This window comes from Paenibacillus lentimorbus NRRL B-30488 (assembly GCF_000411595.1).
GTDB classification, from domain to species: domain Bacteria; phylum Bacillota; class Bacilli; order Bacillales; family Bacillaceae; genus Bacillus; species Bacillus velezensis.
Genome location: NZ_ANAT01000005.1, coordinates 1 through 56,897 on the forward strand (window position 1 = coordinate 1; position 56,897 = coordinate 56,897).

A 56,897-nucleotide genomic window follows, 5' to 3' on the forward strand; every position below is an offset into this window, starting at 1 on the left:
GGTTATTCCATATGGTGAATGGCGCTCCGAACCGTGCTGTCTGCCGCTTTAAAGAAGCTGAACAGTACCTGCAGGCCATTCAGGACCGTTTCGAAGCCGCTGAATTTTATTATAAAACAGCGGGTGCATATTACATGATGAAGTCGCCTGCGCTCTCCATTCAATATGTCAACAAAGCGCTGGAAATCTATCAAGGTGAAGCCGGCTACATCAAAAAAACGCTCAGCTGCCGGCTGCTTCTCGCCGTGAATTACATAGACGAGGCACGCTATGAAGACGCAGAACAGCTCTTTAATGAATCCATAAAGATAACGGACCGGATCAATGACAATAACCTGCTGTGCCACGCCTATTATAATTTTGGTTTTTTAAAGACCGCCCAGAAAAAAGATAAAGAGGCCCTCCCTTTTTACAAAAAGGTATTGGGCAATCAGCGTTTCGAGAAAGAGTCTCCCGTTTCCTACCTGCATTGTGTATACGAAGCGGTCAGAGCACTTTTTAAAACCGGATATGCCGCCGAAGGACAAACCGTGCTGCAGAAAGGTTTATACATATCTGAAAAAGTGCAGAACAAGATTATGAAATTGAAGCTGACCGCGCTCAACATACTGTACACCGCTCAGGAGGACCCGTACGACCGATTGCAGAAGCTCGTGCTGGAGCTGCAGAAAATTGAAGCGTGGGTGGATTTGGAAGTGCTGCTTCAGGATATTACTGATTACTACAAAAAAAAGGGCGATTTTGAGAAAGCCGCATTTTTTATCATGCGCGGCTGATCAAAACGCCCCTTCTTTTATCTGACTGAGTTGATTAAGCCCAGCATTTGGTCTCCCAATGTAATCGTGCGGCTGTTCAGCTGATAGGAACGCTGAGACACGATTAAGTCGGTCATTTCTTTTGACATATCGACATTTGAACTTTCAAGCGCGCCCTGCTCCATGCCGATTGCCTGCCGGTTTGCGCCGGTAAGCTCTTCAATCGCTGAAGCCCCCGCTCCGTTTACGGAAAACAGATTATCCCCTTCCGCATGAAGCGCCTGAGGATTATTGACATTGACGATGCCGAGATTAAACGTCTGCGAACGGGTTCCTGCCTGGTCTGAAGCAGTCAGCGTTCCGGTTTTGCTGATTTTCAGCTGATTCAGCGAACTGTCAATTTGTATGGGCTGGCCGTTCTCATCGAGAATGGGATTGCCTCCCGCTGTCATCAGCTGAAGCAGCCGGTCATTTCCGCCGGCCGGCTTGAGGGAAAGTGAGCCGTCCCTTGTATACACCCGCCGTCCGTCCGCTTCTGCCTGAAGATATTGATAAGGTGAGGTGAACGCGATATCAAGGTCACGGTCGGTTTTTTTGATGCTTCCCTGCCCTGAATCCAGCTGCGGAGTCATGACCGTTCCGGCGCCGAGACGCAGGCCGGGCGGCGTTTTCCGCATGTTCGGCGAATTTTCCTTTTTGTCATCTATATGGTCATACTGCTGTCTGATCAGCTCGGAAAAGCGGGAGTCCCTCGCTTTATAGCCTGTCGTATCACTGTTTGAAAGGTTGCTGCTGACTGTATCCATCTGCTGCTGAAGCTGATTTAAGGCTGTTGAAGCCGTCAGCATTGATCTGAGCATCATAATTGAACGTCCCCCATTTTGTTACACTTTGCCGATTTCATTTGCGGCTTTATCCATGCTTTTATCGTAAGCCTGAATGACTTTCTGATTGGCTTCAAATGATCTGTATGCTTCCGTCATTTCTGTATACGTGCTCGTCACGTCCACGTTCGAAAGCTCCGAGACGCCTTGCTTTAATGAATACGAGACTTGGGGATTCGCCGCCGCGCTCGGCAGTTCAGAGCCGTCGGCCGTGCTGTATAGGTCATTGCCGTCCCGTTTCAGATTGCGCACGTCTTCTTCCATTCTGATGTCAATCTGCCCCGCCGGCCGGCCGTTTGTCGTGACCGTTCCGTTTTCTGATACGGTGAATTTTTCATTGTCGACTGTAATCGGCTGTCCGTTTGTTGATAAAACAAGGTTTCCGTTTATCGTAAGCTGATTGTTTTCATTTAATGAGAAAGTGCTGCTTTTTGAATAGCGGACGCCGCCCGCAGTCTGCACGGGATAAAACAGCTCGGCTTTTTCATTCGTTTCGGCATTCTTGGGAACCTGATTCTCCATAAGCGCGATATCGGTCGGCTGATCGGTCGTTTTCAGGCTTCCCTGCGTAAACAACGGTTTCAGCTCCTGCATGTATACGCCTGTGTTGACGGAACCGATTTTCGTTTTTTTGTCGCCTTCTATTCGGCTCAGAAGCATCTCGGGAAAGGCGCGGATTGAACCTTGATCCTCTTTGTATCCTGACGTATTCGCGTTTGCGATGTTATTTGACAGCATTTCCGTTCTTCTCTGCTGTGTAATCATTGCGGACGTTGCGGTATATAATCCTTTTAACAAGTCTTCCACCTCTGAAATAGCATTATTTCCAGTTGCCTCACCGGAACATTTGTTCTATAATGAAAATCAGCATTTTTTCTTATTATCGGATTTACATTCCCGTTCGTGAAGGGTTTGACAGAAAAAAACCCCCATTCTTTTTCAGAATGAGGTTTTATCATCAACTCAGTTTGCGTTTTGGAAGCTTGTCCATGTTATCCAGCATGACGCCGGTTCCGACCGCAACACAATCCATCGGGTTCTCAGCGACAAGAACCGGCACCCTCAGCTCTTCGGCAAGAAGCTGATCAAGCCCGTTTAACAGCGCTCCCCCGCCGGTAATGATAACGCCGCGGTCGATGATGTCAGCGGACAATTCAGGCGGTGTTCTTTCAAGAACCTGCTTGGCGGCCTGCACAATGACGGCAACTGATTCACGAAGGGCTTCTTCCACTTCTTTGCTGTTTACTGTAATCGTTCTCGGCAGACCGGAAACCATGTCACGGCCGCGGATGGTGATTTCTTCATGACGTGCGTCTGGGAAAACCGTTGCGACCTTCACCTTAATATCTTCAGCGGTACGTTCACCGATCAGCAGCTTATACTCGCGTTTGATATAATTTAAGATTTCCATGTCAAACTTGTCCCCAGCCATCTTAATAGAAGAGGAGGTGACAATATCGCCCATAGAAATAACTGCGATATCTGTCGTACCGCCTCCGATGTCAACAACCATGTTACCGCTCGGCTGGAAGATTTCCATACCCGCGCCGATAGCGGCAACTTTCGGTTCTTCTTCAAGGTACACATGCTTTCCGCCGCTTTTTTCAGCTGCTTCTTTAATCGCTTTCTGCTCAACGGATGTAATATTCGTCGGGCAGCAGATCAGCATGCGCGGTTTTGAGAAAAGTCCTTTTACATTCAGCTTATTAATGAAATGTTTCAGCATGGCTTCAGTTACTTCGAAGTCTGCGATTACGCCGTCTTTCAGCGGACGGATCGCAACAATATTCCCAGGTGTACGTCCAACCATTCGTCTGGCTTCTTCACCGACAGCCAGCACTTTGCCGCTGTTTTTATCAAGTGCCACAACGGAAGGCTCATTCAGAACAATTCCTTTTCCTTTTACATGGATCAGTACATTTGCGGTACCGAGGTCAATTCCAATATCCCTTGCAAACATCTATTTATATCCTCCTTGATATCTGTTTCACAGTAAAATATCCACATTGTGCCCTAATTATATATATTATCATAATTTATCAAAAAAAAGCTGCTGAACGATATAAGTTCTTGACAAAATTTTGCGGATATTCGCGAAACCGCCCGGAGGAGAAAAAAGGGCCCGGCAGACGTCAGGCGCTACGGCTGCTGAACGGGCTCCCCTTCAAGAATTTCATCCTTCTTGTACTTTAATTTCGTCGCCTCGCCCCCCCTTAAATGTCTGATGGATTTATGATAATCGAGTATTTCTTTTACTTCATTCGCCAAGTCAGGATTGATTTCAGGCAGGCGTTCTGTCAGATCTTTGTGTACGGTACTTTTGGAAACACCAAACTCTTTCGCAATGACACGAACGGTTTTTTTCGTCTCCACGATATACTTACCAATCTTGATTGTTCGCTCTTTGATGTAATCGTGCACACCACTCGACCTCCCCAGTTGGATGTGAGAAGTGTGAAATGAGATCCGTATTCTGTAACAGATTCACTGATGATGCAGCTTCTTCGTTGTCCGATTATATAAGAAGGTTTTAGAAATATGCCCACGATCCCTCACCTCAAACACTCTCTTTGATAGGTTTGTAACAGTGTATTAGCAATGAATTGGGAATATGCTAAAAACTCAATAAGGACAAGGGGCGGGTCATAATTTTCTGCTTTTTGAACGGGGGGTTTACATCCGCCCGATCCTGGTGTAGAATGAAACAGCACAATTAGTTACTTAGGTAAGTTTTTTGAAAAGGAGAACGGAAATGATCCACGTCAACAGACGCCTCATTCATCAAATCAATCAATGCGCCCGCCTGATTACGAAGAAAGCCAATGAACGGCTGGAACCATTCGGCCTGTACTCCTCTCAATGGTCAATCCTATATTGCTTAAAAACGATCGGACCGATGACCCAAAAAGAAATCTGGTCCTATCTGAACGTAGAGGCGCCGACCGTTACCAGAACGATCAAACGCCTTGAAGAAAACGGCTGGATTCAGCGGGAACAGGGAGAAGACAAGCGGGAAAAGCTCGTCGTCCTGACGAAGGAAGCTGAATTGAAATACGACAGCATCAATCAAGAGATGCTGAAGTTCGAGGAAGACATGCTTGCGGATTTCCAAGATGGAGATAAGGAAGCTTTTTCTGAGTTTCTGAATGTGTTTTTAACGAAATAATAAAGAAAGGGAAGTGCTGTACTTTTGAGTAAATCTGACTCGATCTGGACCAAAGATTTTATTATGGTCGTACTCGTGAATTTATTTGTCTTTGTGTTCTTTTATACATTTTTGGCCGTGCTGCCTATCTATATGATTCAGGAGCTTGGCGGCAGTGAATCGCAAGGAGGGCTTTTGATCAGCCTGTTCCTGTTATCTGCTATTATCACCCGTCCTTTTTCAGGGGCGATTATTGAACGGTTCGGCAAGAAAAGAATGACGATTGTATCTCTGGCGCTGTTCGCCCTGTCTTCTTATCTGTATTTGCCGATACACAATTTCTATCTGCTGCTCGGACTGCGTTTTTTCCAAGGCATCTGGTTCAGCATTTTAACGACGGTCACGGGCGCAATTGCCGCTGACCTTATTCCCGCCAAGCGGCGCGGCGAGGGGCTCGGTTATTTCGCGATGTCTATGAACCTTGCCATGGCGATCGGTCCGTTTCTCGGACTGAGCCTTGTGAAAGTCATATCGTTCCCGGTTTTCTTTACGCTTTTTGCTGTATTTGTTTCTTTAGGCTTGCTGATTGCTTTTATGATTCGTGTGCCGGATCAAAACAACAGCGGAACGACTGTCTTCCGTTTTTCTTTCTCCGACATGTTTGAAAAAGGCGCGCTTAAAATCGCGATTGTCGGGTTGTCCATTTCTTTCTGTTATTCAAGTGTGACTTCATATTTATCCGTTTATGCAAAGACGATCCACCTGTTGGATGTCAGCGGCTATTTCTTCGTCTGTTTCGCCGTGACGATGTTGGCCGCCCGTCCTTTCACAGGAAAGCTGTTTGACAGAGTGGGGCCGGGAATCGTCATCTATCCGTCGATTATCGTGTTCTCCGCGGGGCTTTGCATGCTGGCGATGACAAACAGCGCCCTCATGCTTCTCTTGTCCGGTGCCGTAATCGGTCTCGGATACGGCTCTATCGTACCGTGTATGCAGACGCTGGCGATTCAGAATTCGCCCGGACACCGTTCAGGCTTTGCGACGGCTACCTTCTTCACTTTCTTTGACAGCGGGATTGCCGGCGGGTCATATGTATTCGGCCTCTTCGTCGCTTCGGCCGGATTCCATTCGATTTATCTGGCAGCGGGGCTGTTCGTCCTGATTGCTTTGCTCCTGTATGGCTGGAGCCAGAAAAAAAGAACGCCGCTTGAAGCGGACGGAAACGTTTCAATCGCAGACTGATATGACAAAAAGCCGGGGGGCAGCCCCCGGCTTTTTTTATTCGGCCGCTCTTTCCCGCACGATTCGCCCCTCCGCTTTTGCATAAGGAGGATGAATGTACATAAGCGCCGTATAACCGAGACATGACAAAATGACACCCGCAAACCAGGAAATATCATAGATGCCGGCGAACGCCGGGACGTACATCCCGATTAAAGAAATAAACGCGCCGAGAAAGGTCGCGGCAAAGGCCCGGTAATTATAGCCTTTGTAATAAGTGTACTGTCCGGTTTCCGAATAAAGGTCTTCAACTGAGAGCTGCCTTTTTCTGATGATAAAATAATCAGCCATCATCACCCCGGCCACCGGTCCGAGCATCCCGCCGATGAGTCCGAGAAACGCATATACATTCGTGGCGCTCTCCATCAGCTTCCACGGTATTGTGAACAGAGCCAAAACGGCGGTCAAATACCCTCCCCTTCTGAATGTAATATACTTCGGCAGGACATTCGCCAAGTCATAGGCCGGTGACACGATGTTTGCCGCCACGTTAACCGAGACGGCGGCGATGCAAAGTGTGATGACCGAAAGAGCGATGACGAAAGGATTATCAAACCGGGCCAAAATCTCCACCACATCCCAAATCGGTTCTCCGAATGCTACCTGTGATCCGGATGTCACCGTGATGCTTGCAAACGCAAACAGCGCAAATGTTCCCGGCAGCCCGTAAAACTGGCCGCGAATCTGTTCTTTTTGCGACGCGGCGAACCGGGTGAAGTCAGGGATATTCAGGATCAGCGTCGCCCATATTCCGATAATGCCCGTCACTCCGGCGGCGAACGGCCAAAACGTTTCAGAAAAGGTATGGAACTTTCCCGGCTGTGAGTAAATCGGACCGAGCCCGCCGGCAATATCTATCGCCCACCAGACCATGCCGCCGAAGACGAGATATACAAGCGGGCCCGCCCACACTTCAAATTTTTTGATCGATTCCATGCCGTGCCGCAGCACAAGCAGATGAATGCCCCAAAAGAAAATGAACGACAGAAAGCCCGGCAGATGAAGCCCGAATATATTCCAATCTCCGCCGAGACTCCCCCAGCCAGGCCATATGTTCAAAAGCAGAATGTGTAAAGCCGTACTCCCGGCAAATGTTTGAATTCCGAGCCACATGATGGCTGTAAACGCCCTGAGAAGCGCCGGAATGTTAGCGCCGTATATTCCGTAAGAAGCCCTGATAATGACCGGAAAAGGCAGGCCGTATTTCGTTCCGGCATGGCCGTTCAAGGCCAAAGCGGCGAACAAAATCAGTGACGCCGTCACGATAATGGCGAGCACCTGCCACGGAGAAAGGCCGATCGCAATGAGCCCGCCCACAGTCGCGTAGGTCGGGATATTATGAATACACCCCATCCAGATGGATGCAAAATTCACCGCTTTCCATGTCCGTTCGCCGTCTTCTAAAGGCAGTAAATCTTTGTTGCTTAGCCGATCACTCATTGTTTTTTCATTTTCTCCCTCCCGCATGTACGTTTTCCTTACATCACATGTGAAAAAATATAACTGAAAATTCCGTAAATAACATTGGTTGCTGTCGACAATAATCGTTTTGTTTTTTGAGCACATTACACAAAAAAAGAGACGGGGAGAGCCCGTCTCTTTTTTTTGCGCCTGTTAAGAGGCTTTTTTGAGGAGAACCGAAAACCGGAACGCCATCAAAAGGCTTACGGCGCCGACAACGATAAGAATCGTGCCGAGCATATGAAAATGGCCGGCGGTAATTTCTTTTCCGAAAAGAATGCCCAAAATGACAGAAGACAAAATCGAACCGAGATACCTGCAGGTCTGAAACAGGCCGGACGTTGTTCCGACCATGTCGGCGGGGCTCGTTTTCAGCATAGCCGCCTGAAACGTGACATTTCCGAAGCCGTAGCCGACACCCAGCACGGACAGGATCAGCCCTTTTCCTATCATAGGCGCCTGAAGGAAGAAAAACGTTAACAGCACCGCTCCGATCGCGGTCAGGCAGGTTCCGGCAACAATCGGCTGAAGAAGCCCTTTCTTATCTATCCATTTTCCGGTCAAAGGCGACACCAGAATACTCATGCCCGACATAAACAGCATAATCAATCCGCTTGTCTGAACGGACAAATGCATTTCATCCTGAAAATAGCTCGGAAGCCCGAAAAAGATGCAGTAAAAGAATATATTCAGCAAAATAAATTGAATATACACCGACGATAGTTTCCGATGCGTTTTAAACAGCCTGACATCAATAAACGGCTTCTCCGTTTTCAGCTCGCGCCAGATAAACAGCCCGACAAACAAAAGCCCGAATACGCCTTCTGTATAGTGAGGCTTCGTACTGAAGGACAATAAAAACGACAGGAGAAGGATAATCGCTCCGGCAAACAGAAGTATCCCGATCGTATCAAGCTGGCGGAGCACGCCTTTCAAGCCGCCGATCTCGCGTTTTTCATCTTTCGGAAACATATACATTCCGAGAAAAAAGCTGAGAATGATAAACGGCAGATTGACGAAAAAGATCGCCGGCCACCCTCCCCAAACGATCAGAAAACCGCCGAGAGTCGGACCGAGCGCCGTCATGGCTGATGCAAAGATTGACAGGACGGCCAGCGCCGAAGCCTGCTTCTCCTGTATATTTGAACGGATCAATCCGACGCCGGACGGATATATCGCGCTGCTTCCGATCGATTGAAAAAGCCGCATGATCAGCAATGTCATAAAAGTCGGCGCAAACGGCGCGCCGACCGCCGAGACGGCAACAAGCAGAAGCCCGATCAAAAACAGCTTCTTCCTGCCGAGCATATCACCGAGCTTCCCGGTAACAGGCTGCGCCACCGCGCTGGCAAGATAAAAGGACGATATCAGCCAGGACACCGTTGTAAACGACAGGTGAAATTCATGCTGAATACTGTGAAGCGCAAGAGAAATCATCGACGAGTTCAATGGGTTCAGCATCGTCCCCGAAGCCACGGCCGTCAAGAACAGGACGCGGCTTTTTTTGGAGATTGTCATTTTGTCTGCGCGATAAATTCTTCCGTCGTCCGGCTTCTGCCGATTTTCGGGAAGATAAACTTGAGTGTCGCTTCGTGCTGTTCATCGCTGAATGTCGCCATCGCGTCAGTTACAAAAACCTGCTGATACCCGAGCTGAAAAGCTTCCCGCGCCGTGCTTTCCACACCGATGTTTGTCGCAATCCCGCATAACACAATCGTGTCGATTCCCCGTCTTCTGAGCTGAAGGTCCAGGTCCGTGCCGAAAAACGCGCCCCACTGCCGTTTTGTTACCGTATAATCATTTTCTTTCACTCCGATTTCAGGCACAAATTCAGCCCAATCCGCCGGCGGAGCCGAATGGCCCGCCGCCTCTTCATCCGTCAGCGGCTTCAGCGCATCCGCTCCGTCATGAAAATCCACGTTCACAAAGCTGATAAATCCGCCTTTTTCCCGGAACACATCAATTAATTTTTTCGCGTTCGGCACAACGGTACCGCTTTTATCCATCGGCACAATACCTTTTTGTAAATCAATAATGACCAAAGCCGTTTTTTCAAATTGCAGATTCAATGATGTTGTCATAATGATTCCTCCTGATGCAGTTAGTGTTTCTCACCCCGTTTATTTTACTCTTTCCCGGACAGGATTTCTTCCGCCATGCTCCGGCGCTCTTTTTATGGATATAAAGTCGCATGACACCTCTTTGAAAAAGCGACATTATGAACGCAAAAAACCATGTCAGATAACCTTACACGAAAATGTTTTATCGTTCTTTTTTCTCTATAATAATGAATTAATCACGATTACATTTTGAATGAGACGGAGGAATACAACATGCAGATGGGCGATACAGTATTTATGTTCTTTTGCGCTTTACTCGTGTGGCTGATGACCCCCGGGCTGGCTTTGTTTTACGGCGGAATGGTAAAAAGCAAAAACGTGCTCAGCACGGCGATGCACAGTTTTTCTTCCCTCGCCATCGTATCCGTCGTTTGGGTTTTGTACGGATATTCACTTGCTTTTGCCCCCGGGAATACATGGCTTGGCGGGATTGAATGGGCCGGCCTGAAGGGGGTCGGCTTTGAACCCGGAAGTTATAGTGATACGATCCCGCATTCATTATTCATGATGTTCCAAATGACGTTTGCCGTACTGACGACGGCCATTATTTCCGGAGCATTTGCTGAACGCATGAGATTCAGTGCTTTTCTTGTATTTTCCTTTTTGTGGGCTTCCCTCGTATATACGCCCGTTGCGCACTGGGTATGGGGCGGCGGCTGGATCGGCCAAATGGGCGCTCTTGACTTCGCAGGCGGAAACGTCGTCCACATTTCTTCCGGGGCCGCCGGGCTCGTGCTGGCGATTGTGCTCGGGAAACGCAAGGACGGCACGGCGGCTTCGCCTCACAACTTAATTTACACGTTCTTGGGCGGGGCGCTCATTTGGTTCGGATGGTTCGGCTTCAATGTCGGCAGCGCCCTCACGCTTGACAGTATCGCGATGTTTGCCTTCATTAACACAAACACCGCGGCTGCGGCCGGAATTATCGGCTGGATTTTAATCGAATGGATGCTGAACAAAAAACCGACCATGCTGGGCGCTGTATCAGGCGCTATTGCCGGGCTTGTCGCCATTACGCCGGCTGCCGGGTTCGTTACGCCGTTCTCTTCCATCGTAATCGGCTTCATCGGCGGGCTTGTCTGCTTCTGGGGCGTGTATTGGCTTAAAAAGACTTTCGGATACGATGATGCGCTTGACGCTTTCGGCCTGCATGGAATCGGCGGGACATGGGGCGGCATCGCGACCGGTTTATTCGCCACCACTTCCGTCAATGACGGCGGGGCAAACGGGCTGTTTTACGGCGATCCGGGACTGCTCTGGAAGCAGATTGCAGCCATTGCGGCAACCTATGTATTTGTATTTATTGTCACTTTCGTTATCATTAAAATTGTAGGTCTGTTCATTCCCCTCCGCGCCAGCGAAGAAGAAGAGTCACTTGGGCTTGATTTAACGATGCATGGGGAAAAAGCATATCAGGACTTATAAAGTGAGGAGTGGCTTAGATGAGCGGTCAAATGTTCAAGGTAGAAATCGTTACGCGTCCGGCTAAGTTTGAAACATTAAAACAGGAACTCGGTAAAATCGGAGTCACATCGCTGACCTTCTCCAACGTACACGGCTGCGGCCTTCAAAAAGCTCACACCGAACTGTACCGCGGAGTCAAAATTGAAAGCAATGTGTATGAACGGCTGAAAGTGGAAATCGTTGTCTGCAAGGTTCCCGTTGATCAAGTGGTGGAAACGGCGAAAAAAGTGCTGAAAACGGGAGAGCCCGGAGACGGCAAAATATTCGTCTATGAAATCGGAAACACGATTAATATCCGCACCGGAGAAGAAGGACCGGGAGCTTTATAAACAGACAGAACGCCCGGAGACAGAAATATCCCGGGCGTTTTTTCTGGCTTCATTAAAAAGAAGAAGCCTTTTTTTCATGCGGGGCAGGACGCTTATGCCGTACGGTTTGTTTTTTCGCATATGTACTGATATTGACCAGTATGCCGCACAAAAACAGCGTCATAATCAATGAAGAACCGCCATAACTGATAAACGGAAGCGGCACACCCGTAACCGGGAGGAGTCCGCTCATCGCTCCCAAATTCAAGACAACCTGAAACATCAATTGAAACGTAATTCCGATGGCAAGAAGCTTCCCGAACGGGTCATCAGCCCGCACGGCCGTTTTTACGCCGAGAAGCATTAACGCAAAATATAATCCCAAAACGATCAGAACACCGAATATCCCCAGCTCTTCGCTGATCACGGCCATAATGAAATCGGTATGCGCCTCAGGCAGATAGTTCATTTTTTCAACACTGTTTCCAAGCCCTCTTCCGAAAAACCCGCCTCCGGAAATAGCAAAATAGGATTGAATCAGCTGATAGCCGTCCCCGTTCGCGTCACCAAACGGATTGGTAAAGGAAACGAGGCGCTTCACACGATAGGAAGCAGAAAATGCGAGATAAACAACCCCCGACACCGCCGTCGCGCCGAGCACGAACAGATGGCGCTTTTTCAAGCCGGCACATAATAAAATCGACCCGCACGCCGCCAGTATTAAGGAAGCCGTCCCTAAATCAGGCTCCGCCAAAGTCAGCAGAAAAGCGGTCCCCAAAATCACTAAAGGCGGCAGAACCCCTTTCACAAATTGATGAATGTACGGCTGCTTTTTCGTATAAATCGAAGCGAAATACAAAATCATGGCGATCTTCGCCAATTCAGACGGCTGTACGACAAGCGGGCCCGCTCCCAGCCACCTGCGGGAAAAATTCCGCTCCAGCCCGATTCCCGGTATCAATACGAGCAGCAGCAATACCAGCGAACCGACCACAAACAGCGGTACAAGCCGCGCATACCGCTTATACGGCAGACAGGCGGCAAATAGAAATAAGCATAATCCTATCAGTAAAGAGGCACTTTGTTTATGGAAGAAATAGGATGGATCTCCGTACCGCTGAGACCCCATCACATCACTGGCGCTGTACACCATTAACAAGCCGAATCCGCAAAGCAGCATAATGACAAACACAAGCGGCAGATCGGCGTTTTTCAAACGTTTCAGCAACGGACAAAACTCCTTCGGCTATTCTTTTCCCGCATACTTGACGCACAGTAATACAGTCACGTTTCATTCTGTTTACTTTTTTATGATTATTTTTAATACCAATTGTGTCTCATAGAAAAAAGCATTACACTGTTCATATAAAATAAAGATAAAAGGTGATATTTGTGAATTACGAACTATTTAAAGCGATCAATGGTTTGTCGCACCATAGTGCCATTCTCGACTCTATCATGGTATTTATAACGGAATACGCCATTTACGCCTACGCCCTTTTCCTGCTTGCCATGTGGCTGTTCGGAAGCACAAAAGGCAGACAAAACGCCCTGTACGCGGGCTTCACGGGTGTTGCGGCGCTTATCATCAACTACCTCATCACGAAAGTCTATGTCGAGCCGCGCCCCTTTGTCGAGCATACGGTTCATACGCTGATCCCTCATGCCGCGGATGCTTCATTTCCGAGTGACCATACGACAGGCGCTTTGGCGATTTCAATTGCGATTCTGTTCCGCAACAAAAAACTCGGCTGGCCGCTTGTGATTTTCGGCCTTTTGACCGGCTTCTCAAGAATTTGGGTCGGCCATCATTATCCGATCGATGTGCTCGGAAGCATTGTCGTTTCCCTCATTGTCGGATTCCTGCTGTTCAGATTTTCAAATGTGCTTCGTCCGATTGTCGATCTGATCGTGCGAATCTATGAAAGTATCGTTCATAAAAGCAAATCGACAAACCATAATATATAAAAAAGCCGGCGTCTGTCACAGACTGCCGGTTTTTGTATGTTTGGCTGTATGCTTTTTCCTTTGTAAAGCACAGAATGCGGCAATGCCGAGACTGTCAATCATCACATCGCGGAGGCATCCGTTTCTGCCGAAAAAGAGCTGGACGATTTCTGTCAGGAAAGCGGCGGCCAATGCATACAGCACCGCCCTCTTCATGCGCCTGCGCTCCCTGAAAAACAAATAGGCGAGCACAAAAAATGAAAACGCGTGCCCAAGCTTTTGAATCGCCGCTTCCGGTATGGCGAGCTCCGCCATATCGAACACAAAGAAACCGGACACATCTGGATGGGACGTGAAACGGAAGGACACCGTCTGCGACACAATCATATCGTGAAAGCTTTCAGTCAAAGCAGAAACGAAAACAAAGACGAGCCACCCGGCCGCCAGACATTTATTCATTCAGCATCTCCTTCGTTTTCTACTAGTATAAAGGCACATGCGGCAATATGAAAAGCGCCTATCAGAGCTGATAGACGCTTTGGGATCAAGATTACTTGCCCGAATCTTTCATTGAGCCGTCATCTTTACCATCTGTCTTGTCTTTTGTGCCGTCCTCTTTGTCACCTGGTTTTTCTTCGGTTTCTTTTTTAGGCGTCACATCTTTTTTCTCGGAAGACTGCTGAATTGACCCTTCCGTTTCTTCTGTTACAGCGTTTTTCTCTTCAGCCGCCGCTTTTTCAATAGATGTTACCGGCTTGTCCATAAAATTGAGCGGGTTCATCGCTACGCCGTCCTTGCGGATTTCAAAGTGCACGTGATTTCCGCTTTCTTCACTGTAAAGATTTTTTCCGGATTTACCGATAACCTGGTTCTGCTTTACTTTGTCGCCCTGATCCACGCTGACTTCAGATAAAGACTGATAGACAGTAGACAGGCCGTCTGAGTGTTCAATTTCAACCACATACCCCAGTACCGGGTCTTTAGCAGCTTTAACAACCGTACCGCTCAGAGAAGCAGAAACATCAAATGATTTTCCGTCTTTCTCAGCTAAGTCAATTCCTTTACTGAGGCTGTACGTGTTATTATAGTTAACAAGTGCTGCTTCTTTCTCTTTTTTGCGGCATCAGATTCGTAAAACTTTTTCACAACAGAAACATTTTCAGAATGAGCAGCCGGCATTGCGACGTTTTCCATTGACTTGCCTACTTCGACGGCATCGTCTTTGCCGCTGTCATACGCGGAGTTTCCGCCGTTGTTCGTCAGATTGTCCTTCACATCATTCGAAACGGATTGATACCAAAGGACAGCTGTTAAAATGACGGCCGCACTGACTAAGTAGATTGCAGGGAATATCCAGCGTTTGCGAAAAAACCGCTGAAGTTTTTTGACTTGAGAAGTTTTCTTTTCTTCCTCTCTCATTTGTTCATCACCTCAGCAACATTCTGAACACTTTTCTGAAAATATATACACATCCATAAAAAACTTTTTTGGAAGTAGTATGTGCAGATTGCACTTAATTATGTAATGAAATGTGAAGGGAGATCCCGGAATATGAATTTAACCCTGCGCAAAGCCGTATTGGAGGATTTAGATGCGGTGGTGGCCATATACAACTCGACGATTGCCTCACGAATGGTAACGGCTGATACGGAAGAAGTGACGCCCGCAGACCGGATGGATTGGTTTTTGCGGCACACGGACCGGCGCCCGCTGATGGTCGCGGAAGATGAGACCGGCAAAGTGGCGGCCTGGATCAGCTTTGAAACGTTTTACGGCCGTCCGGCCTATGACAAAACGGCGGAGATCAGCATCTATCTGCATCAGGATTGCCGCGGCAAAGGAGCAGGAAGCTTTCTGCTGAAAGAAGCCCTGGCACTCGCTCCGACAATCGGCATCCGCAGCCTGATGGCTTTTATCTTCGGACATAATGTGCCGAGCATTAAGCTGTTTGAAAAATTCGGTTTTACCGAATGGGGCGTATTCCCGGGTATCGCCGAAATGGACGGAAAACGATATGACTTGAACATTTTAGGGAGAGAACTGTCATGATCACCATCGATAAAGACAAAGACGAAAACCAGCCGCTCAATAAAAAAGCCCGTTCCCTTGCCGACATCGCCAAATGGGGAAAGATCACCGCCGTGTTTCTGATCATCACGGGCTCTCTTTCCGCTCTGTCAGCCATTGTGACGCTGCTCGGAGCCATTCCGGGTGTTCTGCTCATCATTTCCGGCGTCATGCTGATGCGCTCGGCAAAAGCGGCTGCCGCCCTTCAGGAAGGACTAGAAGAAAACGCGGAAGAAAATATGCTTGCACATTACGCGTCATTTATCAAAATGCAGTTTTTTTACGCGGCATCCAGTGTGGTACTGGGCATTCTCGCTTTTATTTTAGTCGTCATCTTCGCTGTCATCGGAATTATGGCTTATTACAGCACTGATACGTATGACACGCCTGATTCATATTACTATGAGAACGACCCTGTGTTTGAATGACAAAAAGAGCTGATCGCGCGTCAGCTCTTTTTTTAATAAAGCATTTCTTTTTTCCGGTCTTCTTCCGTTAAAAATTCAATAAAGCTCTTCATCGCAGACGGCTCCTCGGCAATCAGCCGGGTATAGGCGCTTTTCCGTTCCTCAGACAGAATATCGCTTTTTCTGATCCTGTTCAGCATATAAATGCGGATCGTTTTTTGCACCTGTTTCCGCTGATAGCCGGCTTCCTTAAAAAACGCAAGACCCAGAGCCGCAAGGAGGGCAAAAATGCCGGCCGATACGAGAGCTCCCCTCCCGGAAGGGGCCTGAATCAAAAGCGATGCCAGATGAAACAGACTAAAAGCGGCGAGCGGGAAAGCAAGAAAACGGTAAATGATGCTTTTTTTCATCAGCGGCGCGATGGCGATTTGTATTTTCTGAATTTCTTTTTTTATGAATCCCGGCAATTGTTCCGCATGCTCCAGCTTCATGCCCTCTCCCCTTTGCTGTCATTTTTGTCTTCTTTTTCATATATGCATATTTTACCGCACTCGGAACTTTCTTTGAAAGAAAACTGCATTCATCTTTGATTCCGGCTCTTTATTCTTTCAAAATGTCAATGTTATAATTTGAAATGGGAATCAGATTGCTGCACTTGTCGGAATACTAATGGGCACAGTCTTGATAAATATGATATAGCGGGGTTGCAAAGTGAGCATTTCATTTATTTTATTCGGATTTTTTTTCGTTTTAAATATACTTTTGGCCGTCATCATGATTTTCAAAGAAAGACGCGATGCCAGCGCTTCATGGGCTTGGCTCTTGGTTCTTTTTTTTATTCCCATTTTAGGGTTTATTTTATACCTGTTATTCGGCCATAACCTGAGACGCAAGCATCTGTTTCAATGGGAAGACCGTAAAAAAATCGGGATAGAAAAGCTGCTGAAGTTTCAGCTGAAAGATCTGAAGTCGAGGCAATTCCAATTTAACAACAGGGCGACTGTGGATAATAAAGACCTCATCTATATGCTTGTCATGAACAACCACGCAGTCTTTACAGAGGATAATTCGGTGGAGATTTTAACGGACGGGCGCGATAAGTTCAAACGCTTAATGAAGGACATTTCCAACGCAAAAGATCACATTCACCTTCAATACTATATTTATAAAGGTGATGAACTGGGAAAAAAATTGCGCGATGCCTTAGTGAAAAAAGCACGGGAAGGCGTAAAAGTCAGAGTGTTATATGATGAACTCGGTTCAAGATCACTCAGAAAAAATTCTTCAAACCGCTGCGGGACGCCGGCGGCCATGTGGAAGTCTTTTTCCTTCCAGGCTTCGTCCGATTAATTTGCGGCTCAATTATCGGAATCACCGCAAGCTCGTCATCATTGACGGCGAAACCGGCTATGTCGGCGGCTTTAACGTCGGAGATGAATATCTCGGCCTGAATCCGAAATTCGGCTACTGGCGCGATACGCACCTCAGACTTCAAGGCACGGCGGTACACGCCATTCAGACACGGTTTATTCTCGATTGGAACCAAGCCTCCCATCACCATACGCTCACTTACGTTCCGAATCATTTTCCGGAATGCGAGCCGAAGGGCAATGTCGGGATGCAGATTGTCACGAGCGGACCTGATTCAGAATGGGAACAAATTAAAAACGGCTATATCAAGATGATCTCAACGGCCAAACGATCGATCCTGATTCAGACGCCTTACTTTATTCCAGACTCAAGTCTTTTGGACGCCCTCAGGATCGCCTGTCTGTCAGGCATCGACGTCAAAATCATGATCCCGAACAAACCGGATCACGCTTTCGTTTACTGGGCGACTTTATCTTACATCGGCGATCTTTTGAAAGCCGGAGCCTCAGTCTACATTTACGATAACGGCTTTATTCATGCAAAAACGATTGTCGTTGATGATGAGACGGCTTCAGTCGGTACGGCGAATATCGACGTCAGAAGCTTCAGACTTAATTTTGAGGTCAACGCCTTTATTTATGACGTCACCATCGCGAAAAAACTCATTTCCTCATTTAAAGAAGATCTGCTCGTCTCCAGAAAATATACGTATGAAGAATATCAGGAGCGTTCGCTGCGGATCCGCATTAAAGAATCGATTTCAAGACTTCTGTCGCCGATTTTGTAATTCCCGGGGTGTTTCTCGGGAATTTTCTGATATAAAAACGGACACGGCTTGAAAAAACACATTTTATATTCAAAAGAATGACCGAATAGTGTATAAATGAAAAGTGAGTATTTTTTTGTAAAGGAGTGCCATAGTTTGAAACCTGAATCAGTGAATCGTTCGCTTATTTCTATTTCGAAATGGGGAAAAGCGACAGGTATTTTATTTATTATTATAGGCGCGTTTGCGGCGCTGTCGGGCGCGTTTTTCTTTTTAATCGGAGCCATTCCCGGCGTTTTGCAGATCATTGCCGGCATTTTTCTGATGCGCTCGGCAAATGAAGCGGGACAGATGGCGGCGCAGTTCAATGAACTGACAGAGGAACATATGCTGGAGAATTATGCAAAGTTCGTGAAAATGCAGGGGATCTATCTGATCGTGACGGTCGGCTTGTCCGTTCTCGGTATCGTTCTTTTCATTGTCCTCATGACGCTCGGCATCGTGGACGGCGTGTTTAATAATATTGATGCCAATACATATTAAAAAGGAAAATCCCGGCGCATCCGCCCGGGATTTTTTCTTATTCCGCTTCTCCGACAACGGTAAAGTTTTTCTGCTTTGGATTTGCCAATACGGCGGCGAACAGCATTGACGCTGTATGCAGATATTCTTTCGGCAAAAAAGTTTTTTCAAATAAAACTTTTCCTCAGAGTTTCAACTGAAATCACTCAGTTCTGCGAAATAAGGCTATGGCGGTACAAGACCACTCATCATACAGTTTTTTGGGTCTTTGTAATTAAATTACAATTGTTCTTAATATTTACTCATGTATTCATGCTATTATATTGAAAGGAACGATCAAAAGCGTTGGCGTTTGTTAAATATTTACGAGTGCTGCCTCATGTCAAAGTCAGAAAAAATAGTATAGGAGGTAACATATGTTTAAGTTTAAAAGAAATTCTTAGTGGGATTGACGGCAGCTTTCATGAGTATCAGCATGTTTTCGGCAACCGCCTCTGCAGCTGGCACAGATTACTGGCAAAATTGGACTGACGGGGGCGGAACAGTAAACGCAGTCAATGGCTCTGGCGGGAATTACAGTGTTAATTGGTCTAATACCGGGAATTTCGTTGTTGGTAAAGGCTGGACTACAGGCTCGCCATTTAGAACAATAAACTATAATGCCGGAGTTTGGGCGCCGAATGGCAATGGATATTTGACTTTATACGGCTGGACGAGAGCACCTCTCATCGAATATTATGTGGTGGATTCATGGGGTACTTACAGACCTACCGGAACGTATAAAGGTACTGTAAAGAGTGATGGAGGTACATATGACATATATACAACGACACGTTATAATGCACCTTCCATTGATGGCGATAACACTACTTTTACGCAGTACTGGAGTGTCCGCCAGTCGAAGAGACCAACCGGAAGCAACGCTGCAATCACTTTCAGCAATCATGTTAACGCATGGAAGAGCCATGGAATGAATCTGGGCAGTAATTGGGCTTATCAAGTCTTAGCGACAGAAGGATATAAAAGCAGCGGAAGTTCTAATGTAACAGTGTGGTAACAGCTCATCTTTAATGAGGGGCAGCTAACGGGCTGCTGATCGTTCCTTGAGAAATTTTATAATGATTGTGAAGAGGCGAACGGTTTTGGCATTACCGGAGGCAGGATATTCTCCATCAGTTTTTTTAGCGCGTATTAAAATAAGAGTTCCGTCATTTTTCGGTAACCCGCTTACAACAGACACCTTCACATAAGCCTTAAGCAAAATAAAAATATCCCGGTTACCACCTCCTTTAGTTTCGGAGGATTTCTTCATTCAACAGATCGCAATCCCGCATCCAGGCTTGTCTGAATATGAAGCCAAAACCGTGATTTCCTCATTATCCATTGTAACCATATTCATTACACCTCTAGCGGCATGAACCCATCTCTTTTTAACAAAAGAGATGATTCATTACATCATAAAGGGACTTGCTCGCAAGTTCATTCTCCATTGCCCGCTGTACGCTTCCGAACGTCTCATCGAGCGCGCGCTGAATATTTTTGCCGACCGGACAGTCGGGATTCGGATTGTCGTGAACCGCAAAAAGCTCTTCCTTATTCTGCACCGCCCTGTAAACCTCTAAGAGGGTGATCTCCGACGGATCTTTTTTCAGGCTGGCTCCCGGAACACCCGCCCGGGATGTCAGAATACCCGCTTTTTTCAGCTGGCTGATCGTTCTCCGCACTACGACGGGATTGGTGTTTACGCTGCCCGCAATCATGTCCGATGACGCCCGTTCATCCGTTGAGATCAGCGATAAAATGTGAATGGCCACAGCAAGACGGCTGTTAATCATGTTTTTCACCACCATTGTAACCAAAATAGTTACATTTCATTTGTTTGTCAACTACTAATATACACTAAAACGGGCGGCAGGATGAAATCAAGTTGGCAATAGAGGGTAAACAGGCCGGCGGGAAACCGGCCGGAGAGGGATTAAAATAAGAAATAACGCTGTCCTAACGGAACATAACTGACGGGCTGGCATGCCAGCTCTTCTCCGTCGGCGAACACCTGATAGGTTTTCGGATCGACATGTATATTCGGCATCGCGTCATTCAGCTTCATGTCGAGCTTACTCAGCTTACGGATATTCCGTACGGGAGAAATCATTTTTTCAAGGCCGAGCTTTTCCGGCACACCGTTTGCGATACCGGCCTGGGACATAAATGTAATAGAGGTATTTCGGTTTGCTTTACCGTAGGATGCGTACATCTGCCGCATAAACACGGGCTCAGGCGTCGGAATGGAAGCATTCGGATCTCCCATCTGCGCGCGGGCGATCATGCCGCCTTTGAGCACAAGTTCAGGTTTGACGCCGAAGAAAACCGGGTCCCATAGTACGAGGTCGGCGAGCTTTCCTTTTTCAACGGAACCGACTTCATGGCTCAGGCCGTGAGTGACAGCCGGGTTGATCGTGTATTTGGCGATATAGCGTTTGGCGCGCACATTGTCATTGCCGTTTTCTCCTGATAGAGCGCCGCGCTGTTTTTTCATTTTATCGGCCACCTGCCATGTTCGGATAATCACTTCTCCCACCCTGCCCATCGCCTGCGAGTCAGATGACGTCATGCTGATCGCGCCGATATCGTGCAGAATATCCTCCGCCGCAATGGTGGCCGCTCTGATGCGTGAATGACTGAACGCCACGTCTTCAGGCACTTTTGAATCTAAATGATGGCAGACCATCATCATATCAAGATGCTCATCCATCGTGTTGACGGTATATGGAATCGTCGGCGTCGTAGAGGACGGCAGGATATTGGCGTAAGATGCGAGTTTCATAATATCCGGTGCATGGCCTCCGCCGGCTCCCTCTATGTGATATGTATGGATAACCCGGTCGCCGATCGCATCAAGCGTATTTTCTAAAAAGCCCGCTTCATTTATCGTGTCTGTGTGGATCGCCACCTGAATGTCCGCCTCATCCGCTGCTTCCATGCAAGCTTTAATGGCGCTTGGCGTTGATCCCCAATCTTCATGCAGCTTCAGGCCGATCGCGCCTGCTTCCACCTGCTCGATCAGCGGCGCTTTATCGGATGCATTTCCTTTTCCTAAGAAACCGACATTGATCGGAAACTCCTCGGCCGCTTCCAGCATTCTCGACATGTACCATGCACCGGATGTACAAGTCGTCGCTTTACTTCCCGTCGCAGGACCTGTTCCGCCGCCGAGAAGCGTGGTCACACCTGAAGAAAGCGCGACTTCCATCTGCTGCGGGCAGATAAAGTGGATATGCGTATCCACCCCGCCGGCCGTTACGATTTTCCCTTCGCCGGAAATGACTTCTGTTCCGGCACCGATAATCATGTGCGGGTCCACCCCATCCATCATATCAGGGTTGCCGCTTTTCCCGACGCCGACAATCCGGCCGTCCTTCACCCCGATATCCGCCTTGACGATTCCGGTATAATCCAGGATGACGGCGTTTGTAATGACCAGATCAAGCGCTCCGTCTTTCCCGGTGATACGCCCGTTCTGCCCCATGCCGTCCCGGATTGTTTTCCCTCCGCCGAAAATCATTTCTTCCCCGTAATTCGTGAAATCTTTTTCGACTTCAATCCATAAATCCGTATCTCCGAGTCTGACTTTGTCTCCCGTTGTCGGTCCGAACAGTTCTGCGTATTGCTCACGTGACATTTTCATCGGATCGCCTCCTCCATCCATCCGGCTTTTTTAAGATTTGACAGCGTCTTCTCTTTTCCCCGCTCATCCATATACGTATCGGCCATGCCGTTGAGGCCTCTGACCGTTTTTCGCCCTCCGATTTCCACGAGCGTGACGGTTTTCTCTTCTCCCGGTTCAAAACGGACAGATGTGCCTGACGGGATATCAAGGCGCATGCCGATTGCTTTGTCCCGATTGAAGGAAAGGGCGCCGTTGGCTTCGGCAAAATGAAAATGCGATCCTACCTGAACTGACCGTGTTCCGTTATTGGTGACTGACACCTCCAGCGTCTTCCGGCCTTCGTTAATGGTGATGGTCCCCTTTGCGACTTGAATCGCTCCCGGCTTCATGACTTCACCTCCGCTTTGATCGGCTGATGAACGGTGACAAGCTTAACCCCGTCCGGGAACGTCGCTTCCACCTGAATGCTGTCCAGCATTTCCGCAACACCTTCCATAACGTCTTTTTCCGTCAATACATTGCGGCCGGATTCCATCAGCTCCGCAACGCTTTTTCCGTCTCTCGCGCCTTCCATCAGATAACAGGTCAAATATGCGGCGGCTTCGGGATAATTCAGCAGGACGCCGCGCGCCTTCCGTTGCTTAGCGAGCTCTCCCGCCGTAAAAATAAGCAATTTTTCTTGTTCAACCGGTGTCAGTTTCATCTGTATTCCCCCTTAGTGATAGTCAAACGCAATCCGCATGGTCATACCGAAACGATGCAGGCGGCCGTTACCCCCTTCACCTCATGAAATGTTAAGTGATAAAAGTTATTCGACGGTGAACGGCCCGATTCCTTTTGCAGAAATGACCGATTTCTCATTTTTTTCTTCAACAAACGTTTAATTAAATGTGAAGAAAGGTTACATTCTTTGTGAATATTATAAAGAAATCGCCGGGGAATTTATAGAATATTTAAAAATTTAGTGAATATTAACCAAACGAACTGGAATTTTTGTCATTTCTCATAACAAAAAGCCCAAAATATTTTGGGCTTTTTGCTGTGTTTCACGATCAAATTAATCATCACTGAGTTTATCTTTCGTTTTACCGACACCCTTTTGCAGGCTGCCTTTCGCTTTGTCTTTTTACCTTCCGCTTTTAAGTCGGACTTGTTTGCCATGTCGCCTGCTTTGTCCTTTGCTTCCCCTTTCATTTTGTTCATGCCGCCTTTTACTTTGTCTTTTAAACCGTTATCTTCACTCATGATCTCTTCAGCTCCTTTTGTTTTTGTGTACTTGTTTTCTTCCCTTTCAGCCTGATAGCAAACATTTCAACTCTCAATTATTGATTTCACAGCGTTCCCCGTAGCGGATCACTTTGTAAACGGCCAATCCGTCTGACAGCTTATTATCCCCGTATTGCACCGGCAGAAGAGCAAAGAAAACATAATAAGTTGAAAAATAGACAAATTGGTAAAAAAATAAGTTTGGCTCGAGGACATCTTTTATGATCAGCAGATTTATTAAAAAGATAGAAGCGAGATTAAACAGACAGCCTCCGGAATAGACGAGCGCGCTCGTCAGACGGTTATCTATCCGCAATTCGCCGAACTTGCAGAAAGAATCTATGAAGTAGATACGCCGAACCTGAATCGGCCCTACTTTTAAAAGACGTTTCCCCATTCCGATATCCAATGACGCCTTGCCTCCGAACAGCATGGCCATAAAGCTGTGTCCCGACACATGGATGACAGACACCATCGGGAGAATGATGAGAAATGAAACGAAAAACTTTATCATATCATTAAATCCGAACAACAAATCCCTCCTTCCCATCGTACTTTTTTCCCTCTTTTGCGATTTTTCCGATTTTTTCTATGATCAAACGTCTTGATGTGCATAAAAAAATAACCATCTGCTGATCAGATGGTTAAGAAAATTATATATCGTATAAACACTGTTCTTTTTGAATGTTTTCTCTCATGCGAATCGCTTTTTCATAAAAATACGCCGCTTCTTTATATTGCTCATGTGCGCTTGTGTAAACGGCGGCCTCCAAGGCGAAATCTTCAATATACACATACAGCGATTTTTCATTCATATAGTCAAACACTTCATGAATTAAATCCATATTGAGTGACTCCAAATAAAGCGCTTGTAAAAACTTATACTTCTCTAAACTGAATCGGTCGCCGCGTTCTTTCGCGATCATGACCCCTCTTTCATAATAGGTAAGGGCCGCTTGGTCATCATGCAGCCTGAAAAGGGTGTGCGTTAAGCTGAACAGCGCCTTCGGAAGCTGTTCAAGCTGATGCTCTTCAAAAACGGGAACCGCTTTTCTAAAGTACCGGGCCGCTTCATCCAGATCCCGCTTTTCAGAATAACAATTCCCCAGATTGTAAAGCGAAGACCCGATCAGGCGGGGCTGTCCTTCAAGCAAAGAAAGGCGGAGGGCTTCGTCTAAATGCTCAAGCGCTTTGTCGTAGTTTTTGCAGTCGATGTAGTTTCCTGAGATGACGAAATGGCATTGAATTCTCCGCACTCTGTAAAAATCGTGTTTCATATACGTATCCAGCGCCTGAATCCCGTGATTCATGGAAAAATGAGTCTGCTTCATGACGTAAAACACTTCAGACATCTTGAAATGGAATTCCGCCCTCTCTATATCATCCTCGACAAATGAAAGGAGTTTTTCCGCTTTCCGGTAAAAAGAAATAGCCGCAACATAGTTATTGTGATCGAATTCATACATTCCTCTGAACAAATGGAAATAATACTCAGACAGTCCTGATATACTGTCCGTGCTTTCGATCGTCTTTTGCAGCTCGCTGTACTGAATCTGTGATTGTTCGGTGCATTCCGGCTTGACGTAATCAAGCATAATATGATGGCGGTAGCTGATCAGCTGATAATATAACAGCAGCAGCTGGTCTTCCTCCATACGTTGTATATCCTCATCAATTTCCTCTTTCAGCTTTATGGCATCAGCCGCTTGAAACGCTAAAATGTGCTTGTACCATTTGTTGATCTTGACTCCAACTTGAGATGACGGAATCTCGTATGCGGTCATGCCCCTTTCACAACCTTTTCTAATTTCTATTGGTTATATTTTAACATATTGTATGGCTTTGGAATTGCATAACTTGATTGTCCTGCATCAAAATTCCTATCATATATTTCGGCTGTCACCGGTATTTTTTGAACAGACCGCTCTCATAATGTGAATAAAAAAGCCTGCCCTTGTCCGGGCAAGCTTTTCTTCATCCGCCTATATAAGACATTTCCACTTTCTTTTCCCATCCGTTTTAGAAAGCGCGCGGTCAATTGAATACTGATCCGTGCGATTTCTCCAGACAGAAGCGATGGATTCCGTCAATTCATCATCGGTCAGACCGCCGCGCACGAGTTTCCGAACATCATAGCCGCTTGACGCAAACAGGCACGTAAACAGCTCGCCTCTCGCCGACAGGCGCGCTCTGTTGCAGGAGGCGCAGAATGCATCCGAGACGGAGGAAATCACGCCGATTTCGCCGGAACCGTCAAGATAGCGGAACCTGGAAGCGACCTCCCCTTTATAATTCGCTTCTATCGGCTCCGTCGGCATGTGCTGGTTGATCAGATCAATAATCTCGGCCTTCGTGATCACGTCTTTTTTATTCCATTGATTCGTATTGCCTACATCCATAAATTCAATAAACCGGAGAATATGACCCTTTTCTTTAAAATAGCGGGCCATCGGCAGGATATCTTTTTCATTGACGCCCTTTTGAACAACCATATTGATTTTCACACCGAGTCCGGCCGCTTTTGCCGCCTCAATGCCCTCAAGCACCTTGTTCACCGAAACGCCGCGGCCGTTAATGGCCTTAAACCGCTCATCCTCTAAAGAATCGAGGCTGACTGTCACTCGATGCAGCCCCGCCTGCTTCAGTTTTTCCGCATACACGGGAAGCAGAGAGCCGTTTGTCGTCATCGCGATATCTTTAAGTCCGGGGATGCGCGCAAGTTTTTTGATCAATTCAGGCATATCTTTTCTCATGAGCGGCTCTCCGCCTGTCAGCCTGATTTTTTCAACGCCGAAGCGGCCGACAAACAGCTTCGCAAGCCGCTCAAGCTCCTCGAAGGAGAGCAATTCCGTCTTTTGTAAAAATGGATAATCCGGTCCGAATAATTCGGCTGGCATACAGTACGTGCATCTGAAGTTGCAGCGGTCGGTTACAGAGATACGAAGATCCCTGAGCGGCCTTTCCCTTTTGTCTGTCACCCGGCGCGTTTCTGTATTCATAAGCCCAAGACCCCTTTCTATTGTTCAACCCGTTCAGGATGTGTGTATACGTTAAATGATCCGTTTCTGACAAAACCGATCGCGGTGATGTTCAGCTCTTCCGCCATTTGCAGCGCGAGCTCCGTCGGCGCCGATTTTGAAATGACAATCGACACGCCGATTTTTGCGGCTTTTAATAAAACCTCTGAGGAAATCCGGCCGCTGAAGACGATCAGCTTGTCACGGACGGGCATTCCGTTTTTCAAACAGCAGCCGTACAGCTTATCCAGCGCGTTGTGGCGCCCGATATCCGTCCTCATCAAGAGCAGCTTTTCCGTATCGCACAGCGCTGCATTATGGACGCCGCCCGTTTCCCGGAATGTGCCGCTTCCGCTTTGCATCTCCTTCATCAGGCGAAGGCACGTCTCAGGAGTTATGGTAATCCGGCTGACGGCGGTTTTGGCCGTTTTCACATCCTGCTGAAAGTAAAAATGGCGGCCTTTCCCGCAGCATGAACCGATGACCCTCTTCGTATAGTCCTTTTGCTCAAGCACTCCGGGATTCGTCAGTTCAACATATGCAAACCCGAGACTTTCATCTATAGTAAAGCTTTTGATCTCTTTTTCAAAACGAATGACGCCTTCTGATGCGAGAAATCCGATGACGAGTTCCTCTAAATGGTCAGGCGTGCAGACGAGCGTAACAAATTCCTGCCCGCTCACCATGACGGTAAGCGGATACTCTGAAACCATCCGATCTGCCGTCTTTGTTAATACCCCTTTTTCATAGCGGTATATGTCTCTTACCGCTGTTGTTTTTTCATCCACTTTTTTCCCCTCCGCAGTATCCTTCTCTTTTATTCTTCCACAATCCCTGTATTTTGTCGAATTTGCGGTTTAAAAAAAGAGCCCTCTTCGGACTCTATGTTTCGTTGCGATGATGTCTGCTCAAAATGGTGAATAAAATAACTGCGGCGATAATGGCCAATATACTGACGAATATGAAGGCGGCAAGCTTCAGAAAAATCCCTATCAGAACAAAAACGACTGCCGCCAGCACCAATATAATGCCTGCTCCTTTTAACAACAGCGTTCATCTCCTTTTATCCGTATCATTCCCGCGGTTCCGTTTTCTAAACAAAAAAGACGCCGCGCGGGCGTCCTTTTTTAACCTATTCTTTTGCTAAATCCTTTGCAGCGTCTTCCCAAGCCTGTTTAAACTCGTCCGCGCTGTCAGCTGAGACATATGTGCCGCCTCCCGCTTCCGCCGCTTTTTCAAGGCTTTCGCTTCCTTTCATGCCGAAGTTGAAGCCGATGATATTGACGACCGTGTTGACATTCGCTTTACGGAGTTTTTGAATTTCGGCCTGAGGATTCCCGCCGCATGTTTCTTCACCGTCTGTGATCAGATATACGACGTTTTTCCCTTTAGCGCCGGCCCGCTCAAATTCTTCACGTGTATCAGAAAGCGCTTTCGCTATCGGTGTCCAGCCGGTCGGTTTAATCTTGCTGAGTGATTGCTCAAATGGAGTCACGGCGTACGGCTGAAGGCCGTATAACGTTTCTGTCGCGTTACATGATACGGCTTTGCCTGAGTTTTTATTATTGCCCTTATGCCCGAATACCCGAAGCATCAGATTCGTGTCTTCAGGAAGAACTTCCGCAAAAGAAGTGACAGACTCTTTCGCAACATCTATTTTACGCTCTCCCCCTGTTTTTTGTATCATGCTCCCGCTTGCGTCAAACAGCACGGCGACGTTTGTTTCTTCGTGCTTTTTCTCAGCTGCAAAAACAGGCGATCCGAGTGAAAGCGTCAAAAGTCCGACAATCCCCGCAGTGAACATTTTTTTCATTTCCTTCATTCCTCTCCGTTTGTTTTTGGCCGATGGGCCCCCGGCTCTTCTCTATGCTAGATGAGGAGTATGCAAAAAGATATAGGGCGGGATTCCTTTTGTATAAGCGGCTGTACGCCGTTAAAAATGAACAGAATTATGCGCATCATCCTAAAAAGATTGGATAAATGATGACAGATTTAATGCCTTTTTCGCCCTTTTTGTAATATAAGTCCGGAATCTGATTCTTTTTACAGTTTTCTCTTCATCTTTTCTTGAAACTTTTGTTAAATGGAACATAAAAAAAGGGCCGCTAAACGGCACCTTTTCTTATTTCGCTAATGAACTCGCTTCCATCGTAAAGATGCGGTTCATATCCTTTTGGCTGTGAGCTTCGTAATATTTTCCTCCGCCCGCACCGGCAATTGCGTGAAGCTGTCCGTTGAAGCCTTCTTTAAAGTCAAAGCCAATCACGTTGACTTTAATATGATGTTTGCGAAGTTCTTTCGCTGTCTTAATAGGATCTCCGCCGCATGTCTCCTCACCGTCTGTCAACAGGTAAACGGATTTAAAGCCGAATTTATGAACGCCGTTAAAAGAAGCCTTCGCATCTTCTAATGCTTTTGCAATCGGTGTCCAGCCCGTAGGCCCGATTCCGTTCAGAGAGTTGAGGAAGCTCTGTCTGTCAAACTTTTGGAATCCGTATACACCGCGAATGGATTCACAAGATTGAACTTTTCCGGAGTTTTTATTATTGCCTTCCGAACCGAAAACCGTCATTCTGACCTGTGATGTAGACTTAATTCGATCTGCAAAACGGACAATTTCATCTTTTGCCATATTGTATTTAGAAACGCCGTCAATCCGTTTCGCCATACTGCCGCTCGCATCAAGCAAAATGGCGATATTGTTTTTAAATAAAAATGTCTTCTCGTTTGCATTCTCGGCAGCAAAAGCAGGAGATGCAGCAGTCAGCATCAATCCGAGCATGATTATGAGTGAAAGTGTTTTTTTCATTGCTTCTTCCCCTTTTCAATAGATTTACGTTCAACGCCGAACAATATTTATCGTAAATGAGATGAAAAGGGAAATAAATAGGACGGCGTTCCTCATTATTTTTGCGTATATTCACATAGATGCGGCATTTTTATCAGTGATTTTCACCCGGCGCTCAGCCTTCAGACGGCATTTGTCAGCCTTTAGGCTTTCGTTATATGAGTCTGTTGGTTGCTTTACCGTTTATGGAATAGTTTTCAAAAAAACAGACGCTCATGAAAGCGTCTATTTTTTCGCCATATATTTGTTTAAAAATGAATCTGCTTCGGATATGTCCACTCCCTGATAATAATGCTTGACGATGTCCGCCACGGATTTCCCCTGCTCCGCCATGTAATTGGCCCCGTACTGGCTCATGCCGACGCCGTGGCCGAATCCTTTTGTCGTAATGGTGATGCTGCCGCCGTTCCGTTTCCATTCAAAGTCGGCAGAACGGAGTCCGAGTTTTTCCCGGATGTCTCTTCCCTTCAGCTTTTTGCCGTTTATGACGGCCGTTGCCACTTGATGGCCCGGCGTTCTGGCCGTAATCTGCCCTACCGTGTTTTGCCCCGAGAGCTGTACGCCGAGCTTTTGCTGAAACTCCGGCACACTGAAGGTCTGGGTGGCGAGATATTTCGGCGATTGCTTATCCCACGGACTTTTCACGCTCTTTAAATAAGGAATGGCGCTTGTCCAATAGGCTTCCGCATTTTCCGTATATCCGTTGCTCGTAGAGAAGAAAGATGCCTCAATCGGCTTGTTGTCGTACGTTAAAATCTTTCCTTGCGTGCCTGCGACCGCGTTTGTAATTTTCTTGAGGTTGTGTGCGTACTTAGAACCCCATTCTTTTTTCAGCTGGCTTTTGCTTTGATAGACTTGGAACATTTGCGTATCATCCACCAGTGATCCTTTCGGCGCCTGAACGGCTGAGTCAGCGACCATCAGCCTGACGATGAAGGTCCGAGCGGCGAGCGCCTGGGCTTTTAAGGCTTCCGGTTTAAAGTTTGCGGGCATTTCGGAAGCCACGACACCGATCACGTACTCTTCAAGCGGAATGTTCTCTACAGAATGATTGGATGTCCGATAAACCGGAATGGATACAGGTGATTCTTTCAATGTTTCTGCTCCTTTTGTTTCTCGTGTGGTGTGTGCTGTTTTGTGTCCGGGCTCTCTGTTTACGGCTGCTCCTTTTTCCGCCTGAAACGGAAGGACGAGAATGGTGGGAACAAGAAGAATAAGTATACACAGCCCGGATAGTAGAAATACAATCGGTTTCATATATCAGCTGCCTCCTGCTTGGGATTCGACTCTACTTCATCTTATGGGCAGGGACAAGCTAATATGACTTCCTTTTGGACAGAATCTTTATTCCGTTTTTCACGCGAAAAACGTATTCTTTTTTGAAAATCAGAGCATAATAATGATGATAAACCAAAAAAAACAGTATGCCAGATTGACATACTGTTTTTACAGCCATTATGCGTTTAGGTCAGTTACGACTTCTTTGCTTTCTTGTTCAGCGGCCGTTTCATCAACGACACGCTCGATGTCAGCGCCGAGAGCCGCAAGTTTTTTATGGAAATTCACATAACCGCGATCCAAGTGCTTCAGTTCCGTGACGCGTGTATGACCTTCAGCCACTAATCCCGCAAGAATCAGCGCCGCGCCCGCACGCAGGTCCGTAGCGGCAACTTCTGCGCCTTGCAGCTGTACAGGACCGTTAATGATCACAGAACGTCCTTCAATTTTAATGTCGCCATTCATCCGGCGGAATTCTTCAGCATGCATAAAACGGTTTTCAAACACAGTTTCAGTAATCATGCTTGTTCCGCTCGCACGGAGAAGCAGCGCCATCATTTGCGACTGCATATCAGTCGGGAATCCTGGGTGAGGCATCGTTTTAATGTCGATCGGCTTCAGCTGGGCAGGACCGATGACACGAAGGCCTTCTCCTTCATCCGTAATTTTGACTCCCATTTCTTCCATTTTCGCAATTAAAGACGTAAGATGCTCAGGAACCGCACCTTTGACTAATACATTCCCTTCCGTGATAGCCGCAGCCACCATGAAAGTACCCGCCTCAATACGGTCAGGAATGATGTTGTGTCTTACGCCGTGAAGCTTCTCGACACCTTCAATTTTAATGGTGCCTGTGCCGGCTCCGCGGATTTTTCCGCCCATCGCATTGATATAGTTCGCTAAGTCAACGATTTCAGGCTCTTTTGCCACGTTTTCAAGCGTTGTTGTTCCTTCAGCTAAAGCAGCTGCCATAATCAAGTTTTCTGTCGCACCCACACTTGGGAAATCTAAATAGATTTTTGCGCCCTGCAGACGGCCTTCCACTTCTGCTTCAATAAAGCCGTTGCCTACTTTGATTTTTGCACCCATTGCTTCAAAGCCTTTTAAATGCTGATCAATCGGTCTTGAGCCGATTGCGCAGCCGCCCGGAAGCGCTACTCTTGAATGACCCGTACGGGCTAACAGAGGGCCCATAACAAGCACTGACGCGCGCATTTTGCGCACATATTCAAAAGGTGCTTCTGTTTCTAAAGCGTAAGAAGCGTTTACGGTAACTTCATTATTCTCAAAATGCACATCTGCTCCTAAATGACGCAACACTTCATTAATTGTATATACATCGGAGAGCGTAGGTACATCACATATTACGCTTTTTTCTTCACTTGCTAATAAAGATGCAGCGATAACTGGTAAAACGGCATTTTTTGCTCCTTCAACTTTCACTGTGCCGTTTAACTTCTGACCGCCGCGGACGATGATTTTTTCCAAGGTATTCCCCTCCGCGTCCCTATATTCTCTATATTAATATTCAGTCGTCACGATTGGTGTGCCAACCGTAACGGTATGTTTTCCGCCCATTCCCGCACTTCTAAGCGCAACTTGCACATTCATCTTATGTTTCGATGTCATGATGTAATCTGTCCACTTATATGTAAATGCAGAAACAGAAACGAAATGAGGCTCAACTACATGTTCAACTGGACTTGCTTCAAATTCTTTCATGAGCTGTTCTGCTTTTTTTTGCAAAACAATACTCATATTATCATTTAAATGACCCTTTAGACAAGTAAAAATAAATACTTTATTTTGAAATATGTCATGTGCCTGCCGTTCAAACTGTTCATATGTATCATTCCAGTTTTCCGGTTGCTCCGGGCTCATTTGCTCATACAATAAATACGAAGTTGGGTTCTGGTTTTTGAGGGTAGTGACGAGCTGCAGTTTAAAAGTTGTGTGATTTTTTTTGTCAGAATACGTGCCGACGGCCTTTACGATTTTATCTTCCCGCGCGGATTCCCAATGATATTGCGGATACTGCGTCTTCAGTTCTTTTACCTTGTCATCAAATTCACTCAGTGACAGGTTCAGATTTTTTTTCGCATGAAGCGTCCATTCATCCACAGTGACCTGCTGCCGCTCCATTCCTTCGGCAATCTGGGCAAGCGGAGACAGCTCACTTGCATGAATGGAATGAAATACCGCTATTAAGGCGCTTAAAAAAACAAAAAACAAGATGATGCGGCCTGCTCTTTTTTTCTTCATATCGATCTCTCCCCCTTACTCCCATTTTTGCCGGAGCCGGGGAAAGCAATACATGGAAAACTTCGTCAAAACTCGCCAAGCGGGTGAAGAAAAATTGGTTTCTCACCCAGCGATTCCCTTCATTTCAACAGACGAAACATCTTAAAATAAGTATGGAAGCTGTTTCGAATAGGTAAGATAATCTAAAAAGAAGTTGGCGACTGCCGTACCGATCGCAATGGTAAGAAGAATGATCAGCAGCCTCGCCTGCACTATTTTTCCTTTTCGGATCAGCGGATCAAAGTTGACGGCCTGAAGCGCCCACCATGTCACCGCAATGCATACCAGGTGAACCAGGATGCTGATTGCGGCCTGCTGCCCCAATACATTCACAAATTCCATCTCCTTTCATTTTTTCCGCCCCTCATATCCTCTCTTATTATATAAGAAGAAGAGAGAAAGATGATCATTTTTACATCAGAATTTTTATCCAAAATTAGGGGCAATCCCCGCTTAAATGTCCGTTCTCCGGCATGATATACTTTTTTTGAAAGGAGATGGGAATATGAATCATTCCTTTTTTCATCCGGAAAAGCAGTTTGGAGAAACACTTCCCATATTTGACCACGAGTGGGAAGCGATAGCATTCTACTATGATTATAGACAGTCTCAAACAGAGGAACTGAAAGAATTATGTCAGTTTTTCAACATTTCTCTTGATTATTCACCCGGCAGCCTGCTGGCAGTGGAAGCTCTTTACTTCCGCAGCATAAAAGAGCTGCTTTTGGCGGATTGGAACCTGCCGATTGACGAATTTGAGAAAATGCTCAGTGTGTATGTCATCGATTGTGCCATCAGACACCATGACGATGCCGAATGGGTCGTCAAACCTTATCCGTATACGGACGGCGCTTATACGACGGGTGTGCGGAGAGGAAACAAAACGTGGCACACCGACAACTGCTGCGAACATTTATATCTGCAAAAAGAAGAGGATCATCCGCTTATCGGCGTCTATGAATCTCTTATGCGTTAATATAGAAAAAGAATCCTTCTCAGACAGCCGAGAAGGATTCTTTTTTAGTTTCCTGCAACATCCAATCTGTTTACAGCCCGCTGTAGCGCAAGCTCAGCCCGACGAATGTCAGTATCATCTGATCGTTTGTTCAAACGGTCTTCCGCCCGCTTTTTCGCAGCAAGGGCGCGCTCTTTATCAATGCTTTCCGCTGTTTCAGCGGCTTGTGCAAGGATAGTGACCTGATCAGGACGGACTTCTAAAAATCCGCCGCTGACAGCCGCCAATTCGGTCTGTCCGTCTTTTTTAAGGCGGACAGCGCCGATTTTAAGCGGAGCCACGGTCGGAATATGGCCAGGCAAGATACCGAGATCACCGCTCTCGGCTCTTACACTTACCATTTCAATATCAGCATCATATACTGGGCCGTCGGGAGTAACGATATTGACTTTAACGGTCTTCATGCTTTTACCCTCCTAGGACCAGATTAAACTTCTACACCCATCTCTTTTGCATTCTCAATGACTTCTTCAATGCGTCCCACAAGACGGAATGCATCTTCCGGAAGATGGTCATATTTACCGGAAAGGATTTCTTTAAAGCCTCGTACCGTTTCTTTAACAGGCACGTAAGAACCCTTTTGTCCCGTAAACTGCTCAGCTACGTGGAAGTTTTGAGAAAGGAAGAACTGGATACGGCGTGCGCGGTGAACGACAAGCTTGTCTTCTTCACCTAATTCGTCCATACCGAGAATCGCGATAATATCCTGAAGTTCTTTGTAACGCTGAAGCGTTGACTGGACTTCACGCGCCACCGCATAATGCTCTTCTCCGACAATTTCCGGAGCAAGCGCGCGGGAAGTGGAAGCCAGCGGATCAACCGCAGGGTAGATACCCATTTCAGTTAATTTACGCTCAAGGTTAGTCGTCGCATCCAAGTGAGCGAACGTTGTCGCCGGCGCCGGGTCAGTGTAGTCATCGGCAGGCACGTAGATCGCCTGGATAGATGTAACTGAACCAACGTTTGTAGACGTAATACGCTCTTGAAGCTGACCCATTTCTGTCGCAAGCGTCGGCTGATAACCAACCGCAGAAGGCATACGGCCGAGAAGCGCGGAAACCTCTGAACCCGCTTGTGTGAAACGGAAAATGTTATCGATAAAGAACAGTACGTCCTGTCCTTGTTTATCACGGAAATGCTCAGCCATTGTAAGACCCGTCAGTGCTACACGCATACGTGCGCCCGGCGGCTCGTTCATTTGTCCGAAGACCATGGCTGTTTTCTTGATAACGCCTGAATCGCTCATTTCGTAGAAAAGGTCGTTCCCTTCACGAGTACGCTCTCCTACACCGGCGAATACGGAAATACCGCCGTGCTCTTGCGCGATGTTGTTGATTAATTCCTGGATTAATACGGTTTTACCTACGCCGGCGCCGCCGAACAATCCGATTTTACCGCCCTTGATGTAAGGAGCGAGCAGGTCAACAACCTTAATTCCCGTTTCAAGAATTTCAACCTCAGTTGAAAGCTCATCGAATGAAGGAGCTGATCTGTGGATCGGGTCCTTTTGAGCATCCGCAGGCAGCGGTTCATTTAAATCAATTTTATCTCCCAGTACGTTAAATACGCGTCCGAGAGTCACATCACCGACAGGAACGGAAATCGGCGCACCTGTATCAACAGCTTCCATTCCGCGCTGAATTCCGTCCGTAGATGCCATGGCAATTGTACGGACTGTATCATCACCTAAATGAAGAGCAACCTCTAGCGTTAGGTCGATGCCTACTTCATTTTCGCCTGTAGCTGGCTGTGAAACTTTAATCGCATTATAAATCGCAGGCAAGTGGCCGTCCTCGAAACGTACGTCGACAACCGGTCCAAGCACCTGACTTACGCGTCCTTTCTTCATCGCTATCCCTCCTGACAAAATCTTTCTATTCTAAAGCGGCTGCACCGCCGACAATTTCGGTAATTTCTTGTGTAATCGCCGCTTGACGCGCGCGGTTATATGAAAGCGAAAGTGAATCAATGAGTTCTTTCGCATTATCAGTCGCATTTTTCATTGCTGTCATTCTCGCAGCGTGTTCACTTGCTTTACTGTCAAGAAGCGCGCCGTAAATTAAGCTTTCCGCATATTGAGGAAGCAGCACTTCGAGCACCTCTTCTTCATCCGGTTCGAACTCGTAAGAAGCCGTGCGCTTCCCGCCGCTCGTTCCGAAATCCGTTAAAGGCAGCACTTTTTTCTCCGTCACTTCCTGTGAAATCGCACTGACGAAATGGTTATACACCAAATGCAGTTCATCAAATGCGCCGTCGATAAACATTTGAACCGTCTGACGGGTCAAATCTTTAATCTGAGCAAAAGTGACCTCGTCGCCAAGCCCCACTAACTCAGACAAAATCGGCATCTCCCGTTTTTTGAAGAAATCGCGGCCGACTCTGCCGATTGCAATCACCGTGTATTCATCTTTAGACTGATGGCGTTCTTGAATGGTGCGGTAAGCGTTTCGCAAAACCGAACTGTTAAACGCACCCGCAAGCCCGCGGTCAGATGTAATGACGAGATACGCCGTCTTTTTCACTTCTCTTGAGACAAGCATCGGGTGTTTCGCGTTTTTCGCGCCTTTTCCGACGTTAAACACAACCTCCTGGATCTTATCCATATACGGAGCAAATGACTTCGCGTTGGTTTCCGCACGGTTCAGCTTCGCAGCGGATACCATCTGCATGGCTTTTGTAATCTGGCTTGTTTTTTTCGTTGACGTGATCCTTGACTTAATATCGCGTAATGAGGCCAAAGATTTCACCACCTTTATTCTTCATTTGCGTAAAAAGAGAGAAAAAGAGAACCTTTTTCTCTCATCTTCTAAGGGTTAGTTGCTTGGTGCAAATGTGCGTTTGAAGCCTTCGATTGCAGCTTTGAAGTCTTCATCAGCAGGAAGGTTTCCTGTTTTCGCAATGCCGTCAAGCAGATCTTTATGGTTTTGATCAAGGTACATGTAGTACTCTTCTTCAAAACGTCTGATATCCGCAACCGGAATATCATCAAGATATCCTTTTGTCAGCGCATAAAGAATGGCTACCTGTTTTTCAACCGGAAGCGGCTTATTCAAGTCTTGCTTCAGCACTTCAACTGTACGCGCACCGCGGTTCAGTTTCGCCTGAGTCGCCTGGTCAAGATCAGATCCGAATTGGGCGAATGCTTCAAGTTCACGGTATGAAGCAAGGTCAAGACGCAATGTTCCCGCTACCTTTTTCATCGCTTTGATTTGGGCTGACCCGCCGACACGGGATACGGATAATCCGGCATTGATCGCAGGACGCACGCCTGAGAAGAATAGGTCGGATTGAAGGAAAATCTGTCCGTCAGTAATGGAAATGACGTTTGTCGGGATATAAGCGGAGATATCTCCTGCTTGTGTTTCGACGAACGGCAGCGCCGTAATTGATCCTGCGCCTTTAGCGTCACTCAGCTTGGCTGCGCGCTCAAGCAGACGGGAGTGAAGATAGAATACATCCCCAGGGAATGCTTCACGGCCCGGCGGACGGCGAAGAAGCAATGACAGCTCACGGTAAGCGGCTGCTTGTTTGGATAAATCATCATATACGACGAGAACGTGCTTGCCGTTGTACATGAATTCTTCACCCATTGTCACCCCTGCATACGGTGCAAGGTAAAGAAGCGGAGCCGGCTGTGAAGCGGATGCCGTCACGACAATCGTGTAATCAAGCGCGCCATGCTTACGAAGTGTTTCCACCACGCCGCGTACTGTAGATTCTTTTTGGCCGATCGCTACGTACACACAGATCATGTCTTGATCTTTTTGGTTTAAGATTGTATCAATCGCAACAGATGTTTTACCTGTCTGACGATCCCCGATAATCAGCTCACGCTGTCCGCGGCCGATCGGAATTAACGCGTCGATCGCTTTGATACCCGTTTGCAGCGGCTCATGTACCGATTTACGGTCCATTACGCCTGGAGCCTGGCTTTCGATCGGACGTGTTTTGCTTGTCAGAATCGGACCCAGTCCGTCTACCGGCTGTCCGAGCGGGTTGACGATACGTCCGATTAATTCTTCACCTACAGGAACTTCCATGATGCGGCCCGTTCTTTTGACCTCATCACCTTCGCGGATATCTCTGTAAGGTCCTAAGATAACGATACCTACGTTGGATTCTTCAAGGTTTTGAGCCATACCCAAAACGCCGTTTGAAAACTCAACAAGTTCACCGGCCATACAATTGTCAAGGCCGTGTACACGCGCAATACCGTCTCCGACTTGGATGACTGTACCTACGTCATGAACTTCAATTTCAGATTGGTAATTTTGAATTTGCTGCTTTATCAGCGTGCTAATCTCTTCAGCTTTGATGCTCACTTAGGTTTCACCCCTTCTATCGATTTCCTCCGGCAAGTTGACGTTCCATGCGCTCAAGCTTTCCGCTTACGCTTCCGTCATAAATCCGGTTTCCAATGCGGACTTTAATGCCGCCTATTAAATCCGTCTGCACTTCATTTCTGATTCTGAGCGAAGCGATTCCGGCTTTTTTTGCAAACACTTGAGACAATGATAACATTTCCGCTTCTGACAGCGGTTTTACTGAATAAACAACCGCGTCCTCTGTCTGACGGGCCTGATTGGCAAGTTTGATAAACTCGTCTGTGAGATCAGGCACAATCGAAGACCGGCGGCGGTCAATCAGAAGAAAAATCGTATGCAGCACAGACTCAGACAGTGCGCCGAACGATTGCTGAATCAGCTCTTTTTTCTTAGCGGCCGATACCTTCGGATGGCTTAACACTTCCTGTAATCCGGCTTCGTTCCGGAACACTTCTTTTAGTACGGTAAGCTCTTCTTCGATTTCATTGATTTGAGAAGTCTCAACGGCAATGTCGAAAAGCGCTGACGCGTATCGTTTAGAGACAGCAGATCCACTCATCGGCTTTCTCCTACCTCTTTAAGATAGTCCTGAATCAGTTGTTCCTGGGCTTGTTCATCAAGCTCTTTTTCAATCACTTTCGATGCGATTAAGACAGAAAGTGATGCGACTTGCTCGCGAAGTGCGGAAACCGCTTGTTCTTTTTCTTTGACAATTTCGGTTCTCGCCGCTTCTTTCAATCTTTCAGACTCGGCGCGTGCAGCCTGGATAATGTCTTCCTTCTGCTTTTCACCCAATTTTTTCGCATTTTCAATGAGTGATTGTGATTCCTGTTTCGCTTCTTTTAAAAGAACGCGCTGCTCTTCAATCAGCTTCTGCGCTTCTTTATTTCTTTCTTCAGCGGACGTAATTTCGCCGGCGATATGATCTTCACGCTGTTTCATTATATTTAATAGCGGTCCAAGAGCGAATTTCTTGAGAAGCGCTAATAAAACTAACATAGCTAACAATTGGAATAGGATATCTCCGCCGTTAAACGACAGTCCTAATTCAAGAGGTAATTGAGACATCTACTACGGCAACTCCCTTCTGCAGGTTTTCTCTGCTGATAAAAAGCCGTTTCGGGACGGCCTGCTTATCAGACATAAAGCAATGGCGAAGGTTCTCTTAGAGTGATCTTCGCCATTTTTAGTTCATATAAGGCTTTTTGCTTAGCCAAAGAACGCTAAGAACGCGATAACGACAGCGATAATCGGAAGGGCCTCAACCAATGCGATACCCATGAACATAAGAGTTCTAAGTTCTTTTCCTGCTTCCGGCTGACGGGCGATTCCCTCTACCGTACGTGAAACGATCAGACCGTTACCAATACCTGCACCAAGTGCACCTAAACCGATTGCAATTGCAGCTGCTATTAAATTCATGAAAAAGTTCCTCCTTTAAAATGTTATCCGAATGGATATATGATTTTAATGATCATGACTGATTTTGTGTGACATGTACACCATCGTCAGCATCGTAAAGATAAATGCCTGGATGGTACCGATGAACAAGCTGAATGCCTGCCATGCAAGCATCGGAATAATGGCTCCGACTGTGCCGACCAAACCGAGAAAGAAACTGTTTGAGTAGAAATTCGTCGCCAGATTCGCAAGCAGGCCAAGAAGAATTTCCCCGGCGAAAATGTTACCGTAAAGACGAAGTCCGAGTGTCAGCGTATTCGCAAACTCCTCAATGATCTTCATCGGGAACATAAGCGGAACCGGTCTGAGGTAATCCTTAGAGTATTCCTTCAAACCTTTCATCTTCACGCCGTAATAGTGCGTTAACGACACAACCATAACGGCTAGAGTCAGAGTAATAGCCGGATCGGCCGTCGGTGATTTCCACCAAAGCTCGTGTCCGACCGTTACAGAAAACGGCAGCCCTAGCATATTTGATACAAATATGTACATCAGCAAGGTTACACCAAGCGCCAAGAAGTTAGCCCCTGTTTTTAAATCCATTGTACTGCCTATAATATTGCGGACAAAATCAACAATCCATTCCATGAAGTTCTGGGCTTTTCCCGGACGGATGGACAGCGTTCTTGTAGTAAGAATCGCAATCAGCAGCACAATCACACTTGCCACAGTAATCATCAGAATGTTTGTCAGATTAAAAGTAAGACCAAACAAATCAATAGTTCTGTAATCGTGATTCAATGGGTTTTCACCTCTCTTCCATTGATGAACGTTTGAGCTGAATAATGGAATCTATCATAATGACGGGATAAATTGTCATTAATCCAATAATCACACTTGCCACACTGACTTTATCGGGATATTTAAAGGCGACAGCCATCGCAAGTATCGCATTGCACCAACGCGCTGCGCTCCCGAGTGATCGTATGGACTTTCCTTTCGCCACGGCCTTGTCAAAAGCATTCATTCTTCTGGTCAAGAGCCACAAATTAAACAAACTGAAAACAGTTCCCAAAAAGAGGCCTAAAAAAACAGTTTTATACGCCGTAAGACCATATCCCAGCAAATAGATTGCTAAGATTACAAATACATATCTCCGTTGTCTGCTGAATGTAAGATTGGGATCGTCCATCAACTATCTGTCTCCTGATGAAAATGTAATATAATTCCTGGATACGGCAAAACATGCGGTTAACCCTTGCAGAAGGCCTTTTTTGTCCGCAAAACGGCCTGTTCGAAAAAACCACTCATCCTCCTGATGCCACGGGATGCTGTTTCATTCGCTTAGATAAATCCTCATATAACGGGTTTTTTTGGAGGATTTAAAATGAGGATGGATACTAGAAATGAAAGGAATGAAAACCTTCTCATAATACCCTCGTTTAGCATACAATAGCCCCTAACATGTGTCAATCTGTTTAAAGTTAAAAAACTTTTTATACCGGAAGCATACACAGAATGTTCACAAATTCACCTATAAATGTATGAACTCTGCCCATTCAGCAAATATCTGGATAAAAAAAGAAAACCCCCTGAATGAGGTTTTCCGATTTATTTGGTTCCGTACAGTCTGTCACCCGCGTCACCGAGGCCCGGAACGATATAGCCTTTTTCATTCAGTTTTTCATCAAGGGCGGCGATATAAATATCAACGTCAGAATGATGTTTCTGCAGCTCTTCCACGCCTTCCGGAGCCGCTACAAGACACATAAAACGAATGTTTCTCGCGCCGCGCTTTTTCAGGCTGTTGATCGCTTCAACCGCAGAGCCTCCCGTAGCAAGCATCGGATCCACGACAATAAATTCGCGTTCTTCTACATCAGAAGGAAGCTTGACATAGTATTCCACCGGTTTTAAGGTTTCCGGATCACGGTATAATCCGACATGTCCCACTTTAGCGGCCGGGATTAATTTCAGCATGCCGTCTACCATTCCGAGACCCGCTCTCAGGATCGGCACGATACCGAGTTTCTTCCCTGAAATCACTTTGGAAGTCGCTGTTTGAACAGGTGTTTTCACTTCCACTTCTTTAAGAGGAAGATCACGTGTAATTTCAAACGCCATCAGTGATGCGACTTCGTCCACAAGGTCTCTGAAATCCTTTGTACCTGTATTTTCATTCCGAATATATGTCAGCTTATGCTGGATTAAAGGATGATCAAATACGTAAACCTTTCCCATACTGTGTTCAGCTCCTTTTTTGTTGTCCGAGTGACTTTTTCACACTTCTATTGATTCTACAGAAAAAGACAAACAGTTTCAAGAAAATCATAAAAAAACCCGCCGGATTAAGGTTCCGGCAGGTTTCTTCCTTATTAATAGTCCAGTTCTTTATATAAAGGAAACTTTTCAGTCAAGGCAGATACGCGCTTTCTCGCTTCTTCAAGTTTTGCTTCGTCTTCATGATTTTTCAGCGCGAGGCCGATGATGGCGCCGACTTCTTCAAGCGCGTCACCGTCAAAGCCGCGGCTTGTCACAGCTGCCGTACCGAGACGGATTCCGCTTGTGACGAACGGTTTTTCCGGATCGTAAGGGATCGCGTTTTTATTAGATGTAATGCCGATTTCATCAAGAACGTGTTCAGCGACTTTTCCGGTCAGTCCGAGAGAACGGAGGTCGACAAGTACAAGGTGGTTATCCGTTCCGCCTGATACGAGCTGAATGCCCTCTTTGTTCAGAGACTCAGCCAGGCGCTTCGCGTTCGAGATGACGTTTTGCGCATATGTTTTGAAATCATCTTCAAGCACTTCTCCGAAAGAAACGGCTTTTGCCGCGATGACATGCATAAGCGGTCCGCCTTGGATTCCCGGGAAAATGGATTTATCAATCTTTTTGCCAAACTCTTCACGGCAAAGGATCATTCCTCCGCGGGGTCCGCGAAGTGTTTTGTGAGTCGTTGTCGTTACAAAGTCAGCGTAAGGAACCGGATTCGGATGAAGACCGGCTGCGACAAGACCCGCGATATGCGCCATGTCTACCATGAAGTAAGCGCCGACTTCATCAGCGATTTCGCGGAATTTTTTAAAGTCGATCGTGCGGGGGTATGCGCTCGCTCCGGCTACGATGAGTTTCGGCTTATGCGCCAGCGCTTTTTCACGCACATCTTCATAATCTATATATTGCGTGTCTTTATCGACACCGTATTCTACAAAGTTGTATTGAACGCCGCTGAAATTAACCGGGCTTCCGTGTGTTAAGTGGCCGCCGTGGGAGAGGTTCATCCCGAGCACCGTGTCGCCGTGCTCTAAAATCGTGAAGTAAACAGCCATGTTCGCCTGAGCGCCTGAGTGCGGCTGAACGTTTACATGCTCAGCTCCGAAAATCTCTTTCGCGCGGTCGCGGGCGATGTCCTCAACGACATCAACATGCTCACAGCCGCCGTAGTAGCGTTTGCCGGGGTAGCCTTCAGCATATTTGTTTGTTAAAACAGAGCCTTGTGCTTCCATTACCGCTTCCGTCACGAAGTTTTCAGAAGCAATTAATTCGATCTTAGTCTGTTGACGCTTACGCTCATCTTTGATGGCGTTAAACACTTGTTTATCTTGTACAGGTAAATGTTTCATCAGCGAGATCCTCTCCTATCCGTTTCCTGTTCTTTATTTTTACCACCCTTATTGTACATGGTTTTTCAGGTGAATGTAACAGCTTATTTAAAAAAATCACAAAATTTAATTAGAAAACACGAACATTATACAGGAAAAGCATTTTCATCATTCGCATTCATAAACGGCGCGAATTCCGCCTATCAGCTTCGGTCTTGTCCGGGCCATCGTTACATGTGCTTCTCCAAGCTCACGGCTCGATATCCGGACAGGGACGGCAACGGGTTTCAGATGCATGCCGATGAACGTATCACCGATGTCAATCCCGGCGTCAGCCTGAATCGATTCAGCGAGCACTGGAGAACGCATCTGCCGGTATGCATAAGAGGCCATCGCTCCGCCCGCTTTCGGGACGGGGACGGCTGAAACAATGGGGAGCCTGAACCGCTCGGCCGTTTCCGCTTCAATGACAAGCGCCCTGTTTAAATGCTCGCAGCATTGAAAAGCAAGATGCACACCCGTTTTTTCCTTAAACCGGTTAAGTCCGCTGTATATCAATTCAGCCCAATCCCCGCTTCCGGCGGTGCCGATCCGGCTTCCGGCGGCTTCACTTGTACTGCACCCGATCACCAGCAGACTGCCGTCCGTCAGTCCTGCCTGCTCTTGAAACTCAGTCAGCATGTCCGTCCATTTTTGCTTCATCTCTTCCATTGTCCAGCACCTCTTACAGATTTTTTTCTTCGTAATCTGCGATTTTGCCGATCCGCCGTTCGTGGCGGCCGCCCGTAAATTCAGTCGTCAGCCAGACTTTTGCGATTTCGCGCGCCAGCCCCGGGCCGATGACGCGTTCGCCCATCGCAAGAACATTCGTGTCATTGTGTTCACGCGTCGCTTTTGCGCTGAAGGTGTCATGGGCAAGCGCACAGCGTATGCCCTTTACCTTATTTGCGGAGATGCTCATGCCGATGCCTGTGCCGCAAATTAAAATTCCCCTGTCAGCTTCGCCGTTCACCACTTTTTCCGCTACCGGAAAAGCGTAGTCTGAATAATCGACAGAGCCGGCGCCGCATTCACAGCCCATATCAATGTATTCAATCTGCAATTCATCCAAAAGACTTTTTATTTCTTCGCGGATATGGACGCCGCCGTGATCTGACGCAATAGCTACTTTCATTCATTTACCTCCTAGGTGTGGCTGGGCGAAGACAGCCCAGTGTGCTTGTCCTTTTTATTACGAAATCCGTTGATTTCATTCTACTCTTTCACATTCGTTTTGCAAATGACCTGTTTGCAGATTTTCTGACAGATTACTTGCTTTTCCCGTCAAGCAATTGATCAGCCAAAAGGGTCAGCAGCTCCTCCAGTTCGTCCCGCGTCTGTTTATAAACATCAAGCGGACCGCCGAACGGGTCAGAGATATCGCCGTTTTCCCCCGTTACGTATTCTTTAATGGTAAAGACTTTGCCCTGACTGTTTTGATATCGGCCTTCAATCAGCTGTTTATGCTGTTCGGTCATCGCCAGCACCAGATCGGCCGTCTCGATATGTTCTTCCGATAAGGGAGATGAACTGTGATTGAGGGCGATCCGTTTTTCAAACAGCGCTTCTACGGCATGAGCCGACGCTTTTCCGTGCGGAGACGCGAATACGCCGGCCGAGCTTACGCTGACATCCAGCCCTTTCGTTTCTGCTATGGATTTAAAAAGAGCCTCAGCCATGGGACTGCGGCACGTATTGCCTGTACAAACAAAGATTATTTTCATGTCCGTCACCTCTTACTGCCTATTATAAATGAAGAAAAAAGAAACGGCATCTTCGTTTCTTTTTTTACGTATCTTATATCGGTAAAAGCAGTTTCAGCCCGAATCCGATCAAAATGGCTCCGCCAAGCGCTTCGCTGTAGGAGCCGAGCCACGACTGCACCTTTCTTCCCGCCAAAAGGCCCGCCCATGTTAAAACGGTGCTGAAGACCCCGAACAGCGTAACGGCCAGAAACGGATTGGAGCCGTTCATCCCGAGACTGAGCCCGACAGAAAAGCTGTCCAGACTGACACCGACCGCAAACAGCAACAGTCCCGAGCCTGCCGGAGATATGAGCGGCCCGTCCGATTGTTTAAACGCGGCGATCATCATCTGCACCCCTAAAATGAAAAGAAGAGATCCGCCGATGTAAACGGCGAGCATCCCCAGAAAACCGGACAGCAGATGCCCGGCCGCCATTCCCGCCAGCGGCATCATGACATGAAACAGCCCGATGACAACCCCTATATGAAAAATCTGTTTTTTCTTCAGCTGAATCATTCCCATTCCGAGTCCGACGGAAAAGGCATCCGTCCCCAAAGCAAATGCCATGATGCTTAAGGAGACAAGTTCCCCGATGAATAGATTCGACATGAATAAAAACCCCCTTGGACGTGCCCGCTTGTTTAGCTTATGCATGTCCGATAAGGGGTAGAACAAGTTAATGGATAACGGTGCCGCCTGCGGCTTTCATCAGCCTGTTCATAACGGCGAGCCCCACTCCGGTATCCGGAAAGGACTCAGAAATAATCATATCCACTTCCGCTTCATCAAAGCTGCGGAGCGCATCGTATAAGGCGGACGCCACTGTTTCAAGGTCGGCGCGTCTGCCGCAGACCTTGATATAATCAGCCTGGTAACTATCGGCGTTCTCTTCTGTTGTCAAAATGCCGATTCGTTTTCCCCGGCTTTTATATGCGTCTGCCAGTTCTTGAATTCTCCGGGCGCCGCCGTCGGCAATAGCCATCGGCGCAGAAGGCGCGTAATGTGTATATTTCATACCGGGAGAAATAGGAACCTCATCTTCTTCTGTCAGCCCTTTATCCACAAGAACCGGACCGGCGGCGGATTCAATCTGCTCTTTTGTCACGCCTCCCGGACGAAGCAGCACGGGCTGTTTCCCCGTACAGGACAGAACGGTTGATTCCACTCCGATTCCCGTCGCGCCGCCGTCCACAATACCGGCAATACGGCCGTTTAAATCATGAGCTACATGCTCGGCCTTCGTCGGGCTCGGTTTTCCTGATAAATTGGCGCTCGGCGCGGCGATCGGCAGTCCGGCCGAGCTGATGAGGGCTAATGCTGCCGGATGATCAGGCATTCTGACCGCTACCGTCTCAAGTCCCGCGGTGACACGGGGTGACAGCGCACCGGGCTTACACGGCAGGACAAGGGTCAGCGCCCCCGGCCAGAATAGCTCCATAAGCTTTTTCGCCGTCTCAGGAATATGGCTGATAAAACGATCAAGCTGGCTGACATGGGATATATGCACAATCAGCGGGTTATCGCTCGGCCTTCCTTTCGCCTCATATATTTTCGTTACGGCTTCCGTATTTTCAGCGTTAGCGCCCAGTCCGTAAACGGTTTCTGTCGGAAAAGCCACAACCTCATTCTGCCGGAGCAATTCCGCGGCTTGTGTAATCTGGGGATCGGTTGTGGATAATTCTGCGGAACAATCCACAAACCATCTTCTTGTTTTCATGTATAACCAAACTCCTTATTTTAAAGCGGTAAAACTTTATTTTCTCTCGTGTATTCCTTTTGAAAGTATAAAAGATGTCCTTTAATAAAACAAGTGTTATCCACAAACTGTGGACAACACTTTTTAATAAGTGGATAACCTTGTGTATAAGTTAGATCAGGCAGAGGTTTTCACCATTAAAAACGAACCTTCTGTGCATAACGAGTTGCGGAAATGTTCGGACGTATACAGTTCATCAGGCGCATCGGCGCACGCTTCAAATCCCATCACATTCAGAAACTCAGCAGATGAGGGCTGATTGGCGACTAAGTAGACATCTTGAATCTCATGTTTTTTGCACAGCACATCCATACTTTGAAACAGTGTAACGATATGGCTTTGATTCAGCCTGTCCGACATGACGAGTGAACGGAGAAGCCCTTTTCCGCCGCTGAATTTTTCGATCCCGAGACAGGCGGCAATCTTTTTTTCGCTGTCTTCCAGCACGATAAACCGGCTGATCTGCTGATCGATTTCCGCATGTGCCGTATCAGACTTTTTCAAAAAGGCCTCCAGCGCCTCCGTATCTTGATCTCTTGCCACTCTCAGCTGATAAAACATATATTTCCCTCCGTTTCGATCAACTCTTTCTTCCAATCTATGAATCGAATCCGGATTTATGCCTTTTGCTTCAGGAAAATAGATCTGAAATCCAATCGACGAGGAAAAACTTCACTTCGGTATCATCGTCATCTTTATTTTCTTTCTTCGCTTTATCAGCCTTTGCTTTTACGTCATCCAGCACTTTTTCTGTCTGTTTCTGCGTTTCTTCCTGCTTCTGTCCGCCGTCTTCCTGATCTTTCACCGCTTCGCCGTTTGAGAAATCAAGGAAGCACAGCGGCGGAAACAAGACGCACCACCAGTTGGCGCCCTCGCCATTGCCGAGTGTAATTAAAATCGCTTCATATTTTCCGGCCGGATAGACCATATTGCCGTACAGCTTTGTCGGAAACGAGATTTTATTGAATTGAACTGAAACGGATTGATGCGCACCCTTTTCTTTCATCGTTTGTTTGGCGATTTCTTTAATTTCAGGAAGCTTCGAACGAATGAGCCGCCGCGCTTCTTCAATGGAAGTGATATCTTTCACCCAGTCCGTAATTTGCCTGTTTACAGCATCTCTGATCTGGCGCTTGAGCTTTTGATCCTCATCGTTATCACTGTTGGCCAAAATCCTGAGCCGGATCGCTTCATCCGGTATGACGACGGGCTCATCGGCTGATGCCCGCGCCGTTTCTTCTTTTGTCAAACCCGCAAGCGCTCCTGATAATAAAAGAAAAATATATATGCAGATCATCATTGTCTGTTTCATCGGTCCCCACCGTTCCTCTCCGTGCTTTTTTTATCTAGTCCCATTATGGACATGACGGAAAAGGTTTAAACCGGCGGGAAGAAAAAAATCTAGCAAGCTGATAATCTGCATTGACAGATTCAAAATATGGTACGATATTATTTTGATAGGAGGTTTTCAGATGAAATATAATTACACCGTGCTGCTGTCGGCGGCATGTATGTCTGTCATTTATTCTATTTTGTATGTTCATCAATTCATTATCGCGGCTTTCATTTCGATGGCGTTTTATTTTTTGTTTCCTTATTTGATTTTTGCGCTGCCGCTTCAATACTTTCTGAATAAAAAGCCGAAGAGATTTCATCCGCTGTATTTTCTTTATTATTTAGGGGTGTCATTCATTGCAAACGGGATCATCTTCGGTCTTTTGCAGCCGTCAGGCCAATCTCTGTTTTCTAATTCAGCCTTTTATATCTTTGCGGTTTTAACAGCCGTCGTCTATTGGGTGTGGGATTCCGTATTGCTGCAAAGACAAAATCCGGCTACAGAAGCGTAATCAGCAGACAGCCGGCTGAAGGGAGAGCGGCGCAAAAGAAAACGGCGGCCATCTTTAAACGGGCGTGCCGTCCTTCTTCTGTTTCAGAATGATAATTGGCCCGCTGCTCCGCTCCGCTTACGGCCAGCCCGGAAACGATGACCGCTGCGACGATAAGAACAGCCGTAACGGCGCCGAAAATGATGTCAAAGCCAAACGGCAGGACAAATCCAGCCGCATAAGCTGCGGCGGCGAGTATACATCCGAAGGCGAACGCTTTTTTCAAGGCGGATGCCCCTTTCATTTTCTTTCCATTGTAACAAAAGCCCGCCGTGTGCGTCACCGGCGGGCTTTTTTCATGATGTGATGACCGCGGATACGGTTCTGTCTTTTCCGTTGATGTCCTGTACGACTTCCACTTCCGCATTCGGAAAGGAATGACGGAACAGGTCTTTCACGGCTTTTCCCTGATTATATCCGATTTCAAAGACGACAAGCGCTTTATCTTTCATGACAAGAGGCAGCTCCTCCATAAACCGCTTGTAGAATTTCAAACCGTCACCGCCGTCCGTAAGAGCATGAAGCGGCTCATGGAAACGGACGATATCCGACAAATCCGCCATTTCTTCTTCAGAAATATACGGCGGATTGGAAACAATAATATCCGCTTTTTTTCCTGATGAAATAAAAGGAGTTAACAGATCTCCCTGCAAAAAGCACACGTCCGCTCCGAGGTTTTGCGCATTTCTTTCCGCCACCTGCAGCGCTTCTTTTGAAATATCCGAAGCCGATACTGAAAAATGTCCGCATTCAAGCGCGAGCGTCACCGCAATAGCTCCGCTCCCCGTACCGATATCAATGACGTTCAGTCGTTCCGCCCCGGAAAATACCCGCTTCTGTCTGTCCAGCAGATGAAAGACGACTTCTTCCGTTTCCGGACGCGGAATGAGAACATCGTCATTCACAAAAAAATTCCCTGCCGTAAAACTGTTCTTTCCCGATAATATATTGAATCGGAATACCTTCTTTATGCATCTCCACGTGCCGTCTGAAACGGTAAAGTTCGTCCTCGCCGACGGGCTCCTGCAGACTTGCGAGAAGTTTGCTCCGATCCATTCCGGTATCATTTAACAGCAGCAGCTCGGCCGCGTTTTTTTCTCTTCCCGCTTCGGTTAAATAAGAAGAAGCCCAGCTTAGGGCTTCAAAAACGGTCTTCATCTTAATTTTCCGCCTGCTGGAGCTTGCTTGACTGGTCTTCTACGATTAACGCTTCAACCACTTCATCAAGCTTGCCTTCCAGGATTTGATCCAGCTTTTGAATCGTCAGGCCGATGCGGTGATCCGTCACACGGTTTTGCGGGAAATTGTATGTGCGGATACGCTCGGAACGGTCGCCTGATCCGACGGCTGATTTACGGGTCTGATCATATTCAGCCTGAGCTTCCTGCTGGAATTTGTCATAGATTCTGGCGCGGAGCACCTTCATCGCTTTTTCTTTGTTTTTAATCTGAGATTTTTCATCCTGACAGGATACGACGACACCGGTCGGTAAATGCGTCAGGCGTACGGCCGACATCGTCGTGTTTACGCTTTGTCCGCCCGGTCCGCTTGATGCGAATGTATCGACGCGGATGTCTTTTTCGTGGATGTCCACTTCTACTTCTTCCGCTTCAGGAAGACACGCCACCGTCGCCGTGGATGTATGAATACGGCCGCCTGATTCCGTTTCCGGCACACGCTGTACGCGGTGCGCGCCATTTTCATACTTCAGCTTGGAGTATGCGCCTTTTCCCGTAATCATAAAGATGATTTCTTTGTAACCGCCCGTTCCGGTCACGTTTGCTTCCATGACTTCAGTCTTCCAGCCTTGGATTTCGGCGTAACGGGAGTACATTCTGTAGAGATTTCCCGCAAACAGCGCGGCTTCTTCTCCTCCCGCTGCTCCGCGGATCTCCATGATTACGTTTTTGTCATCGTTCGGGTCTTTCGGGATGAGGAGCACTTTCAAACGCTCTGATAAGGTTTCCGTCTCTCCCTGCAGTTCGGAGATTTCTTCCTTCACCATTTCTCTCATATCGGCATCAAGCTTTTCCTCAAGCATCGCTTTCGCATCGGCAAGCTGTTCTGATGCGTCTCTGTATTGTCTATAGACTTCAACGGTTTCTTGTATATCAGATTGCTCTTTCGAATATTCTCTAAGCTTTTTCGGATCGTTGACCACTTCCGGATCACTTAAAAGCTCATTTAATTTTTCGTATCGTTGTTCAATTGACTGTAAACGGTCTAACACGGTCTTCACCTCTGTTTTCCTGTGCGTAACATTCTCATTATAGTATAGGGCTTATCACCAGTCAAAAGCAATTCGCCTCTGTTATACTGAAGCAAAAAAGGAGGGGCGGATATGCTGAAATCCATCCACCATATAGCAATCATATGCTCTGATTATGAAAAGTCGAAAGCTTTTTACACCGAGATACTCGGTTTCGGCATTATAAAAGAAACATACCGAAAGGAACGGGAATCTTATAAACTCGATCTGGCGCTGAACGGCGTGTATGCGATTGAATTGTTTTCCTTTCCCGATCCGCCCGAACGGCCGACCAGACCGGAAGCCGCGGGTCTCCGGCATCTCGCCTTCACCGTAAACGATCTTGAAGCAGCCGTCAGGGAGTTAAAGGAAAAGGGCGTCGGCACAGAACCGATCAGAACCGATCCTCTGACGGGGAAACGGTTTACCTTTTTCTTCGATCCCGACAAGCTTCCGCTTGAATTGTATGAAGCGTAACGTTTTTTGAAGAAATGCCGCTTTCTTTGGCGAATTCCTTCTTGTTTTGTCTAACATGAAGGGAACGCCGCCTCATGGTCGAATACCTAGCAAAAAGGAGGTATGTGATCATGAATACAAACATGGCCGCGAAAGAGCTCGGTGTCTCCGCAAAAACGGTGCAAAGGTGGGTCAAGCAGCTGAATCTTCCGGCTGAGCGGAATGAGCTCGGACATTATTCCTTTACACCTGAAGATCTTGATGTGCTGAAATCGGTCAAACGGCAAATTTCTGAAGGCACTGCCCTTCTGGACGTTCAAGTGCCCCGGCAGCCGAAAAAACGGACAGGCTTCATTTTGCAGCGTCCGAAAATCAATGGCGGCGCTGAACAAAGGTTGGCAGAGCTGGAGCGCAAACTGGACATTCTCACGAAAGAGAAACAAGGTGAGAACCATCTGCTTTCAAGGATAGAGGAGCTGGAACGCCAGCTGAAACAAAAAGCGGATGAAGGGGTGTCTTATCAGCTTCTTCAGCACAGACGGGAAATTGACGACCTCAATACCGAATTGCAGACATTGACCTCCCGCATCCAGGAACTTGCCCAGACAGCTCCCCTCTCAGAAACAGCCGCTTCTTCAGAACATAAGAAACCCAGAAAAAAAACGAGATTTTCGCCTTTTAAATTTCAATTCTAATCAAAAAAGCTCCCTGAAACAGGGAGCTTTTCATTATGCAGTCAGCGCAATGATGATCGGCAGTGAGATGAGAGATAAAATCGCACTGATCACGAACGCGGACGCAGTTTCTTCCTCTTGTTTTTCGAAACGTGTGGCAATCATCGCCGCTACCGCAGATCCAGGGAATGCAACGAGCAATACCGCTTTCGTGATCTGGTCAGCCGGAAGTCCGACTGCAAGAGCGATCAAGTACATCAGCGCAGGCTGAACGGCAACTTTTAACAAAGCGATACCGAAAGCCGGCAGACTGAGCTTGATGTTGCGGATACCGACAGTTACACCGACGGCAAAGAGTGCAACACCTGATGTTGTGCTTCCGAGCTGATCAAGCATTTTTTCACCCAAGCCAGGGAGTGTCACACCGCAGAGTACCAGGATGATACTGATAAGCGGTGCAGCCGCAAGCGGTTCGGAAAGACCGTGAAGAATAGACTTACCAGTCATTTTCCAGAAGTTCTCGTTTTCGCTGTCTTGTTTCTTAGATGACTCTCCGACAGTAGCGATAATGATCGCAAGCGGGTCAAGGATGGCGTTAACCACGATACCCGTAACGGCGATAGGAATCGCTACTTCGTTTGCTCCGAATAAGCTTCCGAGTACCGGAATACCCATAAATGCAAATGTCGGCTGTGCAGAGTTTAAAGAAAATACAGATGAATTCGTTAAATCATACTTGAAGATAAATTTGCAAACCAACAGAATGACGATAAAGAATCCGACAATCCCAATGATCAAAGCGATCATCAAAGGAACCTGTGATAAAAACGCACTTCTTGAAGTGGTTAAAATACTTGCGATAAAATGCGCCGGAAGCGCGTACTTCGTAACTAAGGTGCTTACCCCTTTTGCTGACTTCGCGTCATAACTTCCGAAGCGACCTGCGAACCATCCCAGCACGATCACGAAAAAGATCGGCGCCAGGAGGATTAAAATATCTAAGAAGCTCAAAATATTCTCCTCCAAATCCTTAATGTCCGTATACTTTAGCCTTTACATAAAAGCTTTCCCTCGGACTGTAAAATTAATCGTAAAATTATTTAGCGATAACTTGTTTATATTGCGGTTTCCACATTGCATCAAGAACGGCTTGTTCTACATTCTCAGGAATGCGGTTTGCCACGCCTTCTTTAATGGCAGTTTCCGCTACGGCGATCGCAACTTTAATTGAAACTTCTTGTAAGTCGCTCATGCTCGGCAGAAGGCCTGCACCCGGTGTTTCAAAATCAACGCTTTCTGCGATTGCGTCAGCAGTTGCCGCAAACATTGCAGGAGTAATCACTTTCGCTTCTACAACGATTGAACCGAGACCAAGTCCAGGGAACGCGAACGCGTTGTTAGATTGTCCGATTTCATGAGAAACGCCATTGTACTCTACATTGTCAAACGGGCTTCCTGTCGCCACAAGCACTTTGCCGTCAGTCCATTTGAATAGATCGCTAGGAACGGCTTCAGCAAGCGGTGTCGGGTTAGACATCGGCATGATGACCGGACGCTCAACGTGTTTTGCCATTTCTTTGACGATTTCTTCACTGAACGCGCCGCTTTGGCCTGATGTACCGATTAAGATTGTCGGTTTCGCTTGACGGATCACTTCAATGAAAGGAATTTGTCCGTTTTCATCGCGTTTCCAATCTTTAATTTCTTCAGCTGTGCGCAGGTACGGCTCTTGGAAATCAAGAATGTTTTCCATACCTTCAATTAACAAGCCTCTGTAGTCCATTGTGTAGAACGCTTTGTTGGCTTCTTCTTCAGAAAGACCGGCAAGCACCATAGTGTCGCGGATTTGGTCAGCGATTCCGATTCCGGCAGATCCCGCACCGAAGACAACCACACGCTGGTCTTTAATAGACGCGCCTGTTTTCTTCATAGCCGCAAGCACACCTGCAAGCGTAATCGCGCCTGTTCCTTGAATGTCATCGTTGAATGTAAGAATTTCATGGTTGTATTTCTTCATGATATTGCGCGCGTTTTTGTTTCCAAGGTCTTCCCAGTGAAGAAGAGCTTTAGGGAAATATTTAAGCGCAGCTTTTACATAAGCGTCAATGAAAGCTTCATAACGTTCGCCTTGGATACGTTCATGACGGTTACCGATGTATAAAGGATCGTTCAGAAGTTTTTCATTGTTCGTACCGACGTCAAGAACGACAGGAATAACACGGCTTGGGTCAATACCGGCAGCCGCTGTGTATACGGCTAATTTACCGATGGCGATGTTGATACCGCCTACACCCCAGTCACCGATTCCGAGGATGCTTTCTGAGTCTGTCGCAACGATCAGATCAATATCTCCGGCAGTGGCATGAAGGTTTTCAAATGCCTCTTCAATTCCTTCCACGTTGTCGATAGAAAGGTAAATCCCTTGAGGTCTTCTGTACTCATGGCTGTATTCTTGAATCGCTTCACCGACAGTCGGTGTGTAAACAACCGGCAGCATTTCACGAAGATGGTTTTGAAGCAATTTAAAGAAAAGAACTTCGTTACGGTTTTGCAAATCATTCAAATATACGTTTTGGCGAAGGCGGTCCGGCTGAGCTTGAAACTGCTCGTATGCGCGTTTTGCCTGCTCATCAAGAGACAGAATGGTCGGAGGAAGCAGCCCGTCTAATCCAAGGCTTTTTCTTTCTTCTGCTGAAAACGCAACACCTTTATTTAAAGTAGGGATAGATAGAACTTCTTTTCCTCTTAAAGTAGTTTCTAAGTTGCCTTCCTTCGTTACTTTAATATTATTCAAGAAAATCTCCTTCTTTCTTCAAATAGTTAACAAAGTTAAGTAATTACCCATTTTGGCCAGTGTGATCGCGATCTGCTATATCTTTTTTTGACAATTATTCGAACAATGTCTCATAACTATTTACATTACTTAGTCATTTTATGCCTGTAAAAATGAAAATTCAAGAGATGAAAATTACTTAATTTTTTCATACTCTTTTTTAAGTTATTTAACTACAATTTTTGAAAAAACGTCAAAAAAACACCGGATTTTTTACCGATGTTTTCATGAAAAGGGTTATTTATCAGACTGTTTTTTCGGCACTTCGTGATGATGTCTGCATCTCGCTTCGTATGACTCCGACGCGCCGACTAAAATGACCGGATCATCATAGGAAGCGGGCTTCCCGTCAATCAAACGCTGCGTACGGCTTGCCGGCGACCCGCAAACGGAGCAGACCGCCTGCAGCTTCGTCACTGATTCGGCAACCGCCATCAGATTCGGCACCACGCCGAACGGCTCTCCCCGGAAATCCATATCAAGTCCGGCCGCGATGACACGATAGCCTTTATCCGCAAGCGAGGATAAGTCGCCGATGATCGATTCGCCGAAAAACTGCACTTCATCTACCGCAATGACGTCCGTGCTTTCACTGATATGATCCCATATTTCAGCCGAAGACGAGATGACGTGGCTTGTCATGGAGGTGCCGTTGTGAGAAACGACAGCCTCCTCACTGTAGCGATTATCAATGGCAGGTTTGAACACCTTGACCTCCTGCTTCGCATAAGTCGCTCTTTTCACTCTGCGGATCAGCTCTTCTGATTTCCCAGAGAACATGCTGCCGCATATCAGCTCAAGCCATCCGCTTTGCTTCATTATGTACATAGGCTATCCGCTCCCCTTTTTTTCCTGTTTATGGACATAAAAAACAGGCAAGAAGCAATTCTTGCCTGCCTGTAAAATCTATTATTACTTAAGACCGTATTTTTTGTTAAAGCGATCAACACGACCATCAGCAGAAGCGAATTTTTGACGTCCAGTGTAGAATGGGTGGCATTCAGAGCAAATCTCAACGCGTACCTCTTCTTTTACTGAGCCTGTTTCAAATTCATTTCCGCAAGCGCATTTAACTGTTGCTTTTTTGAAATTAGGATGAATTCCTGCTTTCATTGTATCCATCTCCTTCCGCCCTGAATCCCGTGTGGAAACAGAGTTATTATTCCGGAGCGAATCCGGAACGCATATGAGAGAATTATATCAGTCATTTACTGCATTTGCAAATACATTTTTTATCAGCGGCGGGCTGATGATGAAAGGTTTGCCTGCTTCCATTCTTGGTTGATCAGATCGAAGAATTCCTGATTCGTTTTTGTTTTTTTCATTTTTCTCATAAACTTCTCTGCGAAGTCCGGAGAATCAGACATCGATTTGCGGATCGCCCATAGACGGTCAAGATGCTCTTTCGGCACGAGCAGCTCTTCCTTCCGCGTGCCGGAGCGGCGGATATCGATCGCCGGGAAAATCCGTCTTTCCGCGAGAGAACGGTCAAGGTGAAGCTCCATGTTGCCCGTTCCTTTAAACTCTTCATAGATGACGTCATCCATCCGGGAACCCGTGTCTACGAGCGCCGTCGCCAAAATGGTCAGGCTGCCGCCCTCTTCAATGTTTCTCGCGGCACCGAAAAAGCGCTTCGGACGATGGAACGCAGCCGGGTCAATCCCGCCGGAAAGCGTACGTCCGCTTGGCGGGATAACGAGGTTGTAGGCCCGTGCCAGGCGGGTAATGCTGTCCATCAGAATGATAACGTCTTTTTTGTGTTCAACGAGACGCATCGCCCGTTCAAGCACAAGCTCCGCTACCTTAATGTGATTTTCCGGCACTTCATCGAACGTCGAGCTGACGACATCGCCCGCTACGGAACGTTCAATATCCGTTACTTCTTCCGGTCTTTCATCAATTAAGAGAACGATCAATTCAGCGTCAGGCTGATTTGTCGTAATGCTGTTAGCGATTTCTTTTAACAGCATGGTTTTACCGGCTTTCGGCGGCGCCACGATCAGACCGCGCTGGCCGAAACCGACGGGAGCCATCATATCGA

At 47.0% G+C, this 56,897-nt stretch carries 62 protein-coding genes and 6 pseudogenes (1 of these 68 running past the window's edge); 15 read left to right on the forward strand and 53 right to left on the reverse strand.

What is annotated here, in order from left to right; translation table 11 throughout:
• Positions 1-776: tetratricopeptide repeat protein (locus D368_RS00785; RefSeq protein ID WP_486129186.1), on the forward strand; the 776-nt coding region annotated here is incomplete at its 5' end.
• A gap of 17 nt (positions 777-793) precedes the next feature.
• On the opposite strand, the gene D368_RS00790 is transcribed toward D368_RS00785, so the two are convergent.
• The 4 genes from D368_RS00790 to spoIIID form a co-directional block, all read right to left on the reverse strand.
• Positions 794-1,615 (reverse strand): flagellar hook-basal body protein, encoded by an 822-nt coding sequence (locus tag D368_RS00790; RefSeq protein ID WP_031379247.1) that lies wholly within the window; start codon positions 1,613-1,615, stop codon positions 794-796.
• Between the two features lie 24 nt (positions 1,616-1,639).
• The gene (flhO, locus tag D368_RS00795) at positions 1,640-2,437 is read right to left on the reverse strand and encodes a flagellar hook-basal body complex protein FlhO (protein WP_101562509.1); all 798 of its coding nucleotides are present in this window, start codon (positions 2,435-2,437) and stop codon (positions 1,640-1,642) included.
• Between the two features lie 160 nt (positions 2,438-2,597).
• Complete coding sequence (gene mbl / locus D368_RS00800; RefSeq protein ID WP_003151237.1) at positions 2,598-3,599, reverse strand: cell shape-determining protein Mbl; 1,002 nt, start codon at positions 3,597-3,599, stop codon at positions 2,598-2,600.
• Between the two features lie 179 nt (positions 3,600-3,778).
• Complete coding sequence (spoIIID, locus tag D368_RS00805; protein WP_003151236.1) at positions 3,779-4,060, reverse strand: sporulation transcriptional regulator SpoIIID; 282 nt, start codon at positions 4,058-4,060, stop codon at positions 3,779-3,781.
• A gap of 331 nt (positions 4,061-4,391) precedes the next feature.
• On the opposite strand from spoIIID, the gene D368_RS00810 reads away from it, so the two are divergent.
• A complete protein-coding gene (locus tag D368_RS00810) occupies positions 4,392-4,805 on the forward strand; it encodes a MarR family winged helix-turn-helix transcriptional regulator (RefSeq protein WP_007407562.1) in 414 nt (137 codons plus the stop codon).
• A gap of 24 nt (positions 4,806-4,829) precedes the next feature.
• On the forward strand, positions 4,830-6,026 hold the full coding sequence (locus tag D368_RS00815; protein WP_128574475.1) for an MFS transporter: 1,197 nt from the start codon (positions 4,830-4,832) through the stop codon (positions 6,024-6,026).
• 36 nt (positions 6,027-6,062) lie between these two features.
• Here the strand turns inward: D368_RS00815 and D368_RS00820 are convergent, their stop codons facing one another.
• The 3 genes from D368_RS00820 to D368_RS00830 form a co-directional block, all read right to left on the reverse strand.
• Positions 6,063-7,505 carry an NCS1 family nucleobase:cation symporter-1 gene (locus D368_RS00820; RefSeq protein WP_486129187.1) on the reverse strand — a complete coding sequence of 481 codons (1,443 nt, stop codon included), beginning with the start codon at positions 7,503-7,505 and terminating at the stop codon, positions 6,063-6,065.
• A gap of 174 nt (positions 7,506-7,679) precedes the next feature.
• Positions 7,680-9,044 (reverse strand): MFS transporter, encoded by a 1,365-nt coding sequence (locus tag D368_RS00825; protein ID WP_003151229.1) that lies wholly within the window; start codon positions 9,042-9,044, stop codon positions 7,680-7,682.
• A complete protein-coding gene (locus D368_RS00830) occupies positions 9,041-9,607 on the reverse strand; it encodes an isochorismatase family protein (RefSeq protein ID WP_007614320.1) in 567 nt (188 codons plus the stop codon). The genes D368_RS00825 and D368_RS00830 overlap by 4 nt, the downstream gene beginning before the upstream one ends.
• 252 nt (positions 9,608-9,859) lie before the next feature.
• Here D368_RS00830 and D368_RS00835 point away from each other — a divergent pair, with 252 nt between their 5' ends.
• Together D368_RS00835 and D368_RS00840 are read left to right on the forward strand one after the other, a co-directional pair.
• Entirely contained in the window at positions 9,860-11,071 is a 1,212-nt protein-coding gene (locus D368_RS00835; protein ID WP_060673906.1) for an ammonium transporter, read from the forward strand.
• Between the two features lie 17 nt (positions 11,072-11,088).
• Positions 11,089-11,439 (forward strand): P-II family nitrogen regulator, encoded by a 351-nt coding sequence (locus tag D368_RS00840; protein WP_128574477.1) that lies wholly within the window; start codon positions 11,089-11,091, stop codon positions 11,437-11,439.
• A gap of 52 nt (positions 11,440-11,491) precedes the next feature.
• Here the strand turns inward: D368_RS00840 and ftsW are convergent, their stop codons facing one another.
• Positions 11,492-12,646 (reverse strand): putative lipid II flippase FtsW, encoded by a 1,155-nt coding sequence (gene ftsW / locus D368_RS00845; protein WP_003151221.1) that lies wholly within the window; start codon positions 12,644-12,646, stop codon positions 11,492-11,494.
• A gap of 164 nt (positions 12,647-12,810) precedes the next feature.
• On the opposite strand from ftsW, the gene D368_RS00850 reads away from it, so the two are divergent.
• A complete protein-coding gene (locus D368_RS00850) occupies positions 12,811-13,386 on the forward strand; it encodes an undecaprenyl-diphosphatase (protein ID WP_128574478.1) in 576 nt (191 codons plus the stop codon).
• 15 nt (positions 13,387-13,401) lie between these two features.
• On the opposite strand, the gene D368_RS00855 is transcribed toward D368_RS00850, so the two are convergent.
• Both D368_RS00855 and spoIIQ read right to left on the reverse strand, forming a co-directional pair.
• On the reverse strand, positions 13,402-13,824 hold the full coding sequence (locus D368_RS00855) for a VanZ family protein (protein ID WP_070082500.1): 423 nt from the start codon (positions 13,822-13,824) through the stop codon (positions 13,402-13,404).
• Positions 13,825-13,915: 91 nt separating this feature from the next.
• Positions 13,916-14,784: pseudogene (spoIIQ, locus tag D368_RS00860) on the reverse strand (stage II sporulation protein SpoIIQ).
• A 132-nt stretch (positions 14,785-14,916) separates the two neighbouring features.
• Between spoIIQ and D368_RS00865 the strand changes: the two are divergent.
• Both D368_RS00865 and D368_RS00870 read left to right on the forward strand, forming a co-directional pair.
• Positions 14,917-15,414 carry a GNAT family N-acetyltransferase gene (locus tag D368_RS00865; protein WP_003151217.1) on the forward strand — a complete coding sequence of 166 codons (498 nt, stop codon included), beginning with the start codon at positions 14,917-14,919 and terminating at the stop codon, positions 15,412-15,414.
• Entirely contained in the window at positions 15,411-15,860 is a 450-nt protein-coding gene (locus D368_RS00870) for a DUF5362 family protein (protein WP_003151216.1), read from the forward strand. Before D368_RS00865 ends, D368_RS00870 begins: the two co-directional genes overlap by 4 nt.
• Positions 15,861-15,892: 32 nt before the next feature.
• On the opposite strand, the gene D368_RS00875 is transcribed toward D368_RS00870, so the two are convergent.
• The gene (locus tag D368_RS00875) at positions 15,893-16,330 is read right to left on the reverse strand and encodes a DUF5392 family protein (RefSeq protein WP_064108059.1); all 438 of its coding nucleotides are present in this window, start codon (positions 16,328-16,330) and stop codon (positions 15,893-15,895) included.
• A gap of 220 nt (positions 16,331-16,550) precedes the next feature.
• On the opposite strand from D368_RS00875, the pseudogene cls reads away from it, so the two are divergent.
• The 3 genes and pseudogenes from cls (at position 16,551) to xynA (ending at position 19,555) form a co-directional block, all read left to right on the forward strand.
• Positions 16,551-17,997: pseudogene (cls, locus tag D368_RS00880) on the forward strand (cardiolipin synthase).
• Positions 17,998-18,132: 135 nt separating this feature from the next.
• Positions 18,133-18,519, forward strand: a complete 387-nt coding sequence (locus D368_RS00885) for a DUF5362 family protein (RefSeq protein ID WP_070082504.1) — start codon at positions 18,133-18,135, stop codon at positions 18,517-18,519.
• A 395-nt stretch (positions 18,520-18,914) separates the two neighbouring features.
• Positions 18,915-19,555 (forward strand): annotated as a pseudogene (xynA, locus tag D368_RS00890) (endo-1,4-beta-xylanase XynA).
• 373 nt (positions 19,556-19,928) lie between these two features.
• Here the strand turns inward: xynA and D368_RS00895 are convergent.
• The 16 genes and pseudogenes from D368_RS00895 to D368_RS00965 form a co-directional block, all read right to left on the reverse strand.
• The gene (locus D368_RS00895) at positions 19,929-20,333 is read right to left on the reverse strand and encodes an Rrf2 family transcriptional regulator (RefSeq protein WP_003151203.1); all 405 of its coding nucleotides are present in this window, start codon (positions 20,331-20,333) and stop codon (positions 19,929-19,931) included.
• Between the two features lie 140 nt (positions 20,334-20,473).
• Positions 20,474-22,183, reverse strand: coding sequence for an urease subunit alpha (ureC, locus tag D368_RS00900; RefSeq protein WP_014305996.1), 1,710 nt, complete (start codon positions 22,181-22,183; stop codon positions 20,474-20,476).
• Positions 22,180-22,554, reverse strand: coding sequence for an urease subunit beta (gene ureB / locus D368_RS00905; RefSeq protein ID WP_003151199.1), 375 nt, complete (start codon positions 22,552-22,554; stop codon positions 22,180-22,182). Before ureB ends, ureC begins: the two co-directional genes overlap by 4 nt.
• Positions 22,551-22,868: an urease subunit gamma gene (gene ureA, locus D368_RS00910; RefSeq protein WP_003151198.1), complete on the reverse strand. Its 318-nt coding sequence runs from the start codon at positions 22,866-22,868 to the stop codon at positions 22,551-22,553. Before ureA ends, ureB begins: the two co-directional genes overlap by 4 nt.
• A gap of 354 nt (positions 22,869-23,222) precedes the next feature.
• Positions 23,223-23,410, reverse strand: a pseudogene (locus D368_RS00915) (CsbD family protein).
• A gap of 73 nt (positions 23,411-23,483) precedes the next feature.
• Positions 23,484-23,963: a hypothetical protein gene (locus D368_RS00920; RefSeq protein ID WP_065982538.1), complete on the reverse strand. Its 480-nt coding sequence runs from the start codon at positions 23,961-23,963 to the stop codon at positions 23,484-23,486.
• Between the two features lie 121 nt (positions 23,964-24,084).
• A complete protein-coding gene (locus D368_RS00925) occupies positions 24,085-25,215 on the reverse strand; it encodes a response regulator aspartate phosphatase (RefSeq protein WP_007407584.1) in 1,131 nt (376 codons plus the stop codon).
• Positions 25,216-25,405: 190 nt separating this feature from the next.
• Positions 25,406-26,430: pseudogene (moaA, locus tag D368_RS00930) on the reverse strand (GTP 3',8-cyclase MoaA).
• Positions 26,431-26,447: 17 nt separating this feature from the next.
• On the reverse strand, positions 26,448-27,236 hold the full coding sequence (gene fdhD, locus D368_RS00935) for a formate dehydrogenase accessory sulfurtransferase FdhD (protein WP_128574480.1): 789 nt from the start codon (positions 27,234-27,236) through the stop codon (positions 26,448-26,450).
• Positions 27,237-27,330: 94 nt separating this feature from the next.
• Complete coding sequence (locus tag D368_RS19775) at positions 27,331-27,495, reverse strand: hypothetical protein (protein ID WP_003151191.1); 165 nt, start codon at positions 27,493-27,495, stop codon at positions 27,331-27,333.
• Between the two features lie 85 nt (positions 27,496-27,580).
• Positions 27,581-28,261, reverse strand: a complete 681-nt coding sequence (locus tag D368_RS00940) for a VWA domain-containing protein (RefSeq protein WP_015387578.1) — start codon at positions 28,259-28,261, stop codon at positions 27,581-27,583.
• Between the two features lie 309 nt (positions 28,262-28,570).
• Entirely contained in the window at positions 28,571-29,257 is a 687-nt protein-coding gene (locus D368_RS00945; RefSeq protein WP_003151188.1) for a VWA domain-containing protein, read from the reverse strand.
• A 264-nt stretch (positions 29,258-29,521) separates the two neighbouring features.
• A complete protein-coding gene (gene spoIID, locus D368_RS00950; protein ID WP_012118658.1) occupies positions 29,522-30,553 on the reverse strand; it encodes a stage II sporulation protein D in 1,032 nt (343 codons plus the stop codon).
• A gap of 198 nt (positions 30,554-30,751) precedes the next feature.
• The gene (murA, locus tag D368_RS00955) at positions 30,752-32,062 is read right to left on the reverse strand and encodes a UDP-N-acetylglucosamine 1-carboxyvinyltransferase (RefSeq protein ID WP_007407592.1); all 1,311 of its coding nucleotides are present in this window, start codon (positions 32,060-32,062) and stop codon (positions 30,752-30,754) included.
• Between the two features lie 33 nt (positions 32,063-32,095).
• On the reverse strand, positions 32,096-32,836 hold the full coding sequence (locus tag D368_RS00960) for a YwmB family TATA-box binding protein (RefSeq protein WP_003151183.1): 741 nt from the start codon (positions 32,834-32,836) through the stop codon (positions 32,096-32,098).
• 141 nt (positions 32,837-32,977) lie between these two features.
• Positions 32,978-33,208, reverse strand: a complete 231-nt coding sequence (locus tag D368_RS00965) for a DUF1146 family protein (protein ID WP_003151181.1) — start codon at positions 33,206-33,208, stop codon at positions 32,978-32,980.
• 172 nt (positions 33,209-33,380) lie between these two features.
• Here D368_RS00965 and D368_RS00970 point away from each other — a divergent pair, with 172 nt between their 5' ends.
• The gene (locus D368_RS00970; RefSeq protein ID WP_071392411.1) at positions 33,381-33,851 is read left to right on the forward strand and encodes a hypothetical protein; all 471 of its coding nucleotides are present in this window, start codon (positions 33,381-33,383) and stop codon (positions 33,849-33,851) included.
• A gap of 44 nt (positions 33,852-33,895) precedes the next feature.
• On the opposite strand, the gene D368_RS00975 is transcribed toward D368_RS00970, so the two are convergent.
• From D368_RS00975 to spoIIR, 18 genes are all read right to left on the reverse strand, one after another.
• Entirely contained in the window at positions 33,896-34,294 is a 399-nt protein-coding gene (locus D368_RS00975) for a F0F1 ATP synthase subunit epsilon (protein WP_003151176.1), read from the reverse strand.
• A 23-nt stretch (positions 34,295-34,317) separates the two neighbouring features.
• Complete coding sequence (gene atpD, locus D368_RS00980; RefSeq protein WP_003151173.1) at positions 34,318-35,739, reverse strand: F0F1 ATP synthase subunit beta; 1,422 nt, start codon at positions 35,737-35,739, stop codon at positions 34,318-34,320.
• 25 nt (positions 35,740-35,764) lie between these two features.
• The gene (gene atpG / locus D368_RS00985; RefSeq protein WP_003151172.1) at positions 35,765-36,628 is read right to left on the reverse strand and encodes an ATP synthase F1 subunit gamma; all 864 of its coding nucleotides are present in this window, start codon (positions 36,626-36,628) and stop codon (positions 35,765-35,767) included.
• 75 nt (positions 36,629-36,703) lie between these two features.
• Complete coding sequence (gene atpA, locus D368_RS00990; RefSeq protein ID WP_003151170.1) at positions 36,704-38,212, reverse strand: F0F1 ATP synthase subunit alpha; 1,509 nt, start codon at positions 38,210-38,212, stop codon at positions 36,704-36,706.
• Between the two features lie 16 nt (positions 38,213-38,228).
• Positions 38,229-38,774, reverse strand: coding sequence for a F0F1 ATP synthase subunit delta (locus D368_RS00995; RefSeq protein WP_003151169.1), 546 nt, complete (start codon positions 38,772-38,774; stop codon positions 38,229-38,231).
• Complete coding sequence (atpF, locus tag D368_RS01000) at positions 38,771-39,283, reverse strand: F0F1 ATP synthase subunit B (RefSeq protein WP_003151168.1); 513 nt, start codon at positions 39,281-39,283, stop codon at positions 38,771-38,773. The genes D368_RS00995 and atpF overlap by 4 nt, the downstream gene beginning before the upstream one ends.
• Positions 39,284-39,424: 141 nt before the next feature.
• On the reverse strand, positions 39,425-39,637 hold the full coding sequence (atpE, locus tag D368_RS01005) for a F0F1 ATP synthase subunit C (protein ID WP_003151167.1): 213 nt from the start codon (positions 39,635-39,637) through the stop codon (positions 39,425-39,427).
• 45 nt (positions 39,638-39,682) lie between these two features.
• Complete coding sequence (atpB, locus tag D368_RS01010; protein WP_003151158.1) at positions 39,683-40,417, reverse strand: F0F1 ATP synthase subunit A; 735 nt, start codon at positions 40,415-40,417, stop codon at positions 39,683-39,685.
• Positions 40,418-40,424: 7 nt separating this feature from the next.
• A complete protein-coding gene (gene atpI, locus D368_RS01015) occupies positions 40,425-40,808 on the reverse strand; it encodes an ATP synthase subunit I (protein WP_003151155.1) in 384 nt (127 codons plus the stop codon).
• A 419-nt stretch (positions 40,809-41,227) separates the two neighbouring features.
• On the reverse strand, positions 41,228-41,857 hold the full coding sequence (upp, locus tag D368_RS01020) for a uracil phosphoribosyltransferase (RefSeq protein ID WP_003151154.1): 630 nt from the start codon (positions 41,855-41,857) through the stop codon (positions 41,228-41,230).
• Between the two features lie 134 nt (positions 41,858-41,991).
• Positions 41,992-43,239 carry a serine hydroxymethyltransferase gene (gene glyA, locus D368_RS01025; RefSeq protein WP_102422814.1) on the reverse strand — a complete coding sequence of 416 codons (1,248 nt, stop codon included), beginning with the start codon at positions 43,237-43,239 and terminating at the stop codon, positions 41,992-41,994.
• Positions 43,240-43,386: 147 nt separating this feature from the next.
• Positions 43,387-43,929, reverse strand: a complete 543-nt coding sequence (locus tag D368_RS01030; protein ID WP_070082509.1) for a TIGR01440 family protein — start codon at positions 43,927-43,929, stop codon at positions 43,387-43,389.
• Between the two features lie 13 nt (positions 43,930-43,942).
• Entirely contained in the window at positions 43,943-44,392 is a 450-nt protein-coding gene (gene rpiB, locus D368_RS01035) for a ribose 5-phosphate isomerase B (protein WP_003151149.1), read from the reverse strand.
• 133 nt (positions 44,393-44,525) lie between these two features.
• A complete protein-coding gene (locus D368_RS01040) occupies positions 44,526-44,981 on the reverse strand; it encodes a low molecular weight protein arginine phosphatase (RefSeq protein WP_003151148.1) in 456 nt (151 codons plus the stop codon).
• A 73-nt stretch (positions 44,982-45,054) separates the two neighbouring features.
• Complete coding sequence (locus D368_RS01045) at positions 45,055-45,612, reverse strand: manganese efflux pump MntP (protein ID WP_039253506.1); 558 nt, start codon at positions 45,610-45,612, stop codon at positions 45,055-45,057.
• A gap of 67 nt (positions 45,613-45,679) precedes the next feature.
• Positions 45,680-46,720: an L-threonylcarbamoyladenylate synthase gene (locus D368_RS01050; protein ID WP_071392412.1), complete on the reverse strand. Its 1,041-nt coding sequence runs from the start codon at positions 46,718-46,720 to the stop codon at positions 45,680-45,682.
• Between the two features lie 156 nt (positions 46,721-46,876).
• Entirely contained in the window at positions 46,877-47,320 is a 444-nt protein-coding gene (locus D368_RS01055; RefSeq protein WP_003151145.1) for a GNAT family N-acetyltransferase, read from the reverse strand.
• 70 nt (positions 47,321-47,390) lie between these two features.
• Positions 47,391-48,071 carry a stage II sporulation protein R gene (gene spoIIR / locus D368_RS01060; RefSeq protein WP_071392413.1) on the reverse strand — a complete coding sequence of 227 codons (681 nt, stop codon included), beginning with the start codon at positions 48,069-48,071 and terminating at the stop codon, positions 47,391-47,393.
• Between the two features lie 160 nt (positions 48,072-48,231).
• Here spoIIR and D368_RS01065 point away from each other — a divergent pair, with 160 nt between their 5' ends.
• Positions 48,232-48,606 carry a UPF0715 family protein gene (locus tag D368_RS01065; protein WP_003151143.1) on the forward strand — a complete coding sequence of 125 codons (375 nt, stop codon included), beginning with the start codon at positions 48,232-48,234 and terminating at the stop codon, positions 48,604-48,606.
• Here the strand turns inward: D368_RS01065 and D368_RS01070 are convergent.
• From D368_RS01070 to prfA, 3 genes and pseudogenes are all read right to left on the reverse strand, one after another.
• Positions 48,593-48,871 (reverse strand): DUF5316 family protein, encoded by a 279-nt coding sequence (locus D368_RS01070; protein ID WP_069449066.1) that lies wholly within the window; start codon positions 48,869-48,871, stop codon positions 48,593-48,595. The two genes, D368_RS01065 and D368_RS01070, sit on opposite strands and share 14 nt — an antisense overlap.
• Before the next feature lie 70 nt (positions 48,872-48,941).
• A pseudogene (gene prmC, locus D368_RS01075) lies at positions 48,942-49,803 on the reverse strand (peptide chain release factor N(5)-glutamine methyltransferase).
• Position 49,804: 1 nt separating this feature from the next.
• Positions 49,805-50,875 (reverse strand): peptide chain release factor 1, encoded by a 1,071-nt coding sequence (prfA, locus tag D368_RS01080; protein ID WP_003151139.1) that lies wholly within the window; start codon positions 50,873-50,875, stop codon positions 49,805-49,807.
• Between the two features lie 111 nt (positions 50,876-50,986).
• On the opposite strand from prfA, the gene gloA2 reads away from it, so the two are divergent.
• Positions 50,987-51,370 (forward strand): SMU1112c/YaeR family gloxylase I-like metalloprotein, encoded by a 384-nt coding sequence (gene gloA2, locus D368_RS01085; protein ID WP_039253500.1) that lies wholly within the window; start codon positions 50,987-50,989, stop codon positions 51,368-51,370.
• A gap of 110 nt (positions 51,371-51,480) precedes the next feature.
• Positions 51,481-52,044: a chromosome-anchoring protein RacA gene (gene racA, locus D368_RS01090; protein ID WP_071392415.1), complete on the forward strand. Its 564-nt coding sequence runs from the start codon at positions 51,481-51,483 to the stop codon at positions 52,042-52,044.
• 33 nt (positions 52,045-52,077) lie between these two features.
• Here the strand turns inward: racA and D368_RS01095 are convergent, their stop codons facing one another.
• From D368_RS01095 to rho, 5 genes are all read right to left on the reverse strand, one after another.
• A complete protein-coding gene (locus D368_RS01095) occupies positions 52,078-53,034 on the reverse strand; it encodes an AEC family transporter (RefSeq protein WP_003151136.1) in 957 nt (318 codons plus the stop codon).
• A gap of 85 nt (positions 53,035-53,119) precedes the next feature.
• Positions 53,120-54,817 carry an oxaloacetate-decarboxylating malate dehydrogenase gene (gene malS, locus D368_RS01100; RefSeq protein WP_003151135.1) on the reverse strand — a complete coding sequence of 566 codons (1,698 nt, stop codon included), beginning with the start codon at positions 54,815-54,817 and terminating at the stop codon, positions 53,120-53,122.
• A 276-nt stretch (positions 54,818-55,093) separates the two neighbouring features.
• Positions 55,094-55,684, reverse strand: coding sequence for a thymidine kinase (locus tag D368_RS01105; RefSeq protein ID WP_014419111.1), 591 nt, complete (start codon positions 55,682-55,684; stop codon positions 55,094-55,096).
• 84 nt (positions 55,685-55,768) lie between these two features.
• Entirely contained in the window at positions 55,769-55,969 is a 201-nt protein-coding gene (gene rpmE, locus D368_RS01110; RefSeq protein WP_003151132.1) for a 50S ribosomal protein L31, read from the reverse strand.
• Between the two features lie 122 nt (positions 55,970-56,091).
• Positions 56,092-56,897: the 3' portion of a transcription termination factor Rho gene (gene rho / locus D368_RS01115; RefSeq protein WP_003151107.1), read on the reverse strand. 481 nt of this gene lie beyond the right edge of the window; only the last 806 of its 1,287 coding nucleotides appear in the window; its start codon lies beyond the right edge, outside the window; the stop codon is at positions 56,092-56,094.

What these genes read in the sequence shown, in the direction of transcription:
- D368_RS00790 (WP_031379247.1), bottom strand. Translation starts at nt 1,615, where the DNA reads ATGCTCAGATCAATGCTGACGGCTTCAACAGCCTTAAATCAGCTTCAG.
- mbl (WP_003151237.1), bottom strand. Translation starts at nt 3,599, where the DNA reads ATGTTTGCAAGGGATATTGGAATTGACCTCGGTACCGCAAATGTACTG.
- D368_RS00810 (WP_007407562.1), top strand. Translation starts at nt 4,392, where the DNA reads ATGATCCACGTCAACAGACGCCTCATTCATCAAATCAATCAATGCGCC.
- D368_RS00820 (WP_486129187.1), bottom strand. Translation starts at nt 7,505, where the DNA reads ATGAGTGATCGGCTAAGCAACAAAGATTTACTGCCTTTAGAAGACGGC.
- D368_RS00825 (WP_003151229.1), bottom strand. Translation starts at nt 9,044, where the DNA reads ATGACAATCTCCAAAAAAAGCCGCGTCCTGTTCTTGACGGCCGTGGCT.
- D368_RS00830 (WP_007614320.1), bottom strand. Translation starts at nt 9,607, where the DNA reads ATGACAACATCATTGAATCTGCAATTTGAAAAAACGGCTTTGGTCATT.
- D368_RS00835 (WP_060673906.1), top strand. Translation starts at nt 9,860, where the DNA reads ATGCAGATGGGCGATACAGTATTTATGTTCTTTTGCGCTTTACTCGTG.
- D368_RS00840 (WP_128574477.1), top strand. Translation starts at nt 11,089, where the DNA reads ATGAGCGGTCAAATGTTCAAGGTAGAAATCGTTACGCGTCCGGCTAAG.
- D368_RS00855 (WP_070082500.1), bottom strand. Translation starts at nt 13,824, where the DNA reads ATGAATAAATGTCTGGCGGCCGGGTGGCTCGTCTTTGTTTTCGTTTCT.
- D368_RS00865 (WP_003151217.1), top strand. Translation starts at nt 14,917, where the DNA reads ATGAATTTAACCCTGCGCAAAGCCGTATTGGAGGATTTAGATGCGGTG.
- D368_RS00870 (WP_003151216.1), top strand. Translation starts at nt 15,411, where the DNA reads ATGATCACCATCGATAAAGACAAAGACGAAAACCAGCCGCTCAATAAA.
- D368_RS00875 (WP_064108059.1), bottom strand. Translation starts at nt 16,330, where the DNA reads ATGAAGCTGGAGCATGCGGAACAATTGCCGGGATTCATAAAAAAAGAA.
- D368_RS00895 (WP_003151203.1), bottom strand. Translation starts at nt 20,333, where the DNA reads ATGATTAACAGCCGTCTTGCTGTGGCCATTCACATTTTATCGCTGATC.
- ureC (WP_014305996.1), bottom strand. Translation starts at nt 22,183, where the DNA reads ATGAAAATGTCACGTGAGCAATACGCAGAACTGTTCGGACCGACAACG.
- ureB (WP_003151199.1), bottom strand. Translation starts at nt 22,554, where the DNA reads ATGAAGCCGGGAGCGATTCAAGTCGCAAAGGGGACCATCACCATTAAC.
- ureA (WP_003151198.1), bottom strand. Translation starts at nt 22,868, where the DNA reads ATGAAACTGACACCGGTTGAACAAGAAAAATTGCTTATTTTTACGGCG.
- D368_RS00925 (WP_007407584.1), bottom strand. Translation starts at nt 25,215, where the DNA reads ATGACCGCATACGAGATTCCGTCATCTCAAGTTGGAGTCAAGATCAAC.
- D368_RS00940 (WP_015387578.1), bottom strand. Translation starts at nt 28,261, where the DNA reads ATGAAAAAAATGTTCACTGCGGGGATTGTCGGACTTTTGACGCTTTCA.
- D368_RS00945 (WP_003151188.1), bottom strand. Translation starts at nt 29,257, where the DNA reads ATGAAAAAAACACTTTCACTCATAATCATGCTCGGATTGATGCTGACT.
- spoIID (WP_012118658.1), bottom strand. Translation starts at nt 30,553, where the DNA reads ATGAAACCGATTGTATTTCTACTATCCGGGCTGTGTATACTTATTCTT.
- D368_RS00960 (WP_003151183.1), bottom strand. Translation starts at nt 32,836, where the DNA reads ATGAAGAAAAAAAGAGCAGGCCGCATCATCTTGTTTTTTGTTTTTTTA.
- D368_RS00970 (WP_071392411.1), top strand. Translation starts at nt 33,381, where the DNA reads ATGAATCATTCCTTTTTTCATCCGGAAAAGCAGTTTGGAGAAACACTT.
- D368_RS00975 (WP_003151176.1), bottom strand. Translation starts at nt 34,294, where the DNA reads ATGAAGACCGTTAAAGTCAATATCGTTACTCCCGACGGCCCAGTATAT.
- atpD (WP_003151173.1), bottom strand. Translation starts at nt 35,739, where the DNA reads ATGAAGAAAGGACGCGTAAGTCAGGTGCTTGGACCGGTTGTCGACGTA.
- D368_RS00995 (WP_003151169.1), bottom strand. Translation starts at nt 38,774, where the DNA reads ATGAGTGGATCTGCTGTCTCTAAACGATACGCGTCAGCGCTTTTCGAC.
- atpF (WP_003151168.1), bottom strand. Translation starts at nt 39,283, where the DNA reads ATGTCTCAATTACCTCTTGAATTAGGACTGTCGTTTAACGGCGGAGAT.
- atpE (WP_003151167.1), bottom strand. Translation starts at nt 39,637, where the DNA reads ATGAATTTAATAGCAGCTGCAATTGCAATCGGTTTAGGTGCACTTGGT.
- atpI (WP_003151155.1), bottom strand. Translation starts at nt 40,808, where the DNA reads ATGGACGATCCCAATCTTACATTCAGCAGACAACGGAGATATGTATTT.
- upp (WP_003151154.1), bottom strand. Translation starts at nt 41,857, where the DNA reads ATGGGAAAGGTTTACGTATTTGATCATCCTTTAATCCAGCATAAGCTG.
- glyA (WP_102422814.1), bottom strand. Translation starts at nt 43,239, where the DNA reads ATGAAACATTTACCTGTACAAGATAAACAAGTGTTTAACGCCATCAAA.
- D368_RS01030 (WP_070082509.1), bottom strand. Translation starts at nt 43,929, where the DNA reads ATGGAAGAGATGAAGCAAAAATGGACGGACATGCTGACTGAGTTTCAA.
- rpiB (WP_003151149.1), bottom strand. Translation starts at nt 44,392, where the DNA reads ATGAAAGTAGCTATTGCGTCAGATCACGGCGGCGTCCATATCCGCGAA.
- D368_RS01040 (WP_003151148.1), bottom strand. Translation starts at nt 44,981, where the DNA reads ATGAAAATAATCTTTGTTTGTACAGGCAATACGTGCCGCAGTCCCATG.
- D368_RS01045 (WP_039253506.1), bottom strand. Translation starts at nt 45,612, where the DNA reads ATGTCGAATCTATTCATCGGGGAACTTGTCTCCTTAAGCATCATGGCA.
- D368_RS01050 (WP_071392412.1), bottom strand. Translation starts at nt 46,720, where the DNA reads ATGAAAACAAGAAGATGGTTTGTGGATTGTTCCGCAGAATTATCCACA.
- D368_RS01055 (WP_003151145.1), bottom strand. Translation starts at nt 47,320, where the DNA reads ATGTTTTATCAGCTGAGAGTGGCAAGAGATCAAGATACGGAGGCGCTG.
- spoIIR (WP_071392413.1), bottom strand. Translation starts at nt 48,071, where the DNA reads ATGAAACAGACAATGATGATCTGCATATATATTTTTCTTTTATTATCA.
- D368_RS01065 (WP_003151143.1), top strand. Translation starts at nt 48,232, where the DNA reads ATGAAATATAATTACACCGTGCTGCTGTCGGCGGCATGTATGTCTGTC.
- gloA2 (WP_039253500.1), top strand. Translation starts at nt 50,987, where the DNA reads ATGCTGAAATCCATCCACCATATAGCAATCATATGCTCTGATTATGAA.
- racA (WP_071392415.1), top strand. Translation starts at nt 51,481, where the DNA reads ATGAATACAAACATGGCCGCGAAAGAGCTCGGTGTCTCCGCAAAAACG.
- D368_RS01105 (WP_014419111.1), bottom strand. Translation starts at nt 55,684, where the DNA reads ATGTACATAATGAAGCAAAGCGGATGGCTTGAGCTGATATGCGGCAGC.
- rpmE (WP_003151132.1), bottom strand. Translation starts at nt 55,969, where the DNA reads ATGAAAGCAGGAATTCATCCTAATTTCAAAAAAGCAACAGTTAAATGC.